This window comes from Rhodococcus sp. P1Y (assembly GCF_003641205.1).
In the GTDB taxonomy this organism is placed as follows: Bacteria; Actinomycetota; Actinomycetes; order Mycobacteriales; family Mycobacteriaceae; genus Rhodococcoides.
This window is the reverse complement of sequence record NZ_CP032762.1, coordinates 3448645-3504787: the sequence shown is the minus strand read 5'-3', so window position 1 is coordinate 3504787 and position 56143 is coordinate 3448645. Positions and strand designations below refer to the sequence as shown.

The following is a 56143-nucleotide window of genomic DNA, read 5'->3' as shown; positions in this document are numbered from 1 at the left end:
GCGCTCTGCGCCGCGTTTGCCGATGCCGGGCACCCGCGTGAGTGCAGTGATGTTGCTGTCGGCAAGGGCTGTCCGCAGCGCGTTCGGATCGAGTACGGCGAGCGTTGCCATCGCAATTCGGGGACCGACGCCGGATACGGTCAGCAGCAGCGAGAACAGGTCCCTCGATTCACCGTCGGCGAATCCGTAGAGGGTCATCGAGTCCTCGCGCACGATCATCGTCGTCAGCAGACGCGACTCGGAGCCTCGGCTCAATGTTCCGAGCGTCGAGGGCGTCGCGTTGATTCGATATCCGACGCCGGCTGCTTCGAGAACAACGTGATCGAGTGCGATCGTGAGGACCTCACCGCGAATGGACGCGATCACCGCAGTCCTGCCTCTCTCTTGGCCTTACTCGCTGCAGCCGTCGCGAGCTTCCGGGTTGCGGACGCCCGCGCTTTACGTTCCTCGGCTAGTCGAGCTTCGTACTTTCGCTTCTGTTCCGCGGCCATTGCTTCGGCCTGCGCCATCCTTGCGATCATCGGAGCGCGCCAGCAATGACAAATGCCCAGCGCCAACGCGTCGGCGGCGTCCGCGGGAGTCGGTGCCGTCTGTAGTCCCAGAATGCGCATCACCATCGCGGTGACCTGGGCTTTGTCCGCGCTACCGTTCCCGGTGACGGCGGCTTTCACCTCGCTGGGGGTGTGGAAGCACACATCGATGCCGCGACGAGCCGCAGCGAGCGCGATCACCCCACCGGCTTGAGCGGTGCCCATGGCGGTTCGGACGTTGTGCTGCGCGAACACGCGCTCGATGGCGACGACACTGGGCTTGTGGGTGTCCAACCAGTACTCGGCCGCCTCCGATATGCGTAGAAGACGCTGAGCAAGATCCATGTCGGCGGGGGTACGCACGACATCGACATCGAGAGCGATCACGCTGCGCCCGGCTCCGCCTTCGATCAAACTCAACCCACACCGGGTCAAGCCGGGGTCGACGCCCATCACACGCACTGTTGCGCCCCTTCCGCTTACGAACTGTTGTTCGATAGCGTAGCGGAGGGCAGGGCGGACGGGCGTCTGCGACACCCGCCCGTCAGCGCGTCAGTCTTCGTCGAGCTCGGCGAGCACCTCGTCCGACAGTTCGACGTTGGAATACACATTCTGGACGTCGTCGCTGTCCTCGAGCGCGTCGATCAATTTGAAGACTTTGCGAGCGCCTTCGGCATCGACGGGAACGCTCACCGATGCCTGAAAACTCGCTTCCGCAGAGTCGTAGTCGATACCCGCCTCCTGCAGCGCCGAGCGCACCGCGACGAGGTCGGTTGGCTCGCTGACGATCTCGAACGTGTCGCCGTTGTCGGTGACCTCCTCGGCGCCCGCGTCGAGGACTGCAAGCAGGACATCGTCCTCGCTTTGGCCGTTCTTCTCCAACGTGACGAGACCCTTGCGCGAGAACAGGTACGACACCGAACCCGGGTCGGCCATGTTGCCGCCGTTGCGCGTCATCGCGACTCGCACCTCGCCCGCCGCCCGATTACGGTTGTCCGTCAGACATTCGATGAGCACCGCGACACCGTTCGGCCCGTAACCCTCGTACATGATGGTCTGCCAATCGGCGCCACCCGTCTCTTCTCCGGCGCCGCGCTTTCGTGCACGCTCGATGTTGTCGATGGGAACCGACGTCTTCTTCGCCTTCTGAATGGCGTCGAACAGCGTGGGGTTTCCAGTCGGATCGCCACCACCGGTTCGGGCTGCCACCTCGATGTTCTTGATGAGCTTGGCAAAAGACTTACCCCGCCGGGCGTCGATCACCGCCTTCTTGTGCTTGGTGGTGGCCCATTTGGAGTGGCCGCTCATGCGATGGAGCCCCTTTCGTGCATACGACAAGTGTTCATAGTTTACGCGTGCAGTTGGCCCAACAGCTCCAGACGGCGCGCAACGTCCTAGAAGGACTTGCGAACGAGGTCAACGAATTGCTGGTGGACTCGGCGGTCACCGGTTACCTCGGGATGGAAACTGGTGGCCATGACGTTGCCCTGCCTGACCGCGACGACGCGTCCCGCGGCGGGTCCTTCCGGGACCGTGGCCAGCACCTCGACATCTGGCCCGACACGTTCGACCCACGGCGCCCGGATGAACACCGCGCGTACGGCGTCGCCTTCGATACCCGCGAACTGCAGATCGGTCTCGAACGAATCGACCTGGCGACCGAAGGCATTGCGCCGAACCGTGATGTCGAGCGCGTCGAGATGGTGGGCGTCGGGCCTGGTGTCGAGTATCTCGCCTGCGAGCAGGATCATCCCCGCGCAGGAACCGTACGCCGGCAGGCCGTCCTTCAAGCGTGCGCGCAGCGGCTCGAGCAGGTCGAACACGGTGAGCAGGTTACTCATCGTCGTCGACTCGCCTCCAGGGATGATCAGACCGTCGACTTCGTCCAGTTCCTCGGCCCGGCGCACGCTACTGCCGGCCGCTCCGCTCGATTCCAACGCCGCTAGGTGCTCCCTCACGTCGCCCTGGAGTGCCAGAACTCCGATACGCGGACTGCTCACTTGGGCACGAACGGGTCGGTGACGGTCTTGGTCGTGTCCCGCTCGATGCGCATGAGACCTTCTTGAACGACAGCGGCAACCATTCTGCCCTTCCGATCGAAGATGCGTCCCTGCGCCAGTGCGCGTCCGAAGTCCGCCGAGGGTGACGTCTGGTCGTAAAGCAACCACTCATCGGCGCGGAACGGTCGCAGGAACCAGAGAGCGTGATCGAGTGAGGCGGTTTGTGTCACGACGGACGGGTGCGGGACTTTCGCCGACCCGATCAGTGTCATGTCCGACATGTAGGCGAGTGTGCAGACGTGGAACACCTGACTGTCGGGTAGCGGATCGCGGTACCGAAACCACACCCGTTGTTGGGCGGCGAAGCTTGGATGCTTCTCGGTTTGAGCGTCCGGGATCCTCCTGATGTCCCACTCCTTCCACTCCTCGTAGAACGAGTTGTCGAAATTCGGCAGATCCCGCGGATCGGGAAGGTTTTCCGGTTCGACGACGCGCGGCATCGTGTCCTGGTGCGAGATCCCTTGGTCCTCGACGTGAAACGACGCGGACATGGTGAAGATCGCCTTGCCGTCTTGTATCCCCGTCACCCGCCGGGTGCAGAACGAACGACCGTCGCGAACCCGCTCGACCATGTACACGGTCGGTTCCGTTGGGTTCCCGGGCCGGATGAAGTATCCGTGCAACGAGTGCACTCGATACTCGTCGCCGACCGTGTTGACTGCCGATACCAGGGCCTGGCCCGCCACCTGTCCACCGAACGTGCGTTGCAACAAACTGGGAAACGTTCGACCACGAAAGATGTCGTTCTCGATGCGTTCCAGTTCGAGAATGTCCTCGATGCTGGCCATTGTTCACCTTTCTCGTCACTCGTCGTGAAGGCTAACAAGCGGGCCGCCAGGCAAGATGGCGTGGTGCCCAACCAGGATCGACGTGTTCCCGTTCCAATTTTTCCGGATGTGCTGGTCGAGAGGATCTGTGAGCGAATCCCTTTCGGCACGCGCACAATCGGTGTCGTCGACGGTGCCGACGCTGCCGATCCTGTTGCGTTCGCGCACCGCATTCGGGAGAGAATTCGCAGCACCGGCCGGGCATGTGACGTAATCGACCTCCATGACTTCGTCAGGCCCGCATCACTACGCTTCGAGTACTCGCGGACCGACGACATCACCTACCGCACAGCGTGGTTCGACTTCGACGCACTCCAGCGTGAGGTCATCGCGCCGATGGCGCCCGGCGGCCGCGGCCGATACCTACCTCGCCTGTGGAACGAAGCTGCCGACCGGTCCGCACGTGAGTCGCTCAAAGACTCGGCCGACGATCACGTGCTTGTCGTGGCGGGACCGACCATCCTGGGACGAGTCGACGCCGCCGTCACCGTGCATCTGAAGCTCAGCGCAGGCGCGCTACGCAGGCGAACCGCCGAGCACGAACAGTGGACGATCGAACCCCTCACACAGTTCTACGCCGAGACCGACGCCGAACCCGAGTTCACGGTTCGATGGGATCACCCGGACAAGCCCGCACTGCTGCCCCGCCTGAAATGAATCCTGTCGGTTACCAACCGCGTTCGGCCAGCCGATGACCGACCGGGAGATCGTCGACGTTGATACCGACCATTGCCTCACCGAGGCCGCGAGAGATCTTCGCCAGGACGTCGGGATCGTCGTGGAACGTGGTGGCCTTCACGATGGCCTCGGCACGCTCTTTCGGGTTGCCGGACTTGAAGATGCCCGATCCGACGAACACACCTTCGGCACCGAGCTGCATCATCATCGCAGCGTCGGCCGGGGTGGCGATTCCACCCGCGGTGAACAGCGTCACGGGAAGCTTCCCTGCCCGAGCCACCTCGACGACGAGGTCGTAGGGCGCCTGCAGCTCCTTGGCGGCCACGTACAACTCGTCCTCGGGCAGTGAGGTCAGACGACGGATCTCGTCACGGATCTTGCGCATGTGTGTCGTTGCGTTCGAGACGTCGCCGGTACCGGCCTCGCCCTTGGACCTGATCATCGCCGCGCCCTCGGTGATGCGGCGTAGCGCTTCACCGAGGTTGGTCGCTCCACAGACGAACGGAACGGTGAAGTTCCACTTGTCGATGTGATTCGCGTAGTCGGCGGGTGTGAGGACCTCGGACTCGTCGACGTAGTCCACGCCGAGACTCTGCAGGATCTGTGCCTCGACGAAATGGCCGATGCGCGCCTTCGCCATCACTGGAATCGACACCGACGCGATGATGGAATCGATCATGTCGGGATCGCTCATTCGCGAAACCCCACCCTGAGCGCGAATGTCCGCGGGAACGCGCTCGAGCGCCATCACTGCAACGGCACCGGCGTCCTCGGCGATCTTGGCCTGCTCGGCCGTCACGACGTCCATGATCACGCCGCCCTTGAGCATTTCGGCCATACCGCGCTTGACCCGAGCAGTGCCTCTCCCGGCGTTGTCGAGGTCACTTGATGCGGGCACGATAGGCGTACTCAAAGTATCTCCTGGTGTTGAGGAACGGTTCGGGCCGCGTGCAGAAAAGCGGCGACCACGAGACTAAGCCGTCGCTGGCGCTCGTTCCAATAGCCAGTGAACAGTGGCTGGCCCTTTCAGCGGATGGCGCGCACTTCGGGTTCCACGCGACGCGCGAGGACGATGTTGACTTCGTCGAGAAGCTCTGCCAGGTCCTGCGGGTACACCGTCTCACCGGTCGCGGCAAGGGACCTGATGTCGTCCTCCGTGCACCAGCGATGGCCGGTCACCGTTCGGCGTTCGAGATCGGTGAACCCAGCGTGTTCGGGTTCGAACTCCTGAGTCCGGAAGGCAAAGAACAGTTCCTCGGAGCGCAGCAGCGTCCCGTTGAACGGGAAGGTCGCGACCCGGCGCCACATCGGCCCCTTCAGCTCGGACGCCGCGACGTGCAGACCGGTTTCCTCACGAACCTCGCGGGCGGCCGCGTCACGCAAATTCTCACCCGACTCCACTGCGCCACCGATCGTGAACCAGAAGTAGACCTCGGGAACCGTCGGATCGTGCCCGCGCAGGAGTAGTACGCGTCCGCGCTCGTCGACGAGTACCACCCGCGACGACGTGCGCTGTACCGCACGCCCCTCGTGTCCGAAAGTCTCGGACGCCGAACGTTCGGCGATCTCGAAGTACGAGGGAAGCGAGGCGGTGCCGCCGAGATGAAGCAGTCGCACGGGCCCAGTCGCGCGCAGCGCGAGTGTGTCGCGCACAGCATCGTTGTGGAATCGACGCGCGATGAGCACACGCGCTTCGGAATCGGCCAGCTCCGCCACGAGCTGCGGCGGGAGATCCGCGGGGTCGAGGGCGGCCAGCGCCATCGACACTGCGTTCTCGGCGTCCTCTCGATCATCTCGATTCGCGCGTTCCGCCGCGTCCGCCAGTGCGGCCAGTCGCCGACTCGCATCCAGATTGCTCCGCGTGGCGGCAGAAACCGCCCGTGCGACGACGGCACGCCGTGCCAGCGCGGAATCGAGGGATTGCCACGCCAGATCGGATCGGACGTGCAACCTGTCGAGTCGGTTCGCGGTGGCGTACGCCCACAGTCCGACCACCAGAATGACAACGGCGACGAGACCTACGACGAGGACCGTCAATGCGGACAATGTCATCAGCCGGCCGCTCGCACTTTCTGACCTCCGACGGTAACCGTCTCGTACACACGCATTATTTGTTCGGCGACGACTGGCCAGTCGTATTCGGTGACGGCCCGCGCCGCGGCTTCGATCAGTCCGTTCTTGACATCCTCGGACGAGAGCACCGAATCGATCGCGGTCGCGAGGCTCGCGGAGTCCCCGACCGGCACGAGCAGGCCTGCGACTCCGTCTCGTAGCACGCGGCGGAATGCGTCGAGCTCACTCGCCACCACCGCAGTTCCCGACGCCATCGCCTCCACCAACACGATGCCGAAGCTCTCGCCTCCGAGGTTGGGAGCGCAGTACACGTCGGCGCTGCGCATGGCAGACGCCTTCTTGTCGTCGTCGACCTGCCCGAGAAAGGTCAAGTGCGAGGCGAGCTCGCCCGCTTCCTTACGCAGTTTGTCTTCGTCGCCTCGGCCTACCACGAGTATTTCGACGTCCGGATGACGGTTCACGAGATCGGGTAGTGCTCCGAGCAACACCGCCATACCTTTACGCGGCTCGTCGAAGCGGCCGAGAAACAACACTGTCCCGCCGCTTTTCGGGTACCCGGGAAGCATCGGTGCGCGGGCGAACGCCGACACGTCGACGCCGTTGGGGATTTCGACTGCGTCGCTACCGAGAGCTTCGACCTGCCAGCGTCGCGCAAGCTCGGACACGGCGATGCGGCCGCTGATCTTCTCGTGGTACGGGCGAAGCACACCTTGAAATGTGCTGAGTACCAACGACTTCGTGGTCGACGTATGAAACGTCGCGACGATCGGGCCCTCCGCAGCCTTCAATGCCAGCATGGACAGGCTCGGTGCGTTCGGTTCGTGGATGTGCAGTACGTCGAAATCGTTCTCGGCGATCCATTTTCGGATGCGCGAGTAAGTGATCGGACCGAATCGGAGCCGAGCGACGGATCCGTTGTACGGTATCGCGAGCGCTTCGCCTGCCGAGACCACGAACTCCGGCAGTTCGGTGTCCTCGGAGGCAGGCGCCAGGACGCTGACACGATGTCCCCGCTCGATGAACACCTCGGCCAACTGCTCGACGTGCGCCTGAACGCCCCCCGGTACGTCGAAGGAATACGGGCAGACCATCCCGATCTTCACGATCCCTCGATTCGTGCGCGTCGAGCGTCGGACAGGTCCGCGAGCCACAGCGGCTGCAGCATGTGCCAGTCCTCCGGGTGCGCTGCGATGTTCGCCGCAAATGTGTTCGCGAGATCCTGCGTCGCGCGTTCGACTCCCCCGTCGACCGGGATTCGTGGTGATATGTCGAATCCCCACCCGTCACCGTCGAAGTAGCAGTGCACTGCGAGAAGGTGCGCACCTGTGTCGAGCGCCAGCTTCGCCGGGCCCGCAGCCATGCGAGTCGGCTCACCGAAGAATGTCACCGGCACACCGTGTTTCGCTAGGTCACGCTCGCTGAGCAGGCACACGACCTTGTTGTCGCGCAACCGATCCGAGAGCGCCGCGAGCGGAGGAATCTCACCTCCGCTGAGCGGGAAAATCTCGAATCCCAGGCTTTCCCGGTAGTCGACGAAGCGCTGATAGAGCGATTCCGGCTTCAGACGCTCGGCGACCGTCGAGAATCGTCCGTAGTACCGAACGAGCCACATTCCCGCCATGTCCCAATTTCCGCTGTGCGGGAGTGCGAGCACAGCACCGACGCCTTCGGCGAGGGCGGCATCGAGGTGCTCGCGTCCGTGAACACAATTGTCGATCACTGCGGCCTGAGCGTCGAGATTCATCGAAGGCAGCCTGAACGCCTCCCGCCAGTACCGTGCGTACGAGCGGACACTCGCCTGTACGACCGCGTCAGGAACCTGGTCGGCTGGAACTCCCAGTACGCGACCGAGATTGCGGCGCAGCTGTTGTGGGCCGCCGTGCCGCTTCGCGGCGACATCGGCTCCTGCGTCGAAGAGCTTGCGTGCCAGGCCGTCCGGCAACCCTCGAACCAACCGCCACCCGGCTGCATATCCGGCGTCGGAGGCTCGTTCGGCGAACGTCACGGCGACTCGGTCTTCGTATCGGGCTCGCCCGTCTGCGAGGTGTCGGGCTTGACGATGATGTCTCGCGCCCCCTCCGAACGACGCACCGCAAGCACGCGTTGAAAGACCGTCACGACGGAGAGGATCGCGAGGATCCACATCGCCGGATAGATCAGACTGTCGAGCCACGGCACGTCGTAATGCCGTCCGACACCGGTGAATCCGGCGCCGACGAGAACGATCACCAGTCGGTCCGGCCGCTCGATCCATCCCCCGTCCGCGGACAGACCACTGGCCTCGGCTCTGGCTTTGGCGTACGAGATGACCTGGGAGGTGACCAGGCAGATCAACGTGGCGATCAGCAACAGCTTGTTCTCTTCGCTGTACACCGCCCACCACGCCAGACCGCCGAAGATGGCTCCGTCCGCGACCCGGTCGCACGTCGCGTCCAGCACCGCGCCGTACTTGGTGCCGCCGCCCCTCGCGCGAGCCATCGCACCGTCGAGCATGTCGAAGAGGACGAACAGGGTGATGACGATCGATCCCCACCACAGGTACCCGGCCGGGAACATCGTCACCGCCGCAGCAACGGTGATCACTGTGCCGATCAACGTCACCGAGTTGGGGGTCAACCCCGTGCTGTTGAGCGCTCTGCCGAGAGGGGCAGTCACTTTGGACATCGGCGCCCTGCCGAGAATGCTCAGCACCGCGAGCCCCCTTCCCGAGTTCTGTTCATCAGGCCCAGGCCGATGCGAGCAATGCCCGGGTATCGCGCAGCAGCTGAGGCATCACCTTTGCACCGCCCACGACGGTGATGAAGTTGGCGTCACCGCCCCATCGCGGCACGATGTGTTGGTGCAGATGCTCGGCCAGCGAGCCCCCGGCTGCTGCACCGAGATTGAGCCCGACGTTGAAACCGTGTGGATTCGACACGTTCTTGATCGTCCGGATCGCACGCTGGGTGAAGGACATCAGCTCTGCACTCTCGGCGGGCGTGAGATCTTCGAGCGCCGCGACTCGGCGATACGGCACGATCATGGTGTGTCCGGGGTTGTACGGGTACAGGTTGAGTACCGCGTACACCTGCTCCCCACGTGCCACCACCAGGCCATCCTCGTCGCTCATCTTCGGTATGTCGGAGAAGGGCTCGCTCGACCGCTCTTTCGCGCCCGGGGCCTCGGCGATGTACGACATCCGATGCGGAGTCCACAACCGCTGGAGCCGGTCGGGTTCACCTGGACCGATGTCGACGATCGCCGCGTCCTGTTCGGGCATGGTCAGCTCACTCCTGATCTGTGGTGAAGAGCGCGGCGGTGGGAGATGCGTTGTTTCGAGCCGCGATCCAGTCCACGATCAGTTCGACGGCCTTGCCGGTGTCGACTCCGTTGACCTGTGTGCCGTCGCGGAACCGGAAACTGACTGCGCCTGCCTCGACGTCGCGTTCACCGGCGAGCAGCATGAACGGGATTTTCTGCGCGGTCTGATTGAAGATCTTCTTCTGCATACGATCGTCGCTCGAGTCGACTTCGGCCCTGACGCCCCGCTTCTTGAGCTCGGCAACGACAGCGAACAGATGGTCTTGATGTACCTCGGCCACCGGGATACCGACGACCTGTACGGGCGCGAGCCACGCCGGGAAGGCGCCCGCGTAGTGCTCGGTGAGCACCCCGAAGAATCGCTCGATCGACCCGAACAATGCGCGGTGGATCATCACCGGGCGTTCTTTGACTCCGCCCGAGGCTGTGTACTCCAACTCGAAGCGCTCCGGCAGGTTGAAGTCGAGCTGAATGGTCGACATCTGCCAGGTACGTCCCAGTGCGTCCTTGGCCTGCACCGAGATCTTCGGTCCGTAGAACGCCGCGCCGCCCGGATCCGGCACCAGGTCGAGACCCGACGCCGCTGCGACCTCGGCGAGAGTGTTCGTGGCCTCTTCCCACACCTCGTCGCTGCCGACGGACTTGTCCGGGTTCCGAGTGGAGAGCTCCAGGTAGAAGTCGTCGAGTCCGTAGTCCTTCAACAATCCGAGCACGAACTGCAAGGCACGGGTCAACTCGTCGCGCATCTGATCGCGGGTGCAGAAGATGTGCGCGTCGTCCTGCGTCATACCGCGGACACGGGTGAGGCCGTGAATCACGCCGGACTTCTCGTAGCGGTAGACGGTCCCGAACTCGAACAGTCGCAAGGGAAGTTCACGGTAGGAGCGTCCGCGCGAGCGGAAGATCAGGTTGTGCATCGGGCAGTTCATCGGCTTCAGGTAGTAGTCCTGGCCTGGCTTACGAACTTTGCCCTCGGCGTCGAGTTCCGCGTCCAGGTGCATCGCCGGGAACATGCCGTCGCGGTACCAATCGAGGTGGCCGGAAACCTCGTACAGGTGCCCCTTGGTGATGTGGGGCGTGTTGACGAAGTCGTAGCCCTCTTCGATGTGCCGCTGGCGCGAGTAGTTCTCCAGCTCGGTCCTGATGATGCCGCCTTTAGGGTGGAACACCGGTAGGCCGGATCCCAACTCGTCGGGGAAACTGAACAGGTCGAGTTCGGAACCGAGCTTGCGATGGTCGCGACGCTCGGCCTCGGCCAGGAGTTCCAGGTGCGCGTCGAGCGCCTCGGGCGACTCCCATGCCGTGCCGTAGATGCGCTGCAATCCGGCGTTGTCCTGATTTCCGCGCCAGTAGGCCGCGGAACTTCGGGTCAGCTTGAACGCGGGGACGTACTTTGTGGTCGGGATGTGAGGACCACGGCATAGGTCACCCCAGATCCGATCACCGGTGCGAGGATTGAGGTTGTCGTACGCGGTGAGTTCACCGCCGCCGACCTCCATGATCTCGGGGTCGTCGATACCGGACTTGTCGTTCACTAGCTCGAGCTTGTACGGCTCGTTCGCCAGTTCTTCTCGGGCCTGCTCGATCGACTCGTACACGCGACGAGAGAAGCGCTGACCCGCCTTGACGATCTGCTTCATCTTCTTTTCGAGAGCGGCCAGATCCTCGGGGGTGAAGGGCTCTTCGACATCGAAGTCGTAGTAGAACCCGTCTTTGATGAACGGTCCGATGCCGAGCTTCGCGGTGGGGAACAGTTCCTGGACCGCTTGCGCGAGCACGTGCGCGGCGGAGTGCCTGATGACGCTGCGTCCGTCTTCGGTGTTCGCCGGAACCGGTTCGACTTCGGTGTCGGCATCGGGAGCCCACGACAGGTCGCGCAATTTCCCGTCCGCGTCGCGGACGACGACGATCGCGTCCGGGCCCTTGTTCGGCAACCCCGTGTCCCGAAGCGCCGTCCCGGCGGTCGTTCCGGCCGGCACCATGATGCGGGCGGGCAAGACAGCGGTTACGGGCATGGTCACGGCGATGTTCTCCTCGATTGTCCTGACGTGGTCGGTAAGACCGAGGACAGCCTATCGGCTGTCGGCCGCGTCCTCGCCGTCACACTGCACGGCGCGGCTAGAACGGCCTTTCGAGCCAGCCCCAGTCCAGACCGAACCATCCCCCCACGAGCGAGAAGGTTCCGAGAAGCCAGAGCGTCAACAGGACGATAACGGTGGTGAGCAGGGCGCCCGCGGCTTTGACAACGATGGACTGGCGAGAGAACCACGCCATGAAGCGGTCGTAGTGTTGGCGAGCGAACTTGAGCAACCGGTGTGCCCACTCGAACTCCGACGCCAGAATGCCGAGTCCTGCGAACACGATCAGCCACCCTGGTCCGGGATACGGGATGGCAAGTATTCCCACGGCGAGGACGATGAGCCCGACGACACCGACGGTGATCCTATACGCGAGATCCAACGTCGGGTTGGCACCGATCCTGGCCCGGAACTTTCGACGACGGTCGGCTACTCGGTCGAGCACGCCGCCGTCGTTCTTCTCACCGGCGTGGGCGTCGTCTGTGGTCACGGGACCAAGGCTACCGGCGTGGCAACGAAAAAAAGCCCCACGCACGGAGCGCGGAGCTTTTCTTTCGGTGGTCCCGGCTGGGATCGAACCAGCGACCTTCCGCGTGTGAAGCGGACGCTCTTCCACTGAGCCACGGGACCGTTTTCGCTCGTGAGCACGCGTGCGTCTCGAACGAGGCAAAACATTAACACGGACGTCAGCCGGAATTCGAATCGCCCCACCGGACTCTCGAACGCCCATCCGACCCACGCGTTTCGCGTGGTCTTCAGACTCCCCCAGGCTCGAAAAACCAGTCTGACCAGCTGATTTGTGAGTTTGCGAAGAGTTAGTCTAATGTTTTCACCGCACCACGGAGACAGCAAATGCCTCCGAGGAGCATGCGGATGTGGCGCAGTGGTAGCGCATCACCTTGCCAAGGTGAGGGTCGCGGGTTCGAATCCCGTCATCCGCTCGAGGACCAGGGTACGAAACATGAACACGGTCCATGGTGGAGTGGCCGAGTGGTGAGGCAACGGCCTGCAAAGCCGTGCACACGGGTTCGATTCCCGTCTCCACCTCGCAGATGAAGTGAAGGTTCCCGACCTTGCTTCGATGTACCTGCGCGATTAGCTCAGCGGGAGAGCGCTTCCCTGACACGGAAGAGGTCACTGGTTCAATCCCAGTATCGCGCACCAACGATTACAGCCCCGGGCATTCGTGCCGGGGCTTTTTCGTGCGCTCATAACGACATCGGCAATGGCACGGCGCAATCGGGTGGTGATCCACGTCATAAAGGTGCACTCTGGAGTGGCAGCCCACCCGACGGAAGGAAGCCGCACATGGCCGACGAGAGCCACACGGGAAACGAGACCACCGACATCGAGGTCGACGACGAGACCCGACAGCAAGCCGAGGAGCAGGTCGCGGGCATAGAGCAGAAATACGAACCGGGTGCCCGGCCGACCGTGACGCTGCCCGGTACGGGCGGCATGGTCTCGGGAACGGCCTTCGCGGACATGGTCGACGAGAACGGCGAAATGAAGGATTCGGCCGAACCCGATGGTTCCGAGACCACCGACCGCGCAGAATCGAAGGATGAGTCCCAAGCCAGCGCCTGAACCGGCTGCCGAAGCCGCGTACATTGCCGAAGGCGGTGTGCGCGGCTTCCTTCATGTTCCCGACGGTCCTTCTGTCGGGTCGTTGGCGCTCACGCACGGCGCCGGCGGTAATTGCACGGCGAAGTTGCTGGTCGATCTGGCGAACACGTGGTCCGCAGGGGGAATCACGGTGCTGAGATTCGACCTTGCGTTTCGGCAGCTGAAGCAATCCGGTCCCCCGCATCCATCCAAGGCAGCAGGCGACCGCGACAGTGTGCGCGACGCTGTTGCTTTCCTGCGCAGCCGCACCGGTGAACCCGTCCTCGTGGGTGGCCATTCCTACGGTGGACGCCAAGCCTCGATGGCGGTGGCCGAGGACGAGGGTTTGGCGTCCGGTCTCGTCCTGCTGTCCTACCCCCTGCATCCGCCCGGGAAGCCGGAGAAATCGCGCACTGCCCATCTACCGGACATCGCTGTGCCGACGATGTTCGTCTCCGGCACCAAGGATCCGTTCGGCACACCCGACGAACTCGCGGACGCCATAGCGCTGATTCCGGCCGAGACGACGTCGGTCGAGATATCCGGTGCCGGCCACGACCTTTCGGCTGCGAAGCATCGGGTCGCCGAGAGGTCACTCGACGCGGCGACAAGCATCTTCCCCCACCTCTGAAGACCTGTTTCGGAACTCGGCGTAGTCAAGTGTTCTACTTGTCCCATGCCCACGTGGGGATGGTTCATCGTTGCACTCGTCCTCATCGACGCTGCGGTACTTGCAGCGTGGTTTCTCGCCAGAAAAAGTCCGCGCAAGAATGCTGCATCGACTACCCAGCTGAAGCTCTCGGGTCTCGACGGCTCGGCTCGCGACGAGATCTATCGACTGGTGGGCGAGAAGAAGAAGATCCACGCAATCAAGCTTTTCCGTGAGCGGACCGGCGCCGGGTTGAAAGAAGCGAAGGACATCGTCGAGTCGGTCGAGCGCGGGAATGCACTTCCCTCACCAGGCAACTACGTCGTCGCGACCGGTCTCGACACACGAGCCTGGGAGGACATCATCCCCAAGCTCCGCGCGCTCAAAGCGGAGGGTCGGGCCATCGCCGCGATCAAGTTGCTGCGCGCGCGGACGGGTCTGTCTCTTCGAGAAGCCAAGGAAGCTGTGGACAAACTATGACTATCACCGTCGGGCCTGCCGGGATTTGGGAGGCCGAGCAGTTGGCTGACGTTGCCGCGGTGACGTTCCCGCTGGCGTGCCCTCCCGGGTCGACTCGCGAATCGATAGACGCGTTCATCGACGAGGTCCTGTCACACGAGCGCTTCGGCGAGTATCTCGACGACCCTGCGCGCACGATACTCGCTGCGCGCGAAGACGATTCGATTGTCGGCTACGCAATGCTGATTCACGGGGAACCGACTGATTCGGCTATCGCACAGGCGTTGACGCTGTCTCCAACGCTCGAGTTGTCGAAGATGTACGTCATGCCGGGCCATCACGGCGGCGCCGTCTCGGCCGAACTCATGTCGTCGGTGATTGCCCTCGCCGCAGAGACGGGGTGCGCCGGTATCTGGCTAGGGGTCAATCAGGAAAACCTCCGAGCCCAACGGTTCTACGCCAAGCAGGGCTTCGCGCAGGTGGGAACCAAGACATTCACCGTCGGCGCCGAGGTCCACGACGACTTCGTCCTGGAACGTGCCGTCTGAGTTTCGCTGCTGTCAGCCCACCGCGGCGAACCGCGACAGAGCGAGTAGTCGGGAAGTGGCACGCAGGTACTTCTTGCGGTAGCCGCCCGCCAACATCTCTTCGGTGAAGATTTCGTCGAGCTTCGCGCCCGAGGACGTCACCGGGATGCTCGCGTCGTAGAGGCGGTCTGCGAGAACCACGAGGCGCAGCGCAACTGCCTGGTCCGACGCCGGATGTACGTTCTTCCAGAACACAGCTTGCACACCGTCGAGGAGTTTGCCGTACCTGGAAGGATGCAGCGTGCTCAGGTGCGCCAGCAACTCGTCGAAATCGTCGAGAGTGGCTCCCTCGATCCGGCCCGCGCGCTCGATCAGTTCGTCCTCGGACGTGGGATCGGGGGCAGGCGGCAGATCGCGGTGTCGGTAGTCGGGACCATCGACACGAATGGACTCGAAGATCGAGCCGAGCTTCTTGATCTCGCGCATGAAGTCCTCGGCAGCGAAACGTCCCTCCCCCAGTTGGCCGGGAAGTGTGTTCGACGTGGCAACGATCGACACGCCGCGCGCCGAGAGCTCCGACAGCAGCCGGGAGACGAGCATCGTGTCGCCTGGATCGTCGAGCTCGAACTCGTCGATACACAGCACGCTGTGGTTCGACAATTCCTCCAGGGCCTTATTGAAGCCGAGCGCGCCGACGACGTGGGTCAGTTCGACGAACGTACCGAAAGCTTTCGGCTCGGGGACACTGTGAAAGATCGACGCGAGAAGGTGGGTCTTGCCGACACCGAATCCGCCGTCGAGGTACAGACCGAGACCGGTGGCGGGCGCCTTCTTCCCGAACAGGCCGCGCTTGCTGCCCTTGCTGCGAATCTTGCCGACCTTCTGCGAGAACTCCTCGGCCTTACGCACTGCCTCGGCCTGGCTCGGCTCGTTCGGATCGGGGATGTACGAGGCGAAGCTGACATCGTCGAACATGGCCGGTGGAACCATCTGAGCGATCAGTTGATCGGACGGAACGACGGGATTTCGATCGACAAGACGTGCGGGCATTGGCCGAGCCTAACGACGTGGTGTTATCTACCTTATGCAGCTACTGGATATTGCGACCTACTTCACATCCGAGAGCGATGTGTCACGCGTAGGGAAAGGCCCCCTGGCTGACACCGACCTCGCCCGCCTGTACGCATACCCACCCCGCCCGAGACGCCCGTGGATCCGGGCCAACTTCGTGGCCAGCATCGACGGTGCAGTGACCGCTGACGGTGTTTCCGCTGGTCTGGGGACCCCATCCGACAAGGTGGTGTTCTCGGTTCTTCGGTCGTTGGCGGACGCAGTTCTCGTGGGGGCAGGGACGGTCCGGGCCGAGAATTACGGCGGCGTCACCTTCCCGGCCGAGACCGTGGCCAGACGAACCGAGCGGGGTCAGTCCGAGACGGCACCCCTCGTCATCGTCACCGCGTCGGCGAATCTGGACCCGACTTCTCGTGCCTTCACCGACACCGTGGTTCCGCCCGTCGTTCTCACCACGACCTCCGCCCCGGAGGACGCCAGGAGATCCTTGGCGGCGACGGGCGCACGCGTCGTCGCCACGCCAGGCGACTCGGTCACGACCGCGTCGATCGTGGAGTCGTTGAACACGCTCGGCTTGCACCGCATCCTCTGCGAAGGCGGACCCGGCGTCTTCGGCCAGTTGCTCACCGACGACGCCGTGGACGACGTGTGCATCACGACTTCCCCGGTCTTCGTCGCAGGCACCGCGGGCAGGATCTCCCACTCGGCGTCGTCCTCGATCCGCCGAATGACTCGGGCGCACGTGTTGGCCGACGACGACGGCACTGTTCTGACCAGGTGGGTCAAACACCGGGACGGGTCGGCCGCAGCAGCTGGGCACAAGTAGATAGCCTCGCACCGTGACGCTGAAACGATCGCTGCTCGTGTCCGTCGTATGCCTGTCCCTGTCGGCAGCGGCGTGTGGAGCAGGTCCGTCGGGTCGACCCGACGTCGCCGTCGAGCAGAATTCCCCTGGCCGCCCCGCCGAGACCGACGGCCAGGACGCGGAGCCGGCCGTGCCTCCGTTGCAGGTTCCGGTCACCGACCTGCCGTGGCGCGATTGCACCGCCGACACTCTCGGTCGGTATGGCTACACCCCCCGAACTCCGGGTGTGATCCTCGAGTGCGCAGACTTCGAGGCACCCGTAGACGCGTCAGGAGAGATGTTCGGGTCGTTCTCGGTCGGCGCCATGCGCGCCAGACTCGACCGGACGCCCGCCGACGCCGCTCCACTCGTGCTGACCTCGGGATCCGACCGTCCGTCCATCGAAACCCTTGCCGACATGGCAGCAGGGCAAGGAACAACTCTTCTCGCTTCGCATCCGATCGTGGCAGTGGACCGACGCGGAATCGGTAGATCTGCCGCTGTCGACTGCACCAAGGTGGACGCACGAAAGGCTCTGGCCGACCTCGGCCAATTCGAGCGATCGGGCGGCGACGCCGTGGACCGCGCGGTCACCGCGGGTCGAGATGCGACGATCGAATGTACCGACTTGCTTCAGCCCCAGGAGTTGGCCTTCTCCGCGTCCTACGCTGCCGACGACCTGGAGCAACTCCGCATGCTGTGGGGCGTCGACGCTCTCGGGATCATCGGAACCGGCAACGGCGCGTCGACGGCTCTTGCGTACGCCGCTGCGTATCCGGACCGGCTTGCGCGTCTCGTCCTCGACTCGCCGACTGGAATCGGTGCCGACCAACTGGCCGCCGCGGAGCAGAAGACGCAGGGCCGTGAGGCTGCCTTCGCCGCCTTTGCTCAGCGTTGCATCGCTCTCGACTGCACTCTCGGCGACGATCCACGAGCTGCCGTGTCCGAATTGCTGACGCGATCGGCGAGCGGCGCACTCGGGCCGATATCGACACACGCGCTTCTGGACGGCATCGCCTACGCTCTGGCGTCGTCGACCGGCGATCCGTCCCAGCGCGCCCTTCGGTTGTCCGAGACTCTGTCGGCGGCGCGCTCAGGGAACACCGCTGCGCTGACCGATCTCACGACGCGAGCAGCCAGTGCATACGGCACCGACGGCCAGTTCGTTGCCCGCTGCACCGACGGCCAGGGTTGGCCGTCACCGGAATCGGTCCGCGGCGCTAGTACTTCCTGGTCGCAGCTCTACCCGATCTTCGGTATCGATGCCGCGTTGACTGCGCTGGCGTGCTCGTCGTGGCCCACCGCGCCCGCGGCACCGCTTCCTTCGTCACTACCGATTCCGGTTCTGCTTTTCAGTGCGGCCGCCGACCCGGTGGTAGGCAACGGCGGCTTCTCCAGTGTGACCGGCTTGATCGCCACGACGGGGACGAAGTCCGCTGCCATGACGTGGCAGGGCTCGGGACATCCGGCGCTCGGCGGATCGCAGTGCACACAGTCGGCTGCTGCCATCTACGCCGACGATGCGTCGTTACCTGCCGACGGCAGCGTGTGCCCAGCGTAGGAGTTACCGCCGGGTAGCGGCCGGGGTGCTCGGTGATCGGCGCGAAGCCGTCAAGGTACCGTTCTCCGGTGTCACTTAGCTTCCTCGAACCGCGTACCGGGCGGACGACCGCCGACGTAATCAAGTTCGCTCTGTGGCCCATCGCCATCATGACCGTCATTCATCGAGTCGTGATCAAGGCGGTCAACGGCGACATCACCAACGACTTCAACCCCGTCTACAGTGCGGCACTGGCATTTTTGAACCGTCAGCCCGTGTACACGGCCAATTTCGATTCCGTCGATCCGCATTACCTCTACCAACCGAGCGCAACGATGCTGCTCTCGCCGCTCGCGGTGATCGATCCCGAGCGATCGCGGTGGTTGTTCATCATTGCCAGCACAATTGCCATTCTGGTGTCGCTGTACATCTTGCTGCGCATCTTTGGCTTTCGACTCGATTCGGTCGCTGCCCCTGCACTTCTGCTCGCCGCATTCGTGAGCGAGACGGTGACGAACACCCTGGTGTTCACCAACTTCAATGGTTTCGTACTGCTCGGCGAGGTCGCATTCATCGGATTTCTGCTCAGCCGCAAGGATCTGTCCGCCGGTGTCGCGATGGGGCTGACTCTCGCCGTCAAACCGATGCTCGCTCCACTGCTCCTACTTCCGCTCATGACACGGCAGTGGAAGGTGTTCATCACATCCATCGCAATTCCGGTGGTCATGATGGCGATCGCGTGGCCGCTGTCGGTGGATCCGATGAACTTCGTCGACCGCACCGTCCCCTACCTGTTGCAAACCCGCGACTACTTCAACAGCGCGGTGGTCGGCAACGGACGCTATTACGGAATGCCCGAGGTTCTGACGCTGGGTATTCGCGCAGTGCTGGCGGTCATGGTGGTGGTGTCACTCTGGCTTCTCTATCGCTACTGCCGAGAAGATCGCCTCTTTTTCTTCGCGACCACGTCCGGCTTGATCCTCACAGCACATTGGCTGCTGGGCTCGCTCGGCCAGATGTACTACTCGATGATGCTGTTCCCGCTTCTGATGACTGTTGTGTTGAAGAACTCGCTCATTCGGAATTGGCCTGCGTGGCTTGCGATCTACGGGTTCATGAATGCAGATCGGTGGCTGTCCGGTCGGTGGGTCGAACCCGGGCGTGCGTTGGACTACCTGAGGACGACGTTCGGTTGGGCGCTGTTGATCATCGTCATATTCGGTGTTCTCGTAGGCCGCTACCTGGCGGCCCGCGCGGACGGACGGTTGGACGAGGGAATCGAACCCGATTACCTGCTCGAAGACTCTCTACCTGGGAAGACGACGAAGACCGCCTGATCGTATTAGCGTGGTGGCATGAGTTCAGCTACCGACAAGAATCCTGCCCCTGCGGTAACGCTCACCGAAGCGGAATGGCGCGAGAAGCTGACGCCCGAGGAGTACGCAGTACTTCGTGAGGCCGGCACCGAACGCCCGTTCGTCGGCGAGTACACCGACACCAAGACCGAGGGCGTGTACGAGTGTCGCGCCTGCGGCGCCGAACTGTTTCGCAGCACCGAGAAGTTCGAATCCCACTGCGGATGGCCTTCCTTCTTCGATCCGGCGGATAGCGACGCGGTCATCCTGAACGAGGACAACTCGCTCGGAATGCGCCGGGTGGAGGTCATCTGCAAGAACTGCCACAGCCACCTGGGCCACGTCTTCGAGGGCGAGGGCTACCCCACGCCCACCGACCAGCGGTACTGCATCAACTCCATATCACTGGTGCACAAACCGGCCTGAAGCCGTCCCGCGGGTACAGGCATACTGTGACCATGCGCACTTTCACGTCACCAGAACAACTCCAAGCCGCTGTGGGCGAGGACCTCGGAACCAGTGACTGGCTTCAGATCACCCAGGAGCGAGTGAACACCTTCGCCGACGCAACAGGTGATCACCAGTGGATTCACGTCGACGTCGAACGGGCGAAGAAAGAAAGCCCGTTCGGCGCGCCCATTGCACACGGCTTTCTGAGTCTCTCGCTCGTGTCGATGCTGAACTGGCAGATCTACACCATCGACAACGTCAAGCTCGGAATCAACTACGGGTCGAACAAAGTTCGCTTCATCAACCCGGTCAAGGTCGGGTCACATGTGCGGCTTCAAACCACGTTGACCTCGGTCGACCCCGCATCCGGCGGCGCACTGCAAATCGTCGCAACCTGCACGCTCGAGATCGAAGGCGAGGACAAGCCCGCGCTGGTTGCCGAGATCATCAGCCGAATCGTCTTCTAGGGACCTTTTCGCTCGACGAAGTGCGGCGGATCGAACGCTGTGATCGGTGGTAGCTCACCGTCGTAGCGTTCGATCTGCACGAGTACATGCTGGCCCGTGCAGCCTTGCGACAGCGAGGACGCACCCACGTCGGGTGTCAGGACGTTGGGGTTGCCGTGCTTGCACAGCGATCCGGGGTCGGACGGATCAAGCGGGTCGTACCACGCCCCAGTGGACAATTGCACGACGTTCTCGAGCATTCCGTCGTCCACGACGACGCCCGCCAGGCATGCGCCGCGATCGTTGAACACCGTCACCACGTCGCCGTCGGCGACACCGCGAGCCGCAGCTGCCACCGAGTGCAGTCGAATCGGCTCGCGGCCGCGGACTTTCGACGCCTGGCTCGTGGCGCCGTGATCGAGCTGACTGTGCAACCGTGTCCGTGGCTGGTTGGCGATGAGGTGCAGCGGGAACTTCTCTGCCCGTTCGCCGCTCAGCCATTCCACGGGCTCGAACCACGCCGGATGCCCGACACAGTCCTCGTAACCGAAACCGTCGACAACCTCGGAGAATATCTCGATTCTTCCGCTCGGAGTTCGTAGTGCATTGCGCACGGGGTCTTCTCGGTAGTCTGCAAGAAACGTCAGGTCGTCCTCGGTGGCCATACGCACCGATCCTGCGATCCAGAAGTCCTCGAACGCCGGTGTGTGCACACCAGCGGTCTTCAGATAGCCGCGCCACTGGTCGTACAGGTGTTCCACCCACTCCCCCGAGTCTCGGCCCTCCGTGAAAGTGTCTGCGACTCCCAGTTTGTCGGCCAGCGCCGCGAAGGTGTCATAGTCGTCACGCGAATCGGCATAGCGAGGGACGGCCTGCTGCATCGCCACGAGCAACGGATCGTTCCTGGTGCAGCTGATGTCGTTTCGCTCGAGCGACGTGGTCGACGGGACGACTATATCGGCGTGCTTCGCCATCGGCGTCCAGTATGGATCGTGCACGACGATGGTGTCCGGCCGACCGAACGCGCGACGTAGCCGACCGAGATCCTGATGGTGGTGAAACGGATTCCCGCCTGCCCAGTGCACCAGCTTGATGTCCGGGTACACCATGCGATTGCCGTTGTAATCGAATTCCGTACCGGGACCGAGGAGCATATCTGCAATCGCAGCGACCGGGATGTGCGTGGTCACCGGATTGAGCCCCTGCGGCAGCGTCGGCAGCGGATACGGCACCGGACCGAGCCCCGGCTCGTTCATCGAACCGTAGCCATGGCCGAATCCCCCACCGGGAACGCCGATCTGCCCGAGCATCGAGGCGAGGGTGATGCCCATCCACGGCGCCTGCTCGCCGCTCTTGACCCGTTGCAGCGACCAGGTGACGGTGATCAGGGTGCGACGTGAGGCCATCGTCCTCGCCAGTTCCACAATGTCCTGCGCCTCGAGGCCCGACTTCTCGGCCGCCCAGGCGGGAGTCTTGGGAACACCATCGGATCGACCGAGGAGATACCGTTCGAAAACGTCGTACCCTTCGGTGTACTTGTCCAGAAACGCGCGATCGTGGAGATTTTCGTCGACGAGGACGTAGGCGAGACCGAGCATGACAGCGACGTCGGATCCAGGAATGGGCGCGAGCCAGGTCGCGGCACCGTGCATATCGTTGCGCAGCGGGCTGATCGTGACGATCTTGCCGCCTCGCGCCCGCAGTGCGTCCAATGCGGATTGGGTCGGATGGTTCGATGTGCCACCGTGATTGACCGAGGTGTTCTTCACCGGAACGCCACCGAACGCCACCAGCAGGTCGGTCGCGCGCGCAATGACATCCCAGGATGTGGAGCGCGAGAACATCTTCCAGTGGGCGCCCACGACGTGCGGCATGATCACACCCGTGGCGCCGGTCGAGTAGCTGTTGACCGACCGCGTGTATCCGCCGAGGCAGTTGAGAAAGCGGTGAACCTGGCTCTGCGCGTGATGGAACCGGCCCGCGCTCGCCCACCCGTAGGAACCGCCGTAGATTGCCTCGTTGCCGTAGCGGTCGATGACTCGGCGAAGTTCGCCCGCCAGGAGTTCGGTCAGCTCGTCGTGGCTCACGGGTACGTATTGGTCGTTGCCGCGCCGATCGGTGGGTCCAGGACCGTCCTCCAACCAACCACGTCGAACAGCAGGTCCGGCCACACGAGAACGGTGACGCACCGATCCGGGAACGTTGCCCAATACGGGTGAGGGATGCGCGTCGCCCGAGTAGGGGTCGACAGCCGTCACTTCTCCGTCGACGGCCGTGGCGCGGTACATGCCCCAGTGCGCCATGTGCTGTGTACCGCTCACACGTCGACTCCGTTTGCGCGCAACGCGTCGAGAAGCGCTGTATGCCGCTGCTGAGTCGCAATCGGCTCGACGAGCGCAAAGGTGCAACCGATAGCCCGGGCGGCGCCGTCGGCTTCCTCGCTGTCGCCGACCATCAGAGTTCGGGTGGGATCGACGCCGAGCCTCTCGACTGCATGCCGGAAGATCTCTGGATCCGGTTTGACGACACCGACCTCGAAGGACAGCACGAACTCGGCGACGTGCTCGGCGACACCGAGATCGGCGAACGCCGGCCTGATGTCGAACGGGATGTTGCTCAGAACCGAGACTGGAATCGACTTGGCCGCGAGCGTCTTCAGGACCTCGGCCGTATCGGGGTACGGAGTCCAACTTTTCGTGTCGATGACGCGGCCGTAGACCGATTCTGCCTGATTGGGGTCATCGACACCCGACTCGCGCAGCACGTGCAGGTATGCCTGCCGATGCAGTGCCGGGTCGAGGTCGCGGTTGCGCCACGCGTGTCGGGTGACGTCGTCGAACTCCACGACCTCCCCGACCGGCGCCGTCATACGCCGCATCAGCTCGGCTGCGTGATGGCCGTCCACCGGCGTGCCGTCGGAGTGGGTGACTCCGTCGAACCACGAATCGTCCTCGTCGAGACGGAACAACGTGCCGGAAAAATCGAAGATGACGGCGTCGATCATGGCAGCGCGGTGACGAGCGCTTCTACATCGACGCGAGGCCCGGTGAAGAACGGGGTCTCCTCGCGAACGTGACGCCGAGCCTCGGTCGCACGCAGGTCGCGCATCAGATCGACGATGCGGTCGAGTTCGGGGGCTTCGAACGCCAGAATCCACTCGTAGTCACCGAGCGCGAACGAGGGCACGGTGTTGGCGCGGACGTCCTTGTATCCGCGCGCAGCCTTGCCGTGATCGGCGAGCATCGTGCGACGCTCTTCCTCGGGAAGCAGGTACCAGTCGATCGAACGCACGAAGGGGTACACGCAGATGTATGCACCGGGCTCTTCGCCTGCAATGAACGCAGGCACGTGGCTCTTGTTGAACTCGGCGGGTCGGTGCAGGGCGGAATTGCTCCACACCGGTGTGCTGGCCTTGCCGAGTGCGGTGGTTCGGCGGAAATCGGAGTAGGTCGCCTGCAGGTCCTCGATGCGCTCGGCGTGCGTCCACACCATGAAGTCGGCGTCGGCGCGCATACCCGCGACGTCGTAGACCCCGCGAACGGCAACGCCCTTCTCCTCCTGGCTTTCGAAGAACGCGCGAGCTTCTTTGGCTGCCTCGGCGCGATCGTCGCCGAGAACACCTGGGGTGACCTTGTACACCGAGAACATCAGGTAACGGAGGGTCGAATTGAGCGCTGAGTAGTCGAGGCGTGCCATGGCCCCTATCGTGCCACCTCGCACACGTGAGCGGCCGCCCTGGTGGCCGACGCGACACACGCGGGCACTCCGACGCCGTGGCTCCACGCGCCCGCTACAGCCAACCCTGGAACATCGCGGACCGCTGCCTCGATATCGGCAACCCTGTCGAGGTGACCCGGCGCGTACTGCGGCAAGCCTCCGCGCCAGCGCTGCACGACGGTCGAGTTCGGACGAATCTCGAGCCCGGTGACGGTAGCGAGATCGCGTACAGCCGATTCCACCAGTTGTTCGTCGGTCAGGTCGAGCGGGCCGTCGTCGCCGAATCGACCCAGGGAGGCACGCAACAAAACGGTGTCACGCGTTGCCAGGTGCGTCCACTTTCGGCTGGAGAAGGTGAAGGCCTTGGCGGACAGGCCTGCGTCCGTCGCGACGAGCACACCTGAGTTGTCGGGCAGCTCCGTATCCCCAGGGACCGACATGGCCACCACGACCGAGGAGGCGAGTTCGATGTCGGCTGCAGCGTCCGCGGCGTCGGGCACGGTGTCGGCCAGAATCGCCGACAAAGACGGGGCCGGTACGGCGAGGATGACGACATCGAAGTGACCGACGGGGTCGACACGCCATCCGCGCCGCTCACCGATCAACGACGACACCCGGGTACCGAGAACGGTGATCGAGTCGGTGGCAGCGATCAGGGCGTCGACCAGCGCGGAGTAGCCACCACGCAACGCACCGAAGACGGGGCCTGCGCTGGGGGTCGGCAGTGCCGCGGCGACCGCCGCCGACAGGTTCGGCGCGCCGGAGTCCAGTGCTGCGGCCAGCGTCGGGAGCGCCGCGCGTACTCCGATCGAATCCGACAGTCCCGAGTACACGCCCCCGAGCAGAGGATCCACCGAGCGCCGCAGAACTTGCTCGCCGAATCGACCACCGACGAGTTCGGCAACGCTGACATCGCTACCCGGCGTCCATTTGAACGCCGATGTGGCGTCGTCCTCGATCCGTCGCAGTGTCGACTCTTCGACCAGCCCGCGCATCGACGACGCCGTGGCCGGAATGCCCATCAACGTTCCGGCCGGCATCGGGTGCAGTTCGCCGCCGGAGTAGATCGACGGCCGCTTGCCTGCTGGGTGTACGAGCTGGTCAGTTATTCCGAGCTCCGCCATCAGCTCCGGCACTTCGGGTCTGCGACCGATGAAGGCTTCGGCTCCCACGTCGAGTGGGCCACCCGCTATGTCAACTGTGCGCAGAGTGCCGCCGAGGCGATCCGAAGCCTCGACGATCGTGATCTGTGCGTCCGGACCGAGCGCTGTGCGTACCCGGTAGGCCGCGACGAGACCGGTGATTCCGCCGCCGACGACCGCTACTCGGGGCGCTCCGGCGGTCACAGTGAGTGCACCAACTCCACGACCCGCGACAGCACATCCGGGTCGGTGTCGGGAAGCACTCCGTGTCCGAGATTGAAGACGTGTCCGACCGCTCCGGCGCCGACAGCGCGGTCCGCCTCGGCCACGATGCGTCGGACCTCGCTGTCCACCGCGTCCCAGCCCGCGAACAGGACTGCCGGATCGAGGTTGCCCTGCAGGGCTTTTCCTGGTCCTACTCGCGCAGCGGCGACATCGAGCGGGATCCGCCAGTCGACGCCCACCACGTCGGCACCGGCCTCGCCCATCGCGCCGAGCAATTCACCGGTTCCGACACCGAAATGAATCTTTGGGACTCCGGCCGAGGAGACGGCGTCCAGCACCTTCTTCGAGTGCGGAAGTACGAATTCGCGGTAATCGGCCAGCGACAGTGCACCTGCCCACGAGTCGAACAGCTGAAGCGCGTCGATACCTGCGGCGAGTTGAGCCTGGAGGAAGGTGATGGTGGTGTCCGCCAACGTATCGAGCAGCGCGTGCCACGTCTTCGGATCCGACCGCATCAGAGCCTTCGTCTTTTCGTGGTTCTTGCTCGGTCCACCCTCGACCAGGTAGGACGCAAGGGTGAACGGCGCGCCGGCGAATCCGATCAGTGCCGTATCACCCAGTTGCTCGGTGAGCATCCCGACGGCGTCGGCTACCGGTGCGACCTGTTCGGGATCGAGCCTCGGCAGTCCAGCAACATCGGCGGCCGAGCGAACTGGGTTCGCCACGACCGGACCGGTACCGGCCACGATGTCGAGGTCGATACCGGCGGCCTTGAGCGGCACGACGATGTCGGAGAAAAGGATTGCGGCATCGACCCCGTGCCGTCGAACCGGTTGAAGCGTGATCTCGGTGACGAGCTCGGCGTCGAAGCACGATTCGAGCATCCCGATGCCGGCCCGAATCTTGCGGTATTCGGGCAACGACCGTCCGGCCTGCCGCATGAACCACACCGGACGATGCGAGGGCGCCCGGCCGGCAACAGCGGCTAGCAGCGGCGCGTCGGGAAGATGGCGACGGGGGGAACGCGAATCGGTGTTCATCACCGTCCATGCTGCCACGCGCAGCCGACGGGGCTTCTACGCAGGTCCGGACACCTTGCGGGTCTACCGGGCGCAGCTTGGTATCGACTCGGCGCGCCTCCGACGAACCCGAACGTGAGAAGTCTAACGTCCGATGTCGTGACCACACCCGGATCCTCTGCCGAGCCTGCGCCGTTTCGATCGGCCGTCGAGGCTATGCACCGGGCCGTCGTGCACCCAGCCATCGAGATCGGGCCCATCAGGCCGCCGCAGCGTCTGGCCCCGTTCAGCTACGCGATCGGCGCGGAAGTCCAGCATCCGAGCGGGGAGGATGTCGACGAGGCGTCCGACGGCGACGCATTCGGACGCCTGATCCTTCTGTACGACCCGGACGGCGACGAAGCCTGGAACGGAACCATGCGTCTGGTTGCCTACATCCAAGCCGACGTCGACGAATCACTTGCATCGGACCCGCTCCTTCCCGAGGTCGGCTGGAGTTGGCTGGTCGACGCTCTCGAAAGCCGCTCCGAACCGCTGACTGCACTCGGCGGGACGGTGACGTCGACGAGTTCGGTCCGGTACGGCGACATCGCCGGCCCACCGAAAGCACATCAGCTGGAACTACGCGCGTCGTGGACGGCAGGGTCGATCGAGTTGGCGTCGCACGTCGAGGCGTTCTGTGAGGTACTCGCCTACGCTGCCGGGTTGCCTCCCGCCGGGATCACCGACCTTCGCGGACGAGAGAGCAACCGGACGTAGTTCGCGCGCAGCAGGTACGCGAGGGCTTAGAGTCACCTCTCATGTCAACGACCAGTTCCGGTGAGCCCTCGGTAGCAGATGAGCCCTCGGCGGCAGTCGACTCCACCAGTGCCGAGGACTCCGCGAATACCGGAGACTCCGCGCCCCCGGTAGTTCCGCTGTTGGCACCGGCCGACGGTGTACCCGCGGTGGTCGAGACCCCCGAAGGAGTCGTAGCTGCTGCAGCGCTTCTGGCGTCCGGCAACGGTCCGCTGGCAGTCGACGCCGAACGTGCTTCGGGGTTCCGATACTCCCAGCGCGCCTACCTTCTGCAATTCCGTCGGCGCGGAGCAGGCACCGTGTTGCTCGACCCGATTCCGGTCACCGACCACCTCGGTCCGCTTGCGGCGGTCATCAATCCACTCGAATGGGTTCTGCATTCCGCTGACCAAGATCTCCCGGGGTTGGCCGAACTCGGTCTGGTCCCGCAGACGCTGTACGACACCGAACTGGCCGGACGGCTCGCGGGGTTCGAGCGCGTCGGTCTCGGAGCGATCGTCGAGCGCACGCTCGGACTGTCGCTGCAGAAGGGCCACGGCGCGGCAGACTGGTCGACGCGGCCGCTGCCCGACACGTGGCTGAACTACGCAGCCCTCGACGTCGAAGTTCTCCTCGAACTACGCGACGCCATGGCCGCCGAACTGGAGAGCCAGGGCAAGACCGAGTGGGCGGCGCAGGAGTTCGCGCACATCCTGACCCTCGGTCCCCCGAAACCCAAGACCGACAGGTGGCGTCGAACCTCGGGGATTCACGCGGTCACCTCGCAGCGTGTTCTCGGCGCCGTGCGCGAATTGTGGCACGCACGAGACGAACTCGCGCAGCGCCGCGATATAGCGCCGAGCCGAGTGTTGCCGGACTCAGCCATTGTCGCTGCGGCATCGGCTGACCCGAAGAGCGAAGGTGAGCTCCGAGCTCTGCCCGTCTTCGGGGGTCCGCGCCAGCGTCGTTCGACCGGGGTGTGGCTCGCCGCTCTGGGGAGGGCCCGCACACTCCCCGCATCCGATCTTCCACCCAAGTCGGCGCCCTTCGACGGTCCGCCGCCGGTGAATCGGTGGGCGCGCCGTGATCCCGAGGCTGCCGAGCGCCTCGGTCTGGTGCGAGCAGCCATGACCGAGCTGAGCGAGAAGGTATCCGTTCCGGTCGAGAACCTGCTCATGCCCGATGTCCTGCGGCGGCTGGTGTGGGACTGGTCGACCACTGGCGACGGCGACACGCACGCCGCGATCGACGCCGAACTGGTCGCGGGGCGAGCTCGCGACTGGCAACGTGAACTGGTCGTGCCCGTCCTGGCCGATGCTCTGACCCCTCGCCAAGTTACCGGCGAGTAATACCGGCTACAGTGGACACGAGCCCGGCGTCGGCCGGGCCTGTATCCGCATCTGCTCGGGAGGATCGAAGCGTGTCTGTACCCGCGTCCACCAGCTCACAGCGCAATGTCGTGTTCGTCGACGGCATCCGCACTCCGTTCGGCAAGGCAGGCCCCAAGGGGATCTATGCCGACACCCGCGCCGACGATCTCGTCGTCAAAGCCATCCGGGAACTACTTCGCAAGAACCCCAACCTCCCACCCGAACGGATCGACGAGGTCGCGATCGCCGCGACTACGCAGACCGGTGATCAGGGCCTCACCATCGGCCGCACATCGGCCCTTCTGGCAGGGCTGCCGCGCAGCGTGCCCGGCTTCGCCATCGACCGCATGTGCGCAGGCGCGATGACTTCGGTCACCACCACCGGTTCCGGCATCGGCTTCGGCCAGTACGACGTGGTCATCGCAGGCGGTGTCGAACACATGGGCCGCCACCCGATGGGTGAAGGCGTCGACCCCAACCCGCGCTTTCTCGCCGACAAGCTCGTCGACCCGAGCGCGCTCGTCATGGGTAACACCGCAGAAAACCTGCACGACCGGTTCCCGTCGATCACCAAGGACCGCACCGACGCCTACGCCGTCGCCAGTCAGAACAAGTACGACGCTGCCAAGAAGGCCGGCTACATCGCCGACACTCTCGTTCCCGTCGCGACGAAGTCCGCTGCTGGCTGGGGTCTGGCCACCGAGGACGAACCTCCTCGTCCCGGAACCTCGCTCGAAGATCTCGCGAAGCTCAAAACTCCGTTCCGCCCCGCAGGACGCGTCACCGCGGGCAACGCTGCAGGCCTCAACGACGGTGCCACCGCGGCGATACTTGCCGGCGAGGACACCGCCCTTGAACTCGGCTTGAACATCGGCATGCGCATGGTCGGCTTCTCGTTCGCAGGTGTGGATCCCGCCGTCATGGGCATCGGACCCGTTCCCGCCACCGAAAAGCTCCTCGGCCGAACCGGATTGAGCATCTCCGACATCGGTCTGTTCGAAATCAACGAAGCGTTTGCCGTCCAGGTGCTCGCGTTCCTCGAGCATTACGGAATCGCCGACGACGACCCCCGCGTCAACCAGTGGGGCGGCGCCATCGCGTGTGGCCACCCACTCGCGTCCTCCGGCGTTCGCTTGATGACGCAGCTGAGCCGTCAGTTCGCACAGCAGCCCGACGTCCGCTACGGCCTGACGACCATGTGCATCGGTCTCGGCATGGGCGGCACTGTCATCTGGGAGAACCCGAACCACTCCGACTACTCGGGAGCAGCCAAATGAGTGACATCACAACAGCGTTCACGGACGAAGTAGTCACCAACGCGTTCACCAAGATTATCTCTGTTCCCGGTCTCGAGGGCTCGATCGCTCTGGTGACGCTGGACAACGGTTACGACCACACCAAGCCGTCGACCTTCGGTCCCGGTGGACTCACGCAGTTCGACGCCGCCCTCGACGAAGCGTTCGCCGCGAACCCGGTTGCGATTGCAGTCACCGGCAAACCGTTCATCTTCGCGGTCGGTGCGGACCTCAATGGTGTGCCGAACATCAAGACCAAGGACGAGGCACTACAGATCGGGCAGCTCGGCCACAAGGTGTTCCGACGCCTGCGTGAGTCCGAGATTCCGACGTTCGCCTTCATCAACGGCGCTGCCCTCGGCGGCGGCCTCGAAGTCGGCCTGCACTCGCACTACCGCACCGTCGCCGACAACGCGGCTGCTCTCGGGTTGCCCGAGGCGTTTCTCGGTCTCGTTCCCGGATGGGGCGGGACTCAGTTGCTGCCCAACATCATCGGCGCATCCAACGCCGTGACGGTCGTCATCGAGAACTCGCTCAACCAGAACCGCACCCTCAAGCCGCAGCAGGCACTCGACCTCGGTATCGCCGACGCCGTCTTCGGCGGAGCAGACTTCATCGAGCAATCGCTCGCCTGGGCTGCACAGGTGATCAAGGGAGAGATCACTCCGGCTCGCCCGGAAATCGACCGCGGACAGGCGTGGGACGACGCCATCGCACGCGCCAAGGGCATCGTGGCCGGCAAGACCGGCAACTTTGCGCCTGGCCCCGTTGCTGCCGTCGAATTGCTGGAACTTGCCAAGTCGACCGACATCACCGACTCCGCGTCGCTCGACAAGGCGTTCGCAGCCGAGGACGAGGCTCTCTCGTCCTTACTCGTCCGCGACGAGCTCCGCGCCGGCCTCTACGCATTCGATCTGGTCCAGAAACGCGCGAAGCGTCCTGCAGGCGCACCGGACAAGTCGTTGGCGCGCAAGATCTCCGGCGTCGGCATCGTGGGTGCAGGCCTCATGGCCAGCCAGCTGGCATTGCTGTTCGTTCGCCAGCTCAAGGTGCCGGTGATCCTCACCGACATCGACCAGGAGCGCATCGACAAGGGCGTCGGGTACGTACACAGCGAGATCGACAAGCTGCTCGGCAAGAAGCGACTGTCGCCCGACGCCGCCAACCGCCTCAAGGCCCTCGTTTCGGGCTCGATCGACAAGGCTGCGTTCGCGAAGACCGACTTCGTCATCGAGGCAGTGTTCGAGAACCTCGACGTCAAGAAGAAGGTGTTCGCCGAGGTAGAAGAGTTCGTCTCTGCCGAGACCATTCTCGCCACCAACACCTCCTCGCTGTCGATCACCAAGATGGCAGCGGACCTGAAGCATCCCGAGCGTGTCGTCGGGTTCCACTTCTTCAATCCCGTTGCGGTGCTTCCTCTGCTGGAGGTCGTCAAGGGCGAGAAGACCGACGATGCCACTCTGGCAACGGCTTTCGCGACCGCCAAGACGCTGCGTAAGTCCGCAGTTCTGTCCGCGGACCTCCCGGGCTTCGTGTTCAACCGGCTCGTGACGCGCGCATCGGGCGAGATCATCAGCGCCATCGACGAGGGCACACCCTTCGACGTAGCCGACGGCGCCGTAGCCGAACTCGGCATGCCGATGAGTCCGCTCACGCTGCTCGCCCTCGTCGGACCGGCCGTCGCATTGCACACCGCGGAGACCCTCGCCGAGGCGTACCCCGAACGCTTCAAGGACTCCCCCGGTTTCCGAGCGCTCGTCGATGCGAAGAAGCCAGGAGTCTGGACTTACGGCCCCGAGGGTCAGATCGTGGATCCCGAGGTCGCCGCGCTGTGGCCGCAGGGTGATTCGCCATCGACCGCAGAGCAGGTCCTTGACCGAACCCGACGCGCGTTCGCCGACGAGATCAACATCATGCTCGACGAAGGCGTCGTCGCCGCGGCAGAGGACATCGACCTGTGCCTGCTCCTCGGTGGCGGCTTCGGCTTCTGGAACGGCGGCATCACCCCGTACCTCGACCGGACCGGTACCTCGGAAGCCGTGACCGGCAAGCGATTCCTCGCTCCTGGCGTCGCCAACGTCTGACCGCAGGCTCCACTCACGACCACTGGGTCGAGATCGAAGTTGTGCACGTCTTTCACCCGAAATTCGTGCACAACTTCGATCTCAGTGGTCAGGTGAAAACGAGACTTGTCACAATGTGTTCAGAAACTCGATGAGCTCGGATTCCCGTACGGAGTCGTAGGACTGCCTCGACGAGGAAACGACACGACGACGATCCACGTAGTCCCCCGTGCTCGTACTCACGACGCCGAGGACGAGATCTGCTAACGCTGCGCCGGCTTGCGCGGACGTGGTCGCGAGTGGCGTCAGAGCAAGTACCGGGCCGAGTGCCCGCATCGCGAGTTGCACTCCTCGACCAGCGTGCCTGGTCAGGCCTGTTCCTGGGACGAGACCTGGGTTGAACGAGACAATGTCGACACCGGGTGGAAGTGCCCGCGCCCAAGCGTGAACGAGATAGATTGCCGCGAGTTTGCTGGTCGAGTACGCCGTTCTGCCAGCACGTGCCGAGTCCGGCTCGGCGAAGGCACCGGGACGAGCCAGAACCTCCGGCGTAGACCACACAGGCGCCGGAACGAGCGCGAGATTGTGCAGCAGGTCCCCGAAATGTGTGTCGCTGACCGTGATTACGATCCGCGACGACGGCGCGAGCTGTGACTGAAGATGCGTCAGTAACAGACTATTTGCCACGACGTTGACTGCGAACGTCGCTTCGAGCCCATCGGCCGTCGAAGTGAGGGCATCGGTGTGCTGGATACCCGCGTTTCCGACGAACCTGTCGAGGATCGGTAGCACGCCGTCTTGCAGCAGGGCGCAGATTTGACGCCCGGCTCGTCTCGTCGCCGCGATGTCGGCGAGGTCGGTGTCGATGAACGTGACCCGAGGTGATACCGGACCCGGGCGCCGACCGACGAAGACGAGGTGCGCGTCCGGGTCGTCTTCGAGCAGCCTCGACGCGGCTACCGCACCGATTCCCTGACTGGCTCCGGTCATGACGATGGTGTGTGCGGAACTGGTGTTCATGGACACGACGCTGCCACCGGCACACCACTCCAGCCAGAACCCCGGGAGACGGTAGGACCAGCAGTACCAGGATGCGCCGAGCCGTTTCGGGAGAAGATGGACCGATGACCGACACGGCATCAGGCCTCGGCGAAGTCCTTCGTGGATGGCGGGACAGGCTGTCGCCCGTCGATGCAGGCTTGCCGACCGGCCCGAGGAGACGCACCCAGGGGCTCCGTCGCGAGGAGCTGGCCCAGCTGGCCGGTGTATCCGTCGACTACCTCGTCCGTCTCGAACAAGGCCGTGCGACGACGCCGTCCGCACAGATCACCGCAGCTCTGGCGCGGGCTTTGCAACTCGACAGCGCCGAGCGCAATCACCTGTACCGATGCGCGGGCCTATTGCCACCCGAGCAGGGAACCATAGACCGGCATGTGAGCCCCGGCATCGCACGTCTCGTCGGCCGGCTTGCGGACACCCCGGTGGCCGTGTTCGCGGCGGACTGGGATCTCCTGTCTTGGAACCCCATGTGGAGTGCGCTGCAAGGTCATCCTGCAGCCATCGACCCGCGGCACCGAAACCTGGTGCGCGTCATGTTCGGCAACGACGACCGTGCCCGCGTGTCCTACCCGCCCTTCACATCGACGGCGAACCTCGAACACCTGGCGACGGCACTCGTCGCCGACCTTCGTGTGGCCGCGGTTCGATTCCCCGATGACGCCCCATTGACCACGTTGATCTCCGAGTTGCGCTCACAGAATACGTATTTCGACACACTGTGGCGCTCCGGAACGGCGGGCCAGCACGCCACCGACCGCAAGACGATCCACCACGACACTGTCGGCGACATCACTCTGGACTGCGACGTTCTCAACGCTCCTGGATCCGATCTTCGGATCGTCGTCTATACCGCTGCAGCCGGCTCTTCGGACGCGGAGAAGCTCGAGTTTCTGCGCGTCGCTGCGGGGGTGGCCACTGCAGGACACTGAGACGCTTCCCACTGTGCGCTACATTTCGACACGCTGTCTCGTCGTAAGGACATGAACGCAATGAAGATCGCAGTAGCAGGTGGAACCGGTGCCGTCGGAAGGCATGTCGTAGATGTCGCCCGTGAGAGTGGACACGATGTCGTCGTGCTCACTCGGTCGAACGGGGTGGATCTCGTGTCCGGATCGGGCCTTGCCGACGCGCTCACCGGAGTCGACGCCGTCATCGACGTCGCGTCGAAGCAGACGATGTCGGCAAAGGAATCAACGCAGTTCTTCACGACGGTGACACGCAATCTTCTGGCCGCCGAGAAGGCTGCGGGCGTGGCGCACCATGTGGCACTGTCGATCGTCGGATCCGACCAAGCCCCCTACGCGTACTACGCAGGGAAAGTGGCGCAGGAGAAGGCGATCGGAGTCGGCGACATTCCCTGGACCGTCCTACGCGCGACTCAGTTCCACGAATTCGCAGGACAGATATACGGTCAGGTCAAGCTCGGTCCGTTCGTCGTCGTTCCGAAGATGCGCTCACAGCCGATCGCCGCAAGAGAAGTCGCCGAACGTCTGGTCGATATTGCCGAAGGCACGCCCGCAGGGTTGGTTCCGGATCTCGGCGGCCCGTGCGAGGAGCAGATGGTGGACATGGTTCGCGACTACGCTGCCACGCTCCCGGGTAAGCATTGGGTGCTGGAGCTTCCTGTTCCCGGCGCCTACGGACAGGCGATGCGCGACGGCACGCTGGTGCCCGGTCCCGGCGCCGACCATGGAACGCAGACCTTCCGCGACTGGCTTGCCTGACACCCCCACAGCTCCTGAACCCGGAGGACGCAGGTAACTCTTCGGGTGAAATCCGATGATTTTCGCCACCGTTGAGCCAACCGGGTCCATGATGACGTTGACCACCACCGATGCTGGCTCCAAGAAAGCTGGGTTCGCATGACGCAGCCTGCAGAAAATCACACCGCGAAAGTCATCGGCGTCACCATTGCCGCTGCAGTCGGCGGCTTCTTGTTCGGTTTCGACAGCTCGGTCGTAAACGGGGCGGTCGACTCGATACAGGAGAACTTCGGCCTCAGCTCGTTCGTCACCGGATTCGCCGTCGCCATCGCACTGCTCGGCTGCGCCGTCGGAGCCTGGTTCGCCGGCCGGCTCGCGGACAGTTGGGGACGCAAGCGCGTCATGCTGCTCGGGTCTGCCCTGTTCACCATCTCTTCGGTCGGGTCGGGATTCGCTTTCAGCATCCCCGATTTGATGCTCTGGCGCGTGCTCGGTGGGCTGGGAATCGGTATAGCCTCCGTCATCGCCCCCGCCTACATCTCGGAGATCGCACCGGCCCGCTACAGAGGCGGCCTCGCATCACTGCAGCAGCTCGCAATCACCGTTGGAATTTTCGCGGCACTCCTGTCCGACGCCGTACTGCAGAACGCGGCAGGCGGCCCGTCGAACGACCTGTGGTTCGGCATGGAAGCCTGGCGATGGATGTTCCTCGTGGGCGTAGTCCCTGCCCTCGTCTACGGATTCCTGGCCACACTCATTCCGGAGTCGCCGCGATACCTCGTCGGCAAGCATCTGGACGAAGAAGCTGCCCGTGTACTCGCCGAGATCACCGGCGAAGTCAATCCGGCCGAACGAGTCAAGGAGATTCGACTCACGCTGCGGCGCGAGGCGAAGTCGTCGTTCAGCGATATCCGTGGTCCGAAGTTCGGCCTTCAGCCGATCGTCTGGGTCGGCATCACGATGGCAATCCTGCAACAGCTCGTCGGCATCAACGCCATCTTCTACTACTCGACGACGCTGTGGAAGTCGGTCGGGTTCACCGAAAATCAGTCTTTTGTCACCTCGGTGATCACATCGGTCATCAACGTCACCATGACCTTCGTCGCGATTCTCTTCGTCGACAGATTCGGGCGGAAGAATCTCCTTCAGATCGGCTCGATCGGAATGTTCGTCGGCCTCGTGCTGGCTGCGGTGTCGTTCACTCAGGCCACCGGTTCGGGTGACGAGCTGACGTTGCCCGCGCCATGGGGAACGATCGCACTGATCGGTGCAAATCTGTTCGTAATCTTCTTCGCGGCCACCTGGGGTCCGATCATGTGGGTCATGTTGGGCGAGATGTTCCCGAACAACATGCGCGCGGTTGCCCTCGGAATCAGTACCGCCGCCAACTGGGTAGCGAATTTCGCCATCACACTTGCATTCCCGCCGTTGACCGACTCGATCGGTCTCGGATTCATCTACTCGTTCTTCGCGTTCTTCGCATTGCTCTCGTTCTTCTTCGTCAAGTTCAAGATCCGCGAGACCAAGGGCATGGAACTCGAGGACATGATCCTGTAACCCTCACGAGGAGGCACCGTCATGCCGATGTTCGTCGTCGAATACTCCTATACCACCGACACGTCGGGCGGCCGCGACGATCACCGCACCGATCACCGCGCGTGGGTTCACGAGATGGTGCGCCGAAAAACCATTCGATCCTCGGGGCCACTTGCCGACCACAGCGGCGCGATGTTCATCGTGCAGTCGGCCGACAAGGATGCGGCTGCACGATTGTTCGCACACGATCCGTTCACCCGCGCCGGTTTGGTCGAGGACATCCGAATAACCGAATGGTCGCCCTCGGCCGGCGAGTTCAGCGGTTGAGGGTCAACAGGGTCAGAGAGCCTTCGCCCATCCGGCGATTCGCTGGGTCAGATCCGATGCAGTGAGCCCGAGTTCGAGGTGGATCTGTTCGCGCGACGCGTGATCGAGGAACCGCTGGGGCACTCCCACATCGCGGCACACAGTGTCGACACCCACCGCTCTGATGGCGGCGGACACGCTCGAACCGATTCCGCCGTGGACACCGGAGTCCTCCAGTGTTACAACCAGTTTGAACTCCTCCGCGAGCTTCAGGAGAGATTCCGGTACCGGCAGGACCCACCTCGGATCAACCACCGTCACCGACAGACCGAGCTCGGTGAGCCGTGCTGCCGTCTCGATCGCCAACACCGAGAACGCACCGACGGCCACCACGAGGACGTCCTTTCCGGCCGACTCCGGCTCGACGAGAACATCGACGATGCCATCGAGCCGACGGACCGCCGGAATATCCTCGCTGACAGCACCTTTCGGGAACCTGAGTGCCGTCGGGCCGTCGGCGACCGCGAGCGCCTCACCCAACTCCTCGCGCAACGTCGCACAGTCACGCGGTGCAGCCACGCGCATACCCGGCACGATTCCGAGAAGGGACATGTCCCACATTCCGTTGTGACTCGCGCCGTCCGCACCGGTTACGCCCGCACGATCGAGAACGAGAGTGACCGGCAGGTTCAACAAAGCAACGTCCATCAAAAGCTGATCGAACGCGCGATTGAGAAATGTGGAGTAGACAGCGACGACCGGATGCAGTCCACCGAGCGCGAGACCGGCTGCTGAGGTCATCGCATGCTGTTCGGCGATACCGACGTCGAACAGTCGGCCGGGGTACTTTTCACCGAATGCCGCAAGTCCCGTAGGTCCGGCCATCGCTGCCGTGATTGCCACGATGTCCTCGCGCTCGGCCGCCTGATCGATCAGCTCGCGGGAGAACACCGACGTCCAGTCCGGCGCCGACTTCGACCGGGCTCGACCGGTCAGTGGGTCGATCACGCCGGTGGCGTGCATCTGATCTGCAACGTTGTTCTCGGCGTGCGCGTAGCCCATGCCCTTACGAGTGACCGCGTGCACGATCACTGGGCCGCCGTAGGATTTCGCACGCCGAAGCGCCGACTCGAGTGCCTGTTCGTCGTGGCCGTCGACCGGTCCGAGGTACTTGATACCGAGGTCGGTGAAGAGAACCTGCGGGCTGATCGCATCTTTCACGCCGGCTTTCATGCCGTGCAGCATCGCGTACGCGGTCTTCCCGACGAGGGGAATCTTCCGGACGATGCGACGCCCGTTGTCGAGAATTCGCTCGTATCCGGGCTGAAGACGAAGCGCTGCGAGATGTTCGGCCAGACCGCCGATGGTCGGCGCATACGACCGACCGTTGTCGTTGACGACGATGACGACCGACCTGTCCCTGCCCGCGGCGATGTTGTTCAGAGCTTCCCAACACATCCCGCCGGTGAGAGCGCCGTCGCCGACGATGGCGACGACGTGACGATCGCTCTGTCCGGTCAGTTCGAAGGCCTTGGCAAGGCCGTCCGCATAGGACAGCGACGCGGATGCGTGCGAGGACTCGACCCAATCGTGCTCGCTCTCCGCGCGCGAGGGATATCCGGACAGTCCACCTTGCTTGCGGAGGGTGTCGAACGCGCCCATCCGCCCGGTGATCATCTTGTGCACGTACGCCTGGTGGCCGGTGTCCCAGATGATCGGGTCGCGAGGCGAATCGAAGATCCGGTGCACCGCGAGAGTCACCTCTACGACCCCGAGGTTCGGACCGAGATGCCCGCCCGTGGCGGACACCGTCTCGACGAGGAACTCGCGTATTTCCTCGGCAAGATCCGCCATTTCGGACGGGTCGAGGCGGCGCAAGTCCTCAGGCGTCTGGACCCTGGCTAGGACACCCAACGAGATCGCTCCCTCCGGCCGGTAAATCTTCGGTTACAGCACACGTACACGACATCGACGAACTATCGATCCCCACAGTCTACGTAACGTGTCGTAGAGCGAACCCGAACTTCACGCGTAACTCGACAATACTGCCGCCGGGTCACGGTTCCCAACTACGGCGACGCGTCGGTGATCACAGTCGAAATGCGAGGTCGAAGCATAGGGTTGCCTCATGCCGACTGTCGTCGATCAGATTTTGCAGCACGTGTTCGACAGCTGCCGAGACAACACCTCGGGCGCTGTCGCCGACTACATTCCGGAACTGGCCGCGGTGACGCCGGACGGGTTCGGAATTGCGTTGGCCACAAGCGACGGATACGTCTACGAAGTGGGCGACACATCTGTCCCGTTCACGATCCAATCGATCTCGAAACCGTTCACCTACGGTCTCGCACTCGCCGACCGCGGTGAAGCGGCAGTTGCCGCAAAGATCGACATCGAACCGTCAGGGGAACCGTTCAACGAGATCAGTCTCGACCCGATCACCGAACGCCCGCGCAACCCCATGATCAACGCAGGTGCCATCACGTCGGCGTCGTTGATCGCCGGACGAAGCGGGGAAGAACGTTTCGAACGCATCAGGAGTGCCTACTCGCGCTACGCCGGGCGTCGGCTCTCGTTCAATCCCGACGTGTACTCCTCCGAAGCTCGCACCGGAAACCGTAACCGCGCCATCGGCTACATGTTGCGCTCGTTCGACATCATCACCGGCGATCCCGACGATGCTGTCGACCTGTACTTTCGGCAATGTTCGATCGACGTCACCGCCACGGACCTGGCCATGATGGCCGCCACCATGGCGAACAACGGACTCAACCCACGAACTCACGAACGCGCGCTCGCCCCTGCGCTGGTCGAACGTGTACTGAGCGTCATGACGACGTGCGGGATGTACGACGGCGCGGGTGACTGGGTCGCGCGGGTAGGGATGCCTGCCAAAAGCGGCGTCGGTGGCGGCATCCTCGCGGTACTACCCGGCCAGATGGGGATAGCCGTCTACTCACCACGCTTGGACCAGCATGGAAACAGCGTCCGAGGGGTCGATGCGTGTCGTGAACTGTCCAAGAAACTGGAACTGCACTTCCTGCACGTCACACGCGCGGCACGGTCGGCGATACGCGGCCGGTACACGATTGCCGAGACGCCTTCCCGGCGCAGACGCAGTGAGATCGAGCAAGCCGCGATCGCCGAATTCGGACACAGGGCGCGGATCTACGAACTGCACGGGGATCTTCTGTTCTCCGGCGCCGAGACCGCGGTGCGTGAAATCGGAAACCTCGACGAAGATCTCGACGCGCTCGTCATCGACGTCCGAGGCGTCGACGAAGTCAGCGACATCGCCCGAGCGATGTTCGACAGTCTGCGTACGCAGTTGGCCGACCGCGGCTGCCGCGCGTCCCTCGTCGATCCGCGTGCCGTCATGGGAAAGACTGCGTCGAGCGTGAATCCCAAGGGCGCCGACGGGCGTGTCTTCGGTGATCTGGGATCGGCGATGCAGTGGGCCGAGGAGATCCTGCTCGACCGCTATTGCGTAGGACCTCGACAGCCCGAAGTAATACTCCCCCAGGATCATCCGGTTCTCAGCGGTCTGGATCCGCAGAGGTATGCACAGGTGGCCGAGGTGTTGAGCATGCGAAGCTACGCCCGCGGCGACGTCATCGTTCGGACCGGCGATCCTGCGGCGGGATTGTTCCTCATCCTCGCGGGACAGGTCTCCTCGACGTTCACCGCACCCGGGGGGTCACGCCACCGGATCTCGACGCTCTCGCCAGGTATGAGCTTCGGAGAAATGCCGTTGCTGGCAAAGACACACTTCATTCTCGACTTTCGCGCCGACACACCGCTGTCGGTCGCAGTGATCGAGGTGGCGGACTTCGACGCACTCACCGCCGACGCGCCGGAGGTCAAACTGGACCTGCTGACCAACCTCGCCACAGGCGCTTACATGCAGATGAACACAGCGATCAAGTCGCTCGGACAGTTCGATCCCGAACGCTGACGAGATGCGTCCGGGATCGACAGCCGCTTTTTCAGGCGTCGAGGGTCGCCATAGTCAGTACTTCGGTGGGCTGCGGTGAGCCACCCGCTGGTTCGAGCGAGAATGCGAAATTGGTCGCTTGGCCCATACCCTCGATGACCGTGCCGTCGCCTGCGGTCAACTGCTCCGGAGTCACGAGCCCGACGGACCGAGGTGTGCCGTCGACGAACCACATCTGATAGTCCTGGCCTGCAGCAGGCGCGGCAACCCCGTCGAGTTTCACCACGACCGAATTCGAATCGCGGGAGTACGAGATAGTCGCGGTTCCACCACCGGGGAATTCGGCAGTGGTCTCGCGAGCGTCGGGTGCAGCCACGATCTGCTCCGCCTGACTCGGCGTCGAATCGTTGCCGAGTACCTGCGTCGCCACGACTCCGCCACCTACCGCAACAACGACGGCGGCCGCCGCAGCCATCATGGACATACGCACGCGGTTGCTCCGACGTTCGCGATGACGACGCATGCTGCTGACGTTCGACTCCACAGGCTGCGGAACCACCTGCACAGCACTCGGGAGCTCTTCCAGTACACGGGTTTTGAGGTAAGCAGGCGGATCGACCGCATCGAGCACCGACATCAGTGCCAACGTTTCCTGGATTTCGCTGACCAAGATGTTGAACTGAACGCGCGCGGTGTCGTTGACCGAAACGAGGTCCCGTTCGATGTCGGCCTCTTCGGCCGAGCTCACGGCGTGAAGCGCATAGACCTCAGCCGAATCCAGCAGCCGCTGTCGCGATGCTTCGCTCATGAGGGTGTCACCCCCAGACATGTCTTCAACTTGATCAGTCCATCCCGTATTCGCGATTTGATCGTCGGCACGGCCACTCCGAGCCGTTCTGCTACCTCGCGGTAGGTCCATCCGCTGTAGTAGGCCATTCGGACCGATTCACGCTGTGTATCGGTCAGTGTGTCCAAGCATGCAATCACTGCGTCCGACTCGAGTCGCTGCGTCACCGCTTCGAGCACCTCGTCGTGCTCGGGTGTGTGGCTGATCGCTCCGTACGCGGCTTCGCGGTCGGTTCCGGATTGCTCGGATCGAACTCTGTCCACCGCTCTGCGGTGAGCGAGGGTCATGATCCAGGCGAGCGGGCTTCCCTGGTTCGGGTCGTAATTGGGAGCCGACCGCCAGATCTGGAGGAAAACTTCCTGCGTCGTCTCCTCGCTGTATCCAGGGTCGCGAAGCACTCGCAGAACCATGCCGTAGACGCGCGCCGACGTGGCGTCGTACAACTCACCGAACGCCCGCTGATCGCCTGCGGCAACAGCGGCCATGAGTCGACGAAGTCGTTCGGCCTCGTCTGCACGAAGATTGCGCAGTTGCGCGCTGGGAACTGCGCAAGCCTGGCCGTCCTCGACCACCGACGGGTTGTCTTCTGATTCCGGCGTCCCCCACAGCGGTGAACCCGAAGTCGGATCGGTGCTCACCGGAACAAGGTCCCATCGGAATAGACTCTGATCGCGTTCATTGATCAAGAGAGTAGTGCTCATGTAGCTCTCACACCGAAACCTCCGCGTTTTCCCGCCGCACAACATATTCGGTACACCGTGCGAAACGGATGGCTACGCGGGAAAATGAATTGCATCAGGCGTCCAATTCGGACAACGTTGGAGGAATGGGACACATGCCGGCTATCGAGACAACGGGCCTGATCAAACGGTTCGGCGACACCGTCGCAGTGGATGGAATCGACCTGTCGGTCCCGTCCGGTGGTGTATACGGAGTTCTGGGGCCCAACGGAGCGGGCAAGACCACGACGATACGGATGCTCGCGACGCTCCTTCCGATCGATGGCGGGTCCGCGCGTGTCCTCGGCCACGACGCATCGACCGAGGCGGACAGCATTCGGAGCAAGGTATCGCTGACGGGGCAGTTCGCCTCTCTGGACGAGGACCTCACCGGCACCGAGAACTTGATCCTCTTGGCGCGGCTCTACGGCTATTCCCGTCCCGCAGCACGCTCGCGAGCAGACGAGCTGCTGACTGCTTTCGGAATCGCCGACGCCGGCGGTCGCCAGGTCAAAACGTATTCGGGCGGAATGCGCCGCCGGATCGATATCGCAGCGAGCATCATCGTCACACCAGAGCTGATCTTTCTCGACGAACCGACCACCGGGCTCGACCCACGCAGCCGCAATCAGGTCTGGGACATCGTGCGTGCCCTTGTCGCGGGCGGGACAACGGTCCTTCTGACGACCCAGTACCTCGACGAAGCCGACCAGCTTGCCGGCAGGATCGCGGTCATCGATCACGGAAAGGTGATAGCCGAGGGCACCACGGGCGAGCTCAAGGCGTCCGTCGGCGCCGGATCTCTTCACGTACGCGTTGTCGATCCGGCTCGACGCGCCGATGCTGCCGCGATCCTGAGATCACTGTTGTCCGAGGCAGTTGTCGAGGAACCCGACCCTGTAGCCCTGTCCGCCCGTCTGAATCACGCATCCTCGGTTGCCGCCGCGCTACCGGCGTTCGAGGACGCCGATATTGCGGTGGCGTCGTTCGCGATCGGACAGCCGAGCCTCGACGAGGTATTTCTCGCACTCACCGGCCATGCCGCAGACGACGAATCGATCACCGAAACGGAGATTTCTTCATGACCACGACGTCGACTCGGAAGTCCGACACGTCCGCCTCGGTCGCGGATGTTCTTCGTAGCGGCTCGACCCGGCCTGCTCGGCCGAGTGCAGTGGCAAGTTCGTTGTCCTTCGGCTGGCGGGCTCTGCTCAAGATCAAGCACGTACCCGAGCAACTGTTCGACGTGACGATGTTTCCCATCATGTTCACGCTGCTGTTCACATACTTGTTCGGCGGCGCGCTGGCGGGATCCACCGAGGCCTACATCCAGTTCCTGTTGCCAGGAATTCTGGTCCAGACCGTGGTCATGATCACGATGTACACCGGCGTGACGTTGAACAAAGACATCGAGAAGGGTGTGTTCGATCGCTTTCGGTCGCTTCCCATCTGGCGCCCGTCACCGCTCGTCGGCGCTCTGCTCGGCGATGTGGTTCGCTATTCGCTCGCATCGGTGATCGTGCTGATCCTCGGCGTGATCATCGGTTTCCGCCCGGACGGAGGCATCGTCGGCGTCGTACTGTCCATCGCGCTTCTGCTCGTCTTTTCGTTCTGCCTGTCCTGGGTGTGGACGATGATCGCGATGATCGTGCGCACCGAGGCCGCAGTCATGGGCGTATCGATGTTCATTCTGTTTCCGCTGACGTTCGCCAGCAACATCTTCGTCGATCCGCAGACCATGCCGGGTTGGCTCCGCGCGTTCGTCGAGGTCAACCCGGTCAGCTTTCTCGTCACGTCGATTCGATCCCTGATGAACGGGGAACCGGACGGCACAACGCTGCTTGTGACGGCTGCGATGTGCGCAGGTTTCCTCGTGATCTTCGGTCCGATCACGATGCGGCTCTACAACCGCAAGACCTGACGGTCAGTGCGCGTGCCCGGCCGTTGCACGCGCGCGATGCCGACGGACTGCGTCGCGATTGGAACACACCGTGCCGCAGTACCGTTGACGGCCGGTCCTCGAGACATCGGCGAACACCAGCACGCAGTCCTCGGCGGCACAGCGTCCCAGCCGATTCATCCCGCGCCCGGTCAGGTGCAGCGCAGTCCCCACACTCACCAGAGCGCGTAACACCGATCCGAGTGGAATGTTCGGGTCGCGATAGTGCATGTGCCAACCGTCACCGGCGTGGTTCGTCAGCCGAGGGTACGCCGACGCCCGAGCGAGCAGACCGTTCAAGATGTCGGCCCGCTCGACGTCGGTTTCGGCATCGACGACCGTCGCCCATTCCGCGAGAAACGCTGCGGTGTCGACGAGATCGGCGTCGCTGGGGACGGTATCGACCACTAGACCGCCCCCGGCGCATCGCTCGCCGAGCTCGGCCGGCGTCATCGGTGGCGAGTTGAACAAAGAAACACCCAACTGAACCGCATATTCGCCGTAAGGGTTGATGTGCATAAGACCATTACAGCACAGTGGATGACATGCACACAGACACAACCACCGAATCCCATCCGCACAACTGGACGACGGCGAGCAGCCACAACACGAGCGAAGGAACGGTCAGCTACCAGCACTGTCGGTGCGGAGCACAACGCATACTCGCACGCACGTCATCGACACACGTACCGGTGGCGGTCGTCGCCGGCCGCTGAGAACTGCGGGTTTGCCGGGAGCTTCGGGTCCTTACTTGACCCGATCGGCGATCAGCGGCACGACCGCGTCGATCGCGTAGCGTACCGACAGTATGGAGTTGGTGGAGTACGACTTTGCGATCATCGGGTCTTCGAACACCAGCGATCGACCATCGCGCACCGCCGGGATGTTCTGGAACAGCGGGTTGTCCGTCACCTCCGACGGGGACTTCTCGATCGGGAAGATCACCACGACGTCGGCGTCGAGCAAGCCGAGTTCTTCCTCGGAGATCGGGACCGAAAAGCCCTTGGGGGTCAGCGCGTCGATGGCTGGATTGGACACGAATCCGAGCTTGCGCATGAACAACAGCCTCGAATTGTCGGCAATGTACGCACCGTAACCCGTCCCACTGAACGCTCCCACGGTGATCGTCCGACCCGCGAACTCAGGATTCGCCTCTGCCGCAGCGGCGAAGTCCGTTTCGAGCCCCGCGAGAAGGTCCGCCCCCGCGTCCGACTCCCCCAATGCCGCCGACACCATCGTCACCTGCTGCTCGATGGTGGTCAAGTAGTTGTCCGCACCCTCGGGAAGAGCGATCGTGGGTGCGATCTGCGAAAGCTTGTCGTAGCGATCCTGGTCACCCGAACTCTTCGTATCGAGGATGACGTCGGGCTCCAATGCGGCCACTGCCTCGTACGACGGTTCCTGCGTACCGATCAACACGGGCGCTTGCTCGTACAACCCGTCAGCCCACGGACCGACACCGTCGTCACCGAACGCAAGCCAGTCGCTCGCACCGACCGGCTGCACCCCGAGCGCCAATGCAGTCTCCGCGTCGGCCCACCCGAGCGCGACAACCCGCTGCGGACGCGTGTCGACAGTGACCTCGCCGAATTTCGTGTCGACCGAGACAGGAAACGCGGAGTCGGAGGAGGACTGCTCGGCGCTGTCGTCCGAATTCTCGGACACCGACGAACATGACACGACCACGCCTACTGCGGCAATCGCGGACAACATCGAGATGGCGGTCACAATTCGGGACTTACGATTCCGTTGGATCACCGGAAAGAACTTACGTGAGTGACTCGCGCATCGGTCGAGTCAGCTAACGGACGAAACGTCCGATGCACTCGACATGATGGCTCAGGGGGAAGGCGTCGAACGCTCGCACCTCGTCGAGGTGATAACCCGCATCTGCGAAAAGTTTCGCGTCGCGCGCGAACGATGCCGGGTCACAGCCGATGTGAACGATGCGGTCGGGTCGCCGGGACGCGACTGCGGCGACCACTTCCTTGTCCGCTCCCGATCGGGGCGGATCGAGGACGACGACGGTCGGCGTGGGCAACGCGTCGACGCTCCTCTCGACCCTCCCCGGGGTGAACCTCACCTGGGGTATGTCTTCGAGGGCACGGGCGCCGTCGGACGCGGCGCGACGGGAGAATTCGACGCTGATCACCTGTCCGCCCGTACCGACGTCGTCGGCAAGGATCGCCGCGAACACTCCGACGCCGCCGTACAGATCCCAGGCGACGTCGCCGTCGCTCATCCCGGCCCATTCGCGCACCACGTCGCTGTAGACCTGCGCTGCACCGCGATGCGCCTGCCAGAATCCTGTTGCGTCGAGCTCCCACTCGCGACCCGACACCGTCTCACGCACCCGCCCGGTACCGATGACCGGTTTCTCCGCACGGGTCTTGGCCGATGCAGCACGACGGGCTGACGCACCTCGACGTCCGGGCGATCGCCTTCCTGTGTTCGACACCGCGGGCGCGGCTATCTCGACGACGTGCCGATCCCCCGCGCTGTCTACGGCGACCGCCAATTCGGAGCCCGGTCGCCACCGAGCCTCGGCCAATCCGTCGTATGCGCCGGGCATTGCCTGCGGGCAGCTCAGGTCGGTCACGATCGTCGAACTTCTGTACCGGTGGAAGCCGGGACGGCCTGCGCCGTCCACCGCGAGCCGCACTCTGGTGCGCCATCCGGCACCCGAACCCGTGTGCGGAAGTTCCTCGACGGTCACCTCCCGCTCGATTCCGGCGATCCGGCGCAGCTGCTCCTGTAGCACCGACGATTTCATCGCCCGCCCAACGGCAAGAGTGGTGTGCGAGTAATCGCAGCATCCGGAACCGCCCGGACCCGATATCGAGCACAGCGCAGCGATTCGGTCGGGCGAGGCGGTCACGATCTCCACAGCGTCCGCCCGGCAGAACGATCCTCCACGATCTTCTGTCACCTTCGCCAGGACCGTTTCGCCTTCGAGGCCGTGGCGCACGAACAGCACACGACCGTCGTGTCGAGCAACGCAGAATCCTCCGTGGCCTGGTTTGCCGAGAGTCACCTCGACGGTCGTTCCGAACCAGCTGTCGGTCATCGTCACTTCCCCGTCTGCGGCTCGTAGCCACGGCGCGATGCGCCCGGTGCATTCTCGATACTTTCGCGCTTCGCGTTCGCCGAGGATCGCAACTGCCATGGAACGCTCGTCACCATGACTCCCGGCTGAAACAGCAAGCGGCTCTTCAGACGCAGGGCACTCTGATTGTGCAGAATCTGCTCCCACCAATGTCCGACGACATATTCGGGAATGAAGACCGTCACGACGTCCCGCGGCGAGTCACGTCGGACACGCTTGACGTAGTCGAGCACTGGCTTGGTGATTTCGCGATAGGGCGACTCCACGACCTTGAGCGGAACCGCTACGTCACTTGCCTCCCACTCCCGCACGAGCTGACGAGTGTCCGGCTCGTCGACGTTGACGGTGATTGCTTCCAGGGTGTCGGGGCGAGTCGCTCGGGCGTAGGCCAATGCCCGGAGGGTGGGCATGTGCAGTTTGGACACGAGCACGATCGAATGTGTACGACTCGGCAACACGCCGTCCCACTCCTCGTTCTCGAGCTCGCGGGCCACAGTGTCGTAGTGCTTTCGGATCAACCGCATCAGCACGAATGCCGCGACCATCGCAACGATCGCAATCCACGCCCCGGCAGCGAACTTGGTGACGAGCACGATCACCAAGACGGTTCCCGTCAGGGCCAATCCGACGCTGTTCACGATTCGCGACCGGAACATACGTCGCCGCTGATCAGGGTCTTGTTCGACCCGCAGCAGGCGTGTCCAGTGCCGAACCATGCCTGTTTGGCTCAAGGTGAACGACACGAACACGCCGACGATGTACAGCTGAATGAGTTTGGTCACCTCGGCGTCGAACACCACGACGAACGCAATGGCGGCAGCGGAGAGAAAGAGAATTCCGTTGCTGAACGCCAGCCGATCACCACGAGTGTGAAACTGCCGCGGCAAGTAACGATCCTGAGCCAGGACCGAGCCCAGCACCGGAAATCCATTGAAGGCGGTGTTGGCAGCGAGGACGAGGATGAGGGCAGTCACCACGGTGATGAAGAAGAATCCGATCGGGAATCCGTTGAACACCGCCTCCGCGAGCTGCGCGACCAGAGTCTTCTGGTGGTAGCCGTCGGGTGCACCGATCAACTGCTCGGCCGGCTCGAGCGCGTACTTGATGCCGATTTTCTCGGCCAGCAGGATGATTCCCATCAGTAGCACGATTCCGATGCCGCCCAGAAGCATCAGCGTCGTTGCAGCATTACGCGACTTGGGTTTGCGGAACGCGGGCACGCCGTTGCTGATCGCTTCCACACCGGTCAACGCCGCGCACCCCGAGGAGAACGCGCGGGCGATGAGAAACGCGAACGCGATGCCGTAGAGGTGCGAGTCCTCGGCTTTCAGTTCGAAGCCCGAGGACTCGGCGTGCAACTGGTCACCGAGTACGTAGACGCGAAACAGCCCCCAGCCGAGCATCACGAACATCCCGATCATGAATGCATACACCGGTACGGCGAAGGCGGCACCCGACTCACGAATACCGCGCAGGTTCACCGACGTGATCAGCACGATCGCGATGACTGCGAACAACACTTTGTGCTGAGCGACGAACGGAGCAGCAGAACCGATGTTCGACGCGGCCGCCGAGACCGACACCGCGACGGTGAGCACGTAGTCGACCAAGAGCGCGCTGCCGACGGTCAACCCTGCCGTCGGCCCGAGATTGACCGTCGCGACCTCGTAGTCACCGCCGCCCGACGGATAAGCGTGAACGTTCTGTCGGTAACTGGCCACGACGACTGCCATCACGACACAGACCGCGAGGCCGATCCACGGTGTGAGCGCGTACGCAGAAATCCCTGCCACGGAGAGAACAAGGAAGATCTCTTCCGGTGCGTAGGCGACCGAGGACATGGCGTCCGACGCGAACACCGGTAGTGCAATGCGCTTCGGGAGGAGGGTGTGACCTAGCTTGTCACTGCGAAACGGCCTACCGAGCACGAGCCGCTTGGCGGCGGTCGAGAGCTTGGACACGGTGAAAGCGTAGGCGCTCGAATTCCTCGTCGAACACCGGAGCGTCCAAACGCGCCGAGCGGTGCCCTTTCGGACCCGAAATGCCCGGTTCTGCCAAACCCCAAGCCGTCCGCGCTCGATTACCGCGTTGAGGCCCGTTACGTTGGTGTCGTCGTGTGATCATGTTCCGAGCGCCGGGACGAAAAGCGATTCGAATGGAGCTGTGCCTGTGTACGTAGTGGTGATGGGGTGCGGCCGTGTCGGTGCATCACTGGCTGGCGCTCTCGCGCGGATCGGACACGAGGTCGCCGTCATCGACCGTGACGAGACAGCGTTTCTCCGCTTGGACCCGTCCTTCGACGGTCATCGCGTCGTGGGGATGGGGTTCGATCGCGATGTGCTCGTCAAGGCTGGCATCGAGAAGGCCGAAGCGTTCGCAGCGGTGTCGTCCGGCGACAACTCGAACATCATCGCGGCTCGCGTGGCGCGCGAAACTTTCGGTGTCGAGAAGGTGGTAGCGCGCATATACGACGCCAAGCGCGCGGCCGTGTACGAACGGCTCGGAATTCCCACAGTCGCGACGGTCCCGTGGGCTACGGATCGATTCCTGCACAACCTACTGCGAGACGACCCGACCACCAAGTGGCGCGACCCCTCGGGCAGCGTCGCGGTAGTTCTTCTCGACATTCACGAGGGTTGGATCGGCAAGAAGCTCTCGTTCCTGGAGGACTCGACACGGTCGCGTGTGGCCTTTCTCATCCGCTTCGGCACAGGACTGCTGCCCGACAAAAAGACAGTGATCCAGTCCGAGGACGAGATCTACGTGGCCGCGGTCTCCGGCACGGTTGCCGAAGCCATTGCGTTGGCATCCAATCCACCTCCGTCCGATGACTAGTCCTTCAGCCGCCCCTCACAGAGACGGAATTTCATGAGAGTCGCAATTGCAGGCGCGGGAGCCGTCGGGAGATCCATTGCCCGAGAGCTGATTCGAAGCGAGCACTCGGTGATGCTGCTCGAACGCAAGCTCGATCACGTCGACAAGGACGCGATCCCCGAAGCCGAATGGGTACTCGCCGACGCCTGCGAGCTGTCCCTGCTCGAAGCCTCACGGCTCGAAACGTACGACGTCGTCATCGCGGCAACTGGAGACGACAAAGCCAATCTCGTGCTCAGCCTGCTGGCGAAGACCGAGTTCGGCGTCAACCGCGTCGTCGCACGTGTCAACGATCCGCGCAACGAATGGTTGTTCGACTCGTCGTGGGGAGTCGATGTAGCGGTCTCGACACCACGCATGCTGGCATCGCTCGTCGAGGAGGCTGTGTCGGTGGGCGATCTGGTGCACCTGATGACGTTCCGCAAGGGGCAGGCGAACCTGGTGGAGGTGACACTTCCTGAGAACACGCCGCTCGCAGGAAAACCCGTCCGAAAGCTCGCACTTCCCCGCGACGCTGCGCTGGTCACCATTCTGCGCGGAGGGAGGGTGATCGTTCCCCAACAGGACGACCCCCTCGAAGGCGGAGACGAATTGCTGTTCGTCGCCTCGGTCGAGGTCGAAGGAGAATTGCGTAAGGCCGTGGGTCTGCAATGACCATCTCACGGGAGACCGCGGTGGTCACCGACAACGCCGAGAACTCGCGGTACGAGATCATCGCAGGCAACCAAGTGGCAGGAATCGAGAAGTACTCACGTCACGAGAACGTCGTGACCTTCCTGCACACCGAGATCTATCCTCAGTTCGAGGGATTGGGTTTCGCCGGCAAGTTGGTGAGCGAGGCGCTCGACGATCTCCGCGAGCGGGGACTGCGTGTTCGTCCCGAATGCCGCTACGTGGTGAGCTTTCTCACGAAGCATCCCGAGTATCAGGATCTCGTGGAATGAGTTCCGGCTCCGGTCGCTCTGCCTGCTCTTCCAGTGCGCGATCGGCCCGTCGAACAGCCCAGAATGTGATCAACAGCGCTACCCCGGTGAGCGGCCAACCCATGCCGATCCGCGCAACCGCCAGCCATCCTGTCTGGTCTGCATCGTAGAGCTGCGATTGGACCAGGTAGCGAGCGCCGAACACGACGGCCCATGCGAACGTGGCGATGTCGTACGACACCACAGCCCGTCGGTTGCTTCGCCAGGACGTGCCCTTGCTGTTGAGGTAACCCCACGCGACACCGACCAGCGGCCACCGCGCGATCATCGAGATCACGAACACACCTGCATAGGCCAGCGACGTGTAGATGCCAAACAGGAAGTAGCCCTTCGCGTCACCGGTTCGGTAGGCGATGAACGCGCAAATTCCGACGCCGAAGAAACCCGAAATCGCAGGCTGGATGGGCGCCCGTTTCACCAGCCGCCAGACCATGACCCCCAGCGCAACGGCGAGCGCTGACCAGATTGCCGCCGCCAAGCTGTCGAAAATGCTGTTGACCGGCACGAACACCAACACGGGCAGCGTCGATGCAACGAGACCGGTCAGCCCACCGAGCTGTTCGAGAATGGTCTGCTTGCGGTCCTCGACGGGTCCGCCTTCACTGTCGGTCACGGCTACGAGCGTGCCACACCGCGTCGGCGGCGCCGAGGAAGGGCGTCAGGAATCGTCGCGAAGCTCGTAATACGGGTTGTAGACGATCTTCCGACCGTCGCGCTCCCCTACACGGCCGCGAATGAGGACCGTCTTACCCGGTTCGATACCCGGAATTTTGCGACGGCCGATCCACACCAGCGTCACAGGATCGGTTCCGTCGAAGAACTCTGCTTCGATGTTCGCGTTGGCCGCCTTCGAACATGCGTCGACACTGCGAAGTCGGCCGAACATCGTGACCTCGTCGCCGCGAGAGCAATCGCATGCACGCTGCGCGCCGGACGCGTCAGGTGATTCCGCCATCTTTTCGGCATCGAGCTGCTCGACGTCCTCGGTCAACTTCCGCGTCAGCTTGCGAAAATATCCTGCGGCAGCGGGTGCCATTGCGCGCTCCTGGAGCATCGACGTCGGGTGCCACCGTCGGCGGCAGGTACGTCCGCCACTGTAGACCTGCAGAACCCGGGCGGCCAATCGCACCTGACGAGTGACCGCGGCGAATGAGATCCGCGCCACGCGTGCACAATCTCGGAGATGAGCGAATGGGCAAAACACGCCGTCGTCCTCCCAGGGACAGGGTCCGACGCACGGTTCGTCGCCGATGCGTTCGGGCGCGCGTTGTCGGCCGTGGGCGTGGTCACCGAAGCAGTCGAGCCGGACCCCACCGGGATCGTCGCATCCTACGAGTCGGCCCTCGTTGCGGCCTTCGACGCGCACGGGCCGATCATCGTGGGCGGAGTGTCGATCGGCGCGGCCGTCGCAACCGCGTGGGCATCGAGGTTTCCCGATCGGGTGTTCGCGATCCTTGCGGCGTTACCGCCGTGGATCGGGGCTCCGGACGGCGCACCTGCGGCTGCCAGCGCCAGATACACCGCGGCGAACCTGCTCGCGTCGGGACTCGACGACACCATCGCCGCGATGACCGACTCGACCCCCGGCTGGTTGGCCGACACCCTGTCGCGATCGTGGCGCGCGCAATGGCCGGATCTACCGACAGCTCTGATCGAGGCTGCCGATTTCGTGGCGCCCGATCGCCTGTCGCTGCGGGGCGTGCGTGCGCCCACCGCCATCGTGGCGGCCGTCGACGACCCCGTGCATCCCTTCGGAATCGCGGAGATCTGGAACACGGAGATTGCCGACTCTTCGCTGGCAGCCGTCACGCTGTCCGACATCGGTCACGACCCGGGCGTTCTGGGATTTCGAGCCGTCGACGCATTGACCGGGCTCCTCTGACGAGACCGCGGACGGATACGAACTCGTTTCAGCCCCCGAGCTGCTGCATCGCAGACCCCGACGATCCACGACGCGGTCCCTGAGTGGGACCGGCGGGAGCGTCAGGGGCGGGCTGGGCCGCGGGCGCAGGCTGGGCGGCTTGCTGCACGGGCTGGGCTTGTTGCGTTGCCTGCTGTTGCTGGGCAGCGGCGAGCTGCGCAGTCAATGCGGCCGGAAGAACGACCGGTAGCGGCGTGCGAACCGGATGTGGATCGGTCCCACGATCCACCACGGTTTGGGACAGAACGTCACGGGCGATCGTGACCAGCGGTGAATCGGCGCCGACGTTGCCTGCCGGGCCTGCCAGCACGCACCGAACCATCCACCGGTAGCCGTCGACGCCGATGAAGCGCAGATCCGCGTTGGCGGTGACGCCGTGCAGTTCGCGACCCCACGGGCCGGTTTCGACCGACACCTCGGATTTGTCGTTGCGGAGGGAAGTCGCGAGATCGGCGGCCACCTCGCGCCACTGGCCGGGCGATTTCGGCGCTGCGTACGCTGCAATCGTGATTCGTCCGTACTGCGTGACGACGTGCACGGCCGATGGAGCGCCGGCCTGAGTCATCTCGACCTGCAGCTGCCCGCCTGCGGGTAGCGGTACGAGGACGGATCCGAGATCGAGTCTCGTCTCGGCGAGGGAATCGCGAGTCTCGTCCAGCTCTTCGAGGTCGAACGGCCCCTGATCCGCGTCGAGCTGCTCACGCGGCTGGTCTTCGTCGATGTTCTCCTCGACCTCAGCGGCCGGTTCTCGGTCACCGAAGAAACCATTATCGGTCTCGGGCTCGTCTGCACTCTTCTTACGACGTCCGAACATGATCAGATCTTTTCCTCTCGAATCGATTCCAGCCCGGCGTGGCCGCCGCTCGAACCGTATCCAGCGCTGCCTCGCGAAGTGTCGTCGAGCGAGGAGACCTCGACGAACGTCACCAGTTCGACGCGCTGAACCACCAGTTGCGCGATCCGATCGCCTCGGACCAGATCGATGGTCTCTCGTGGGTCGAGGTTGATCAAACACACCTTGATCTCCCCGCGATACCCGGCGTCGATGGTGCCGGGTGCGTTGACAATCGACAACCCGGACCGCGCGGCCAAACCCGACCGCGGATGAACGAGTCCTACTGTCCCGTATGGAAGTGCAACCGCGATGCCGGTTCCGACGACCAGACGCTCGAAGGGGGCAATTGAGACGTCGGCCGTGATGTGCAGATCGACGCCTGCGTCGCCGTCGTGAGCTCGCGTCGGAATCGGCAGGTCCGCGTCCAGCCTCGTGACCCGCACCTGTGGAGGGGTCGACATCATGGAACCGGCCGCCGAGGCGACGGTCGCCGGTGTGCCGCTGTTGCTAGTCGAATCGTCGCTCACGTGCTCCGAGACTACGCTGCCCCCGACCTCGGTCCTCGCGAGACTGCGGCGGTCCGCGGCAGTCCGCGCAGTGACCGACCCACTTCGACCCACTAGTCTGGTGTACGTGCCACAGGACTCACAGCGCGATCTAGAATCCGACGCCCAGCCGAACAAGACGGCTGGGCACGAACTCCGTCACTCGGAGAAACTGTGGGTTCCGCTGTGGTGGTGGCCTGCCGGGCTCGCTGTCGGTGCCCTCCTCGCCGCCGAAGTGCATATGGGCGCACCCGGACTGCGCGCGTGGCTCCCCTACCTGCTGCTGCTTCCATTTCCGATCTGGGCACTCTACTGGTTGAGCAGGCTCACGGTGGAGGTCTCCCACGGTGGTGACGGCGGCGGCGAGCTACGCGTCGGGCGTGCTCACCTGCCGCTGAACGTTATCTCCAAGGCCGCGGTCGTGCCTGGAACAGCAAAAAGTGCGGCGCTGGGAAGGCAGCTCGATCCCCTTGCCTTCGTACAACACCGCACCTGGGTCAAACAGATGGTCCTGGTAGTTCTCGACGATCCCGACGATCCCACCCCCTACTGGCTGATCAGCACCAAACGTCCGGAGGACCTGGTCGCTGCACTGGCTCGGCCCACCCCCGGAGACCGCGCCTGAGCGGTCTCGGCCTCACCGTCGTGAAACGACGTTCGTCGCTGTCAGGCCGCGCAATCCCTGCACATGAGAATGCCGTTGGCATCGCTCGCCAGCCGGCTCCGGTGATGAACCAGGAAGCAGCTGGAGCAGGTGAACTCGTCGGCCTGTTTCGGAACGACCCGAACCGATAGTTCTTCGCCGGACAGATCTGCTCCGGGAAGCTCGAACGACTCCGCCGTGTCCGACTCGTCCACGTCGACCACCGCGGACTGCGCCTCGTTTCGGCGTGCCTTCAGCTCCTCGAGAGAGTCCTCCGAAACATCGTCGGATTCTGTTCTTCTCGGTGCGTCGTAGTCGGTTGCCATTGTTCTTTCGTACCCCTCGTCCTCGTGCGTGTGTTCGGTGCAAACGTCTCGCACTCGTTTCGATGAAGCGTCGGCCGTGGAGCATGTGCCCTTCGGCAATCTCCGCGCCTCGCGCTTCACCGTTTTGCGTTCTCGCCGTCGTACTTCAGTGATCCGGCTGGTCGATCCAACGAATGGCAATGATGGAAGGTGCCCGCGAAACTACCCGGATATTGCCCGTACGACCGCGGTTGAAACCCGATCGAGACATCACCCGCCATTGCCGTCCACCACGGTTGAGTCTCACTTTCGAAACCACCGGGGCCGCCAGACAATAGCCGAGTGAAGTGACTTTGGCGAAACCGCATCGCCGAGTCGATCTCTGCCGTCTTGCAATGATGGGTGAACACCACCGATGCGCCATACATTCCATGCCTTCGCAGCGAGCACATCGAGCGGGCCAACTACAGTGAGCACGCGCGCTCGAACTGTCGACGACAGGGCAGGCTCGCGTATTCGATCCTGGCGAAGGAAAGGCGCGTCCACACCGTGGTTTCAATGATCACCGAGGGCAAATCGTTCGACGATCGAGGCCGGCCCTTTCGGCGACGCCGCGCGCTGCCGATCATGATCGTCCTGCTCGCACTGGCGCTTCTCGGGGTGTTCACCTGGATTCGGGTCTTCACCTCAGGTGAAACGCTGGCCACGACTGTCGAGTGCAACGCTCCGTCCACTGCGCCGGCGACCGACGGAACCGTCCCTGCCCCCCTCGGTGAGCGGGTCGATCC

At 63.7% G+C, this 56143-nt stretch carries 59 protein-coding genes and 4 tRNA genes (2 of these 63 running past the window's edge); 30 read left to right on the top strand and 33 right to left on the bottom strand.

Going from position 1 to position 56143, the window contains the following annotated elements; all coding sequences use genetic code 11:
- The 5 genes from ruvA to D8W71_RS16260 form a co-directional block, all read right to left on the bottom strand.
- Positions 1-366, bottom strand: the 5' portion of a protein-coding gene (gene ruvA / locus D8W71_RS16280) for a Holliday junction branch migration protein RuvA (RefSeq protein ID WP_121114762.1). The gene continues 243 nt to the left of window position 1, outside the view; 366 of the gene's 609 nt are visible here — the first part of the coding sequence; it begins with the start codon at positions 364-366; the stop codon falls past the left edge of the window.
- Positions 363-992, bottom strand: a complete 630-nt coding sequence (gene ruvC / locus D8W71_RS16275) for a crossover junction endodeoxyribonuclease RuvC (RefSeq protein ID WP_121114760.1) — start codon at positions 990-992, stop codon at positions 363-365. Before ruvC ends, ruvA begins: the two co-directional genes overlap by 4 nt.
- 90 nt (positions 993-1082) lie before the next feature.
- Positions 1083-1838 (bottom strand): YebC/PmpR family DNA-binding transcriptional regulator, encoded by a 756-nt coding sequence (locus D8W71_RS16270; RefSeq protein WP_121114758.1) that lies wholly within the window; start codon positions 1836-1838, stop codon positions 1083-1085.
- An 86-nt stretch (positions 1839-1924) separates the two neighbouring features.
- Complete coding sequence (pdxT, locus tag D8W71_RS16265; RefSeq protein ID WP_121114756.1) at positions 1925-2530, bottom strand: pyridoxal 5'-phosphate synthase glutaminase subunit PdxT; 606 nt, start codon at positions 2528-2530, stop codon at positions 1925-1927.
- Positions 2527-3378, bottom strand: coding sequence for an acyl-CoA thioesterase (locus tag D8W71_RS16260; RefSeq protein ID WP_121114754.1), 852 nt, complete (start codon positions 3376-3378; stop codon positions 2527-2529). Before D8W71_RS16260 ends, pdxT begins: the two co-directional genes overlap by 4 nt.
- Before the next feature lie 63 nt (positions 3379-3441).
- On the opposite strand from D8W71_RS16260, the gene D8W71_RS16255 reads away from it, so the two are divergent.
- Positions 3442-4074 carry a hypothetical protein gene (locus tag D8W71_RS16255; protein WP_236077462.1) on the top strand — a complete coding sequence of 211 codons (633 nt, stop codon included), beginning with the start codon at positions 3442-3444 and terminating at the stop codon, positions 4072-4074.
- Between the two features lie 10 nt (positions 4075-4084).
- Here D8W71_RS16255 and pdxS read toward each other — a convergent pair whose 3' ends face one another.
- The 9 genes from pdxS to D8W71_RS16210 all read right to left on the bottom strand — a co-directional run bounded on the left by pdxS (position 4085) and on the right by D8W71_RS16210 (position 12176).
- Entirely contained in the window at positions 4085-4993 is a 909-nt protein-coding gene (pdxS, locus tag D8W71_RS16250; RefSeq protein ID WP_268959758.1) for a pyridoxal 5'-phosphate synthase lyase subunit PdxS, read from the bottom strand.
- A 128-nt stretch (positions 4994-5121) separates the two neighbouring features.
- Entirely contained in the window at positions 5122-6147 is a 1026-nt protein-coding gene (locus D8W71_RS16245) for an NUDIX hydrolase (RefSeq protein WP_121114749.1), read from the bottom strand.
- Positions 6147-7271: a glycosyltransferase family 4 protein gene (locus tag D8W71_RS16240; RefSeq protein WP_121114747.1), complete on the bottom strand. Its 1125-nt coding sequence runs from the start codon at positions 7269-7271 to the stop codon at positions 6147-6149. Before D8W71_RS16240 ends, D8W71_RS16245 begins: the two co-directional genes overlap by 1 nt.
- The gene (locus tag D8W71_RS16235) at positions 7268-8173 is read right to left on the bottom strand and encodes a phosphatidylinositol mannoside acyltransferase (RefSeq protein WP_121114745.1); all 906 of its coding nucleotides are present in this window, start codon (positions 8171-8173) and stop codon (positions 7268-7270) included. The genes D8W71_RS16240 and D8W71_RS16235 overlap by 4 nt, the downstream gene beginning before the upstream one ends.
- A complete protein-coding gene (gene pgsA / locus D8W71_RS16230) occupies positions 8170-8859 on the bottom strand; it encodes a phosphatidylinositol phosphate synthase (protein WP_121114743.1) in 690 nt (229 codons plus the stop codon). The genes D8W71_RS16235 and pgsA overlap by 4 nt, the downstream gene beginning before the upstream one ends.
- Before the next feature lie 28 nt (positions 8860-8887).
- The gene (locus tag D8W71_RS16225; protein WP_121114741.1) at positions 8888-9427 is read right to left on the bottom strand and encodes an HIT family protein; all 540 of its coding nucleotides are present in this window, start codon (positions 9425-9427) and stop codon (positions 8888-8890) included.
- 7 nt (positions 9428-9434) lie between these two features.
- Entirely contained in the window at positions 9435-11483 is a 2049-nt protein-coding gene (gene thrS, locus D8W71_RS16220) for a threonine--tRNA ligase (protein WP_121119347.1), read from the bottom strand.
- 103 nt (positions 11484-11586) lie between these two features.
- Positions 11587-11991 (bottom strand): TIGR02611 family protein, encoded by a 405-nt coding sequence (locus D8W71_RS16215; RefSeq protein ID WP_236078017.1) that lies wholly within the window; start codon positions 11989-11991, stop codon positions 11587-11589.
- A 113-nt stretch (positions 11992-12104) separates the two neighbouring features.
- Positions 12105-12176 (bottom strand) — tRNA-Val (locus D8W71_RS16210).
- A gap of 239 nt (positions 12177-12415) precedes the next feature.
- Here D8W71_RS16210 and D8W71_RS16205 point away from each other — a divergent pair.
- From D8W71_RS16205 to D8W71_RS16175, 7 genes are all read left to right on the top strand, one after another.
- Positions 12416-12487: transfer RNA gene (locus tag D8W71_RS16205), tRNA-Gly, on the top strand.
- Between the two features lie 35 nt (positions 12488-12522).
- A tRNA-Cys gene (locus D8W71_RS16200) sits at positions 12523-12593 on the top strand.
- A 42-nt stretch (positions 12594-12635) separates the two neighbouring features.
- Positions 12636-12710 (top strand) — tRNA-Val (locus tag D8W71_RS16195).
- 144 nt (positions 12711-12854) lie between these two features.
- Positions 12855-13133, top strand: a complete 279-nt coding sequence (locus D8W71_RS16190; protein ID WP_121114737.1) for a hypothetical protein — start codon at positions 12855-12857, stop codon at positions 13131-13133.
- Positions 13111-13782, top strand: a complete 672-nt coding sequence (locus tag D8W71_RS16185; RefSeq protein WP_121114735.1) for an alpha/beta hydrolase family protein — start codon at positions 13111-13113, stop codon at positions 13780-13782. The genes D8W71_RS16190 and D8W71_RS16185 overlap by 23 nt, the downstream gene beginning before the upstream one ends.
- A 45-nt stretch (positions 13783-13827) precedes the next feature.
- Complete coding sequence (locus D8W71_RS28005; protein WP_236077461.1) at positions 13828-14280, top strand: ribosomal protein L7/L12; 453 nt, start codon at positions 13828-13830, stop codon at positions 14278-14280.
- Positions 14277-14807, top strand: a complete 531-nt coding sequence (locus D8W71_RS16175; protein WP_121114733.1) for a GNAT family N-acetyltransferase — start codon at positions 14277-14279, stop codon at positions 14805-14807. The genes D8W71_RS28005 and D8W71_RS16175 overlap by 4 nt, the downstream gene beginning before the upstream one ends.
- Before the next feature lie 12 nt (positions 14808-14819).
- Here D8W71_RS16175 and zapE read toward each other — a convergent pair whose 3' ends face one another.
- Positions 14820-15836: a cell division protein ZapE gene (zapE, locus tag D8W71_RS16170; protein ID WP_121114731.1), complete on the bottom strand. Its 1017-nt coding sequence runs from the start codon at positions 15834-15836 to the stop codon at positions 14820-14822.
- A 34-nt stretch (positions 15837-15870) separates the two neighbouring features.
- On the opposite strand from zapE, the gene D8W71_RS16165 reads away from it, so the two are divergent.
- From D8W71_RS16165 to D8W71_RS16145, 5 genes are all read left to right on the top strand, one after another.
- A complete protein-coding gene (locus tag D8W71_RS16165) occupies positions 15871-16683 on the top strand; it encodes a pyrimidine reductase family protein (protein ID WP_121114729.1) in 813 nt (270 codons plus the stop codon).
- 13 nt (positions 16684-16696) lie between these two features.
- Positions 16697-18262: an alpha/beta fold hydrolase gene (locus tag D8W71_RS16160; RefSeq protein WP_121114727.1), complete on the top strand. Its 1566-nt coding sequence runs from the start codon at positions 16697-16699 to the stop codon at positions 18260-18262.
- A 68-nt stretch (positions 18263-18330) separates the two neighbouring features.
- Entirely contained in the window at positions 18331-19578 is a 1248-nt protein-coding gene (locus D8W71_RS16155) for a glycosyltransferase family 87 protein (RefSeq protein ID WP_121114725.1), read from the top strand.
- An 18-nt stretch (positions 19579-19596) separates the two neighbouring features.
- A complete protein-coding gene (gene msrB, locus D8W71_RS16150; RefSeq protein ID WP_121114723.1) occupies positions 19597-20022 on the top strand; it encodes a peptide-methionine (R)-S-oxide reductase MsrB in 426 nt (141 codons plus the stop codon).
- A gap of 32 nt (positions 20023-20054) precedes the next feature.
- The gene (locus D8W71_RS16145; RefSeq protein ID WP_121114721.1) at positions 20055-20513 is read left to right on the top strand and encodes a MaoC family dehydratase; all 459 of its coding nucleotides are present in this window, start codon (positions 20055-20057) and stop codon (positions 20511-20513) included.
- Here the strand turns inward: D8W71_RS16145 and D8W71_RS16140 are convergent.
- From D8W71_RS16140 to hemE, 5 genes are read right to left on the bottom strand one after another with little or no spacing between them, the layout of a single operon-like run.
- On the bottom strand, positions 20510-22795 hold the full coding sequence (locus tag D8W71_RS16140) for a molybdopterin-dependent oxidoreductase (protein ID WP_161965509.1): 2286 nt from the start codon (positions 22793-22795) through the stop codon (positions 20510-20512). The two genes, D8W71_RS16145 and D8W71_RS16140, sit on opposite strands and share 4 nt — an antisense overlap.
- Positions 22796-22809: 14 nt before the next feature.
- Positions 22810-23496, bottom strand: coding sequence for an HAD family hydrolase (locus D8W71_RS16135; RefSeq protein WP_121114719.1), 687 nt, complete (start codon positions 23494-23496; stop codon positions 22810-22812).
- Positions 23493-24188, bottom strand: a complete 696-nt coding sequence (gene hemQ / locus D8W71_RS16130) for a hydrogen peroxide-dependent heme synthase (RefSeq protein WP_121114717.1) — start codon at positions 24186-24188, stop codon at positions 23493-23495. Before hemQ ends, D8W71_RS16135 begins: the two co-directional genes overlap by 4 nt.
- Before the next feature lie 5 nt (positions 24189-24193).
- Positions 24194-25555 (bottom strand): protoporphyrinogen oxidase, encoded by a 1362-nt coding sequence (locus D8W71_RS16125; RefSeq protein WP_121114715.1) that lies wholly within the window; start codon positions 25553-25555, stop codon positions 24194-24196.
- Positions 25552-26616, bottom strand: coding sequence for a uroporphyrinogen decarboxylase (hemE, locus tag D8W71_RS16120; protein ID WP_121119343.1), 1065 nt, complete (start codon positions 26614-26616; stop codon positions 25552-25554). The genes D8W71_RS16125 and hemE overlap by 4 nt, the downstream gene beginning before the upstream one ends.
- 138 nt (positions 26617-26754) lie before the next feature.
- Between hemE and D8W71_RS16115 the strand changes: the two genes are divergently transcribed.
- The 4 genes from D8W71_RS16115 (at position 26755) to D8W71_RS16100 (ending at position 32121) form a co-directional block, all read left to right on the top strand.
- The gene (locus D8W71_RS16115) at positions 26755-27354 is read left to right on the top strand and encodes a DUF3000 domain-containing protein (RefSeq protein WP_121114712.1); all 600 of its coding nucleotides are present in this window, start codon (positions 26755-26757) and stop codon (positions 27352-27354) included.
- A gap of 41 nt (positions 27355-27395) precedes the next feature.
- Entirely contained in the window at positions 27396-28721 is a 1326-nt protein-coding gene (locus D8W71_RS16110) for an HRDC domain-containing protein (protein ID WP_121114710.1), read from the top strand.
- A 71-nt stretch (positions 28722-28792) separates the two neighbouring features.
- Positions 28793-30019, top strand: a complete 1227-nt coding sequence (locus D8W71_RS16105) for a thiolase family protein (RefSeq protein ID WP_121114708.1) — start codon at positions 28793-28795, stop codon at positions 30017-30019.
- Positions 30016-32121 carry a 3-hydroxyacyl-CoA dehydrogenase NAD-binding domain-containing protein gene (locus D8W71_RS16100; RefSeq protein WP_121114706.1) on the top strand — a complete coding sequence of 702 codons (2106 nt, stop codon included), beginning with the start codon at positions 30016-30018 and terminating at the stop codon, positions 32119-32121. Before D8W71_RS16105 ends, D8W71_RS16100 begins: the two co-directional genes overlap by 4 nt.
- A gap of 108 nt (positions 32122-32229) precedes the next feature.
- Here D8W71_RS16100 and D8W71_RS16095 read toward each other — a convergent pair whose 3' ends face one another.
- Complete coding sequence (locus tag D8W71_RS16095) at positions 32230-33120, bottom strand: SDR family NAD(P)-dependent oxidoreductase (RefSeq protein ID WP_121119341.1); 891 nt, start codon at positions 33118-33120, stop codon at positions 32230-32232.
- A 104-nt stretch (positions 33121-33224) separates the two neighbouring features.
- Between D8W71_RS16095 and D8W71_RS16090 the strand changes: the two genes are divergently transcribed.
- From D8W71_RS16090 to D8W71_RS16075, 4 genes are all read left to right on the top strand, one after another.
- A complete protein-coding gene (locus tag D8W71_RS16090) occupies positions 33225-34088 on the top strand; it encodes a helix-turn-helix transcriptional regulator (protein ID WP_121114704.1) in 864 nt (287 codons plus the stop codon).
- Positions 34089-34148: 60 nt separating this feature from the next.
- Positions 34149-34883 carry an SDR family oxidoreductase gene (locus tag D8W71_RS16085; protein WP_236077460.1) on the top strand — a complete coding sequence of 245 codons (735 nt, stop codon included), beginning with the start codon at positions 34149-34151 and terminating at the stop codon, positions 34881-34883.
- Between the two features lie 138 nt (positions 34884-35021).
- Positions 35022-36419, top strand: a complete 1398-nt coding sequence (locus tag D8W71_RS16080; RefSeq protein WP_121114700.1) for a sugar porter family MFS transporter — start codon at positions 35022-35024, stop codon at positions 36417-36419.
- 21 nt (positions 36420-36440) lie between these two features.
- A complete protein-coding gene (locus tag D8W71_RS16075) occupies positions 36441-36725 on the top strand; it encodes a YciI family protein (RefSeq protein WP_121114698.1) in 285 nt (94 codons plus the stop codon).
- A gap of 12 nt (positions 36726-36737) precedes the next feature.
- Here the strand turns inward: D8W71_RS16075 and dxs are convergent, their stop codons facing one another.
- Positions 36738-38618 (bottom strand): 1-deoxy-D-xylulose-5-phosphate synthase, encoded by a 1881-nt coding sequence (gene dxs, locus D8W71_RS16070; RefSeq protein WP_121114696.1) that lies wholly within the window; start codon positions 38616-38618, stop codon positions 36738-36740.
- 214 nt (positions 38619-38832) lie between these two features.
- Here dxs and glsA point away from each other — a divergent pair, with 214 nt between their 5' ends.
- Complete coding sequence (gene glsA, locus D8W71_RS16065; RefSeq protein ID WP_121114694.1) at positions 38833-40659, top strand: glutaminase A; 1827 nt, start codon at positions 38833-38835, stop codon at positions 40657-40659.
- Between the two features lie 31 nt (positions 40660-40690).
- Here the strand turns inward: glsA and D8W71_RS16060 are convergent, their stop codons facing one another.
- Together D8W71_RS16060 and D8W71_RS16055 are read right to left on the bottom strand one after the other, a co-directional pair.
- Positions 40691-41446: an anti-sigma factor gene (locus D8W71_RS16060; protein WP_121114692.1), complete on the bottom strand. Its 756-nt coding sequence runs from the start codon at positions 41444-41446 to the stop codon at positions 40691-40693.
- The gene (locus tag D8W71_RS16055; protein ID WP_121114690.1) at positions 41443-42186 is read right to left on the bottom strand and encodes a sigma-70 family RNA polymerase sigma factor; all 744 of its coding nucleotides are present in this window, start codon (positions 42184-42186) and stop codon (positions 41443-41445) included. The genes D8W71_RS16060 and D8W71_RS16055 overlap by 4 nt, the downstream gene beginning before the upstream one ends.
- A gap of 125 nt (positions 42187-42311) precedes the next feature.
- Here D8W71_RS16055 and D8W71_RS16050 point away from each other — a divergent pair, with 125 nt between their 5' ends.
- Entirely contained in the window at positions 42312-43289 is a 978-nt protein-coding gene (locus D8W71_RS16050; protein WP_201265102.1) for an ATP-binding cassette domain-containing protein, read from the top strand.
- The gene (locus D8W71_RS16045) at positions 43286-44125 is read left to right on the top strand and encodes an ABC transporter permease (RefSeq protein WP_121114686.1); all 840 of its coding nucleotides are present in this window, start codon (positions 43286-43288) and stop codon (positions 44123-44125) included. Before D8W71_RS16050 ends, D8W71_RS16045 begins: the two co-directional genes overlap by 4 nt.
- 3 nt (positions 44126-44128) lie before the next feature.
- Here the strand turns inward: D8W71_RS16045 and D8W71_RS16040 are convergent, their stop codons facing one another.
- From D8W71_RS16040 to D8W71_RS16020, 4 genes are all read right to left on the bottom strand, one after another.
- Entirely contained in the window at positions 44129-44662 is a 534-nt protein-coding gene (locus D8W71_RS16040; protein WP_121114684.1) for a CGNR zinc finger domain-containing protein, read from the bottom strand.
- Between the two features lie 228 nt (positions 44663-44890).
- A complete protein-coding gene (locus D8W71_RS16030) occupies positions 44891-45901 on the bottom strand; it encodes an iron-siderophore ABC transporter substrate-binding protein (RefSeq protein WP_236077459.1) in 1011 nt (336 codons plus the stop codon).
- A gap of 43 nt (positions 45902-45944) precedes the next feature.
- Positions 45945-47210, bottom strand: a complete 1266-nt coding sequence (locus D8W71_RS16025; RefSeq protein ID WP_121114680.1) for a class I SAM-dependent RNA methyltransferase — start codon at positions 47208-47210, stop codon at positions 45945-45947.
- A 2-nt stretch (positions 47211-47212) separates the two neighbouring features.
- Positions 47213-49210: an APC family permease gene (locus D8W71_RS16020; protein WP_121114678.1), complete on the bottom strand. Its 1998-nt coding sequence runs from the start codon at positions 49208-49210 to the stop codon at positions 47213-47215.
- Positions 49211-49418: 208 nt separating this feature from the next.
- Between D8W71_RS16020 and D8W71_RS16015 the strand changes: the two genes are divergently transcribed.
- The 3 genes from D8W71_RS16015 to D8W71_RS16005 are packed head-to-tail and all read left to right on the top strand — an operon-like array spanning position 49419 to position 51067.
- A complete protein-coding gene (locus tag D8W71_RS16015; RefSeq protein WP_201265409.1) occupies positions 49419-50084 on the top strand; it encodes a potassium channel family protein in 666 nt (221 codons plus the stop codon).
- Between the two features lie 33 nt (positions 50085-50117).
- The gene (locus D8W71_RS16010) at positions 50118-50777 is read left to right on the top strand and encodes a potassium channel family protein (RefSeq protein WP_121114674.1); all 660 of its coding nucleotides are present in this window, start codon (positions 50118-50120) and stop codon (positions 50775-50777) included.
- Positions 50774-51067 (top strand): GNAT family N-acetyltransferase, encoded by a 294-nt coding sequence (locus D8W71_RS16005; RefSeq protein WP_121114672.1) that lies wholly within the window; start codon positions 50774-50776, stop codon positions 51065-51067. Before D8W71_RS16010 ends, D8W71_RS16005 begins: the two co-directional genes overlap by 4 nt.
- Here D8W71_RS16005 and D8W71_RS16000 read toward each other — a convergent pair.
- Together D8W71_RS16000 and D8W71_RS15995 are read right to left on the bottom strand one after the other, a co-directional pair.
- Positions 51030-51719 carry a DUF3159 domain-containing protein gene (locus D8W71_RS16000; RefSeq protein ID WP_121114670.1) on the bottom strand — a complete coding sequence of 230 codons (690 nt, stop codon included), beginning with the start codon at positions 51717-51719 and terminating at the stop codon, positions 51030-51032. The genes D8W71_RS16005 and D8W71_RS16000 overlap by 38 nt on opposite strands.
- Before the next feature lie 45 nt (positions 51720-51764).
- Positions 51765-52142 carry an OB-fold nucleic acid binding domain-containing protein gene (locus D8W71_RS15995; protein WP_121114668.1) on the bottom strand — a complete coding sequence of 126 codons (378 nt, stop codon included), beginning with the start codon at positions 52140-52142 and terminating at the stop codon, positions 51765-51767.
- Positions 52143-52289: 147 nt separating this feature from the next.
- Here D8W71_RS15995 and D8W71_RS15990 point away from each other — a divergent pair, with 147 nt between their 5' ends.
- Positions 52290-52988: an alpha/beta fold hydrolase gene (locus tag D8W71_RS15990; RefSeq protein ID WP_121114666.1), complete on the top strand. Its 699-nt coding sequence runs from the start codon at positions 52290-52292 to the stop codon at positions 52986-52988.
- 28 nt (positions 52989-53016) lie between these two features.
- Here D8W71_RS15990 and D8W71_RS15985 read toward each other — a convergent pair whose 3' ends face one another.
- A complete protein-coding gene (locus tag D8W71_RS15985; RefSeq protein ID WP_121114664.1) occupies positions 53017-53841 on the bottom strand; it encodes a DUF3710 domain-containing protein in 825 nt (274 codons plus the stop codon).
- A gap of 2 nt (positions 53842-53843) precedes the next feature.
- Complete coding sequence (gene dut, locus D8W71_RS15980; protein ID WP_121114662.1) at positions 53844-54323, bottom strand: dUTP diphosphatase; 480 nt, start codon at positions 54321-54323, stop codon at positions 53844-53846.
- 172 nt (positions 54324-54495) lie between these two features.
- Here dut and D8W71_RS15975 point away from each other — a divergent pair, with 172 nt between their 5' ends.
- A complete protein-coding gene (locus D8W71_RS15975) occupies positions 54496-55032 on the top strand; it encodes a DUF3093 domain-containing protein (protein ID WP_121119337.1) in 537 nt (178 codons plus the stop codon).
- Between the two features lie 41 nt (positions 55033-55073).
- On the opposite strand, the gene D8W71_RS15970 is transcribed toward D8W71_RS15975, so the two are convergent.
- Positions 55074-55376 (bottom strand): DUF4193 domain-containing protein, encoded by a 303-nt coding sequence (locus D8W71_RS15970; RefSeq protein ID WP_121119335.1) that lies wholly within the window; start codon positions 55374-55376, stop codon positions 55074-55076.
- Positions 55377-55904: 528 nt separating this feature from the next.
- Between D8W71_RS15970 and cei the strand changes: the two genes are divergently transcribed.
- Positions 55905-56143, top strand: partial view of an envelope integrity protein Cei gene (gene cei, locus D8W71_RS15965; RefSeq protein ID WP_121119334.1) — the start only. Its footprint extends 442 nt past the window's final position; 239 of the gene's 681 nt are visible here — the first part of the coding sequence; its start codon is at positions 55905-55907; its stop codon lies off the right edge, out of view.

Excerpts from the sequence above, each read along its gene's own strand:
- D8W71_RS16270 (WP_121114758.1), bottom strand. The coding sequence starts at position 1,838 with ATGAGCGGCCACTCCAAATGGGCCACCACCAAGCACAAGAAGGCGGTG.
- D8W71_RS16260 (WP_121114754.1), bottom strand. The coding sequence starts at position 3,378 with ATGGCCAGCATCGAGGACATTCTCGAACTGGAACGCATCGAGAACGAC.
- D8W71_RS16245 (WP_121114749.1), bottom strand. The coding sequence starts at position 6,147 with ATGACATTGTCCGCATTGACGGTCCTCGTCGTAGGTCTCGTCGCCGTT.
- D8W71_RS16225 (WP_121114741.1), bottom strand. The coding sequence starts at position 9,427 with ATGCCCGAACAGGACGCGGCGATCGTCGACATCGGTCCAGGTGAACCC.
- thrS (WP_121119347.1), bottom strand. The coding sequence starts at position 11,483 with ATGCCCGTAACCGCTGTCTTGCCCGCCCGCATCATGGTGCCGGCCGGA.
- D8W71_RS16190 (WP_121114737.1), top strand. The coding sequence starts at position 12,855 with ATGGCCGACGAGAGCCACACGGGAAACGAGACCACCGACATCGAGGTC.
- D8W71_RS16185 (WP_121114735.1), top strand. The coding sequence starts at position 13,111 with ATGAGTCCCAAGCCAGCGCCTGAACCGGCTGCCGAAGCCGCGTACATT.
- D8W71_RS28005 (WP_236077461.1), top strand. The coding sequence starts at position 13,828 with ATGCCCACGTGGGGATGGTTCATCGTTGCACTCGTCCTCATCGACGCT.
- D8W71_RS16175 (WP_121114733.1), top strand. The coding sequence starts at position 14,277 with ATGACTATCACCGTCGGGCCTGCCGGGATTTGGGAGGCCGAGCAGTTG.
- zapE (WP_121114731.1), bottom strand. The coding sequence starts at position 15,836 with ATGCCCGCACGTCTTGTCGATCGAAATCCCGTCGTTCCGTCCGATCAA.
- D8W71_RS16165 (WP_121114729.1), top strand. The coding sequence starts at position 15,871 with ATGCAGCTACTGGATATTGCGACCTACTTCACATCCGAGAGCGATGTG.
- msrB (WP_121114723.1), top strand. The coding sequence starts at position 19,597 with ATGAGTTCAGCTACCGACAAGAATCCTGCCCCTGCGGTAACGCTCACC.
- D8W71_RS16145 (WP_121114721.1), top strand. The coding sequence starts at position 20,055 with ATGCGCACTTTCACGTCACCAGAACAACTCCAAGCCGCTGTGGGCGAG.
- D8W71_RS16140 (WP_161965509.1), bottom strand. The coding sequence starts at position 22,795 with ATGGCGCACTGGGGCATGTACCGCGCCACGGCCGTCGACGGAGAAGTG.
- D8W71_RS16135 (WP_121114719.1), bottom strand. The coding sequence starts at position 23,496 with ATGATCGACGCCGTCATCTTCGATTTTTCCGGCACGTTGTTCCGTCTC.
- hemQ (WP_121114717.1), bottom strand. The coding sequence starts at position 24,188 with ATGGCACGCCTCGACTACTCAGCGCTCAATTCGACCCTCCGTTACCTG.
- hemE (WP_121119343.1), bottom strand. The coding sequence starts at position 26,616 with ATGAACACCGATTCGCGTTCCCCCCGTCGCCATCTTCCCGACGCGCCG.
- D8W71_RS16110 (WP_121114710.1), top strand. The coding sequence starts at position 27,396 with ATGTCAACGACCAGTTCCGGTGAGCCCTCGGTAGCAGATGAGCCCTCG.
- D8W71_RS16100 (WP_121114706.1), top strand. The coding sequence starts at position 30,016 with ATGAGTGACATCACAACAGCGTTCACGGACGAAGTAGTCACCAACGCG.
- D8W71_RS16095 (WP_121119341.1), bottom strand. The coding sequence starts at position 33,120 with ATGAACACCAGTTCCGCACACACCATCGTCATGACCGGAGCCAGTCAG.
- D8W71_RS16090 (WP_121114704.1), top strand. The coding sequence starts at position 33,225 with ATGACCGACACGGCATCAGGCCTCGGCGAAGTCCTTCGTGGATGGCGG.
- D8W71_RS16085 (WP_236077460.1), top strand. The coding sequence starts at position 34,149 with ATGAAGATCGCAGTAGCAGGTGGAACCGGTGCCGTCGGAAGGCATGTC.
- D8W71_RS16080 (WP_121114700.1), top strand. The coding sequence starts at position 35,022 with ATGACGCAGCCTGCAGAAAATCACACCGCGAAAGTCATCGGCGTCACC.
- D8W71_RS16075 (WP_121114698.1), top strand. The coding sequence starts at position 36,441 with ATGCCGATGTTCGTCGTCGAATACTCCTATACCACCGACACGTCGGGC.
- glsA (WP_121114694.1), top strand. The coding sequence starts at position 38,833 with ATGCCGACTGTCGTCGATCAGATTTTGCAGCACGTGTTCGACAGCTGC.
- D8W71_RS16060 (WP_121114692.1), bottom strand. The coding sequence starts at position 41,446 with ATGAGCGAAGCATCGCGACAGCGGCTGCTGGATTCGGCTGAGGTCTAT.
- D8W71_RS16055 (WP_121114690.1), bottom strand. The coding sequence starts at position 42,186 with ATGAGCACTACTCTCTTGATCAATGAACGCGATCAGAGTCTATTCCGA.
- D8W71_RS16050 (WP_201265102.1), top strand. The coding sequence starts at position 42,312 with ATGGGACACATGCCGGCTATCGAGACAACGGGCCTGATCAAACGGTTC.
- D8W71_RS16045 (WP_121114686.1), top strand. The coding sequence starts at position 43,286 with ATGACCACGACGTCGACTCGGAAGTCCGACACGTCCGCCTCGGTCGCG.
- D8W71_RS16040 (WP_121114684.1), bottom strand. The coding sequence starts at position 44,662 with ATGCACATCAACCCTTACGGCGAATATGCGGTTCAGTTGGGTGTTTCT.
- D8W71_RS16025 (WP_121114680.1), bottom strand. The coding sequence starts at position 47,210 with ATGACCGACAGCTGGTTCGGAACGACCGTCGAGGTGACTCTCGGCAAA.
- D8W71_RS16010 (WP_121114674.1), top strand. The coding sequence starts at position 50,118 with ATGAGAGTCGCAATTGCAGGCGCGGGAGCCGTCGGGAGATCCATTGCC.
- D8W71_RS16005 (WP_121114672.1), top strand. The coding sequence starts at position 50,774 with ATGACCATCTCACGGGAGACCGCGGTGGTCACCGACAACGCCGAGAAC.
- D8W71_RS15995 (WP_121114668.1), bottom strand. The coding sequence starts at position 52,142 with ATGGCACCCGCTGCCGCAGGATATTTTCGCAAGCTGACGCGGAAGTTG.
- D8W71_RS15990 (WP_121114666.1), top strand. The coding sequence starts at position 52,290 with ATGAGCGAATGGGCAAAACACGCCGTCGTCCTCCCAGGGACAGGGTCC.
- D8W71_RS15985 (WP_121114664.1), bottom strand. The coding sequence starts at position 53,841 with ATGTTCGGACGTCGTAAGAAGAGTGCAGACGAGCCCGAGACCGATAAT.
- dut (WP_121114662.1), bottom strand. The coding sequence starts at position 54,323 with ATGTCGACCCCTCCACAGGTGCGGGTCACGAGGCTGGACGCGGACCTG.
- D8W71_RS15970 (WP_121119335.1), bottom strand. The coding sequence starts at position 55,376 with ATGGCAACCGACTACGACGCACCGAGAAGAACAGAATCCGACGATGTT.